The following is a 57,671-nucleotide window of genomic DNA, read 5'->3' as shown; positions in this document are numbered from 1 at the left end:
GTTTCAGCGACTGTCTCCGGATGCTTGGTGGCCACCACCAGGTCGATATCCTTCACCGTCTCCTTCATTCGTCGGAGGCTACCGGCAGGCTCCACCTGGAGCACCTCCGGATGCTCCGCCAACCGTTCGCGCAGGGTTTCGGCAACCGTCAGCCCGTGGATCAGCAGATGGCGTGTAAACCGCTTCATCCGTTGGATCCCATCCAGAAGTTTCTTCTCTTTCTTTTCACCAAAACCGGGTAAAGTGCGTACCTTCCCCTGCTTTAGCGCTTCTTCCAACTGCTCCTTATTTTCCACGCCCAACTCCCGATTCAACAGGTGAATCGATTTGGGACCCAAGCCGGGGATGTTCATCAGTTCCGGCAATCCGGAGGGGAGCTCTTCCAACAACTGATCCAACGCTTCCAACCGTCCAGTCTCCATAATCCCCCGGATGGCGGCGGCGGTTCCCTTGCCGACACCCGGCAATTCCTCGGGTCCTTTCTCCAACTCGTCTAGGGCGACGCGACTATTTTCCACGGCCCGTGCCGCACGGCGGTAGGCATTGGCTTTGAAAGGATTTTCCCCTTTCAGCTCCAAAAGGTCCGCCAATTGGTTAAGCAACGCGGAGACTTGTTTGTTATTCATCATTTCCTACCCCCTCCCTCAAACCAGCCGTCTTTGTCACAACAAAAGTTGTCTCAATCAATCAATTCGATGATCGCCCTCGAGATTTTCCTCCGAATCCTCTCCACGGGCATCAGCCCAATCTGTCGTGTGCGAAATGGGCACTACCACCTAGCCTCTTAGGCAAAATTTCTTCGTTCCCCCTACACAAAGGAACCCCCCGAAGGGGGGCAAACTGGCAGCGGACGGGGGTTCCGATCGGAGATCATAAGCCCCGGAGAACCTCAACCGCGATACCTTTATGATGGATCAACCGACCTTTCCCATTGATTGGAGAAATCGGGAGTCATCTCTAACAAACCCTGGCTCAGATAAGATCGGTCAACTGCATCCCGTCCGTCAGACCATGGAAGGATGTGAAGGAGGTTGACTACGATCAGGATCACCACCAGCGCCTTTAAAAATCCGATCAAGGCGCCGCCCACCCCATTGATCTGATGCAGGACGGGGAAGCTGGCCATCCGGGTTAAGACGGAAGCCACGAAGGACAACAACAGCTTGGTGATTAGAAACAGCAACAGGAAAGCCATCGACTGATAAATCACTTTCTCTACCGGCAGGAGCTTCACCAACCCCTCTCCGCTCAACGATTCCGGCAGCGGAACCAACGCTCTCAGGTGAGGTGCCACATCGGAACTGAACTGGTACGCCACAAACAAGGCGACGAGGACGCCAACCAGGGAGACCGTCTCCTTGATCAAACCTTTTCGATATCCCTGGATCAACCCTCCAATGATCAGCACAATAATGATCCAATCCATCCCATTCATAAGGAACCATCACCTTTACGGTTGGTCGTCTTCGATCAAGTGGAGAATCTCTTCATGTTCCTGCTTCAGTTTCAAATAAGCATCCGTAATATTTACTGCGGAGAGAACCGCCAACTTGGTTGTGTCCAGCCGAGGATTACTCGCTGCAATTCCACGCATGTTTTCATCCACCCGGTTGGCCACCTCCCGGATATAACCGGGGCTGGCGTTACCGATGATATGATACGTCTGACCGTAAATATCCACGCTGTGTCTGTTCTTGCTCATGGTCGCGCCTCCTAACACCTGAAAAGCCTACACCTTTCTTTTTCGTCCTCCCTGGACAGAATCCTGCTCCGGGATATTATTGGCGCAATAGCGCATCATGTTCCGCCTTCAACCGGTTCAGCACCTCCTGGTGCAACTGGTTCACCTCGTCGTCGGTCAGCGTGTGATCAGCTGCCTGATAGGTGAGCGAAAAAGCAACGCTCTTCTTTCCTTTCCCAACTTGCTCCCCGGTGAAAACATCAAACAGGGAGACAGAGCGGAGCAGCTCGCCTCCGGCAGACCGGATCGTCCGATCCAGATCGGCCACCGGTATCTTTTCATCCACCACCAACGCCAAATCCCGGGTGGTATCGGGATATTTCGGCAAGGTTTGATAGCGAAGGTTTTGCTGTAGAGCTTTCTCCACGATGGGGGCTAACTCCAATTCAAATCCATAGGTGTCTCCCAGATCATGAGCGGCGGCGGTTTTGGGATGAATCTGACCGATCAGGCCGATCGTGTCGCCATCCTGTTTGATCACAGCGGTCCGTCCCGGGTGATACCCTGCGGGCTGCGCCGCCTCAAAAGTGAGCGTTCCCAGTCCGATCCGGGCAAACATCATTTCCAGATGACCTTTCAAGGTGAAGAAATCCGGGGTGTTCTCCCCCTTCTGCCAATGGGGCGGGTGGACAGCACCGGTCACCAACCCCGCCAGCATCCAGCGCTCATCGGGTTGTCGGCTCAGTTTTTTTTCTTGGGAGATAAAGACCCGTCCCAGTTCAAACAGGGCCACCCCCGTCTCCCGCCGGTGGATATTGTATTCCGCCGTCTCCATCAGTTGCGGGAGCAAGGTGGTCCGCAGCACCTTCCGCTCATCGCTCATCGGCATGCTGATTCGGATGGGACGAGCTTCTTCTTGTAATACCGAATCCAGCTCGTTGAGACGCGCTGGTGAGGTCAGGCTGTAATTAACCACCTCATGAAAACCGGCATCCCGAAGGGTGTGGCGAATCACCCGGCGCAGACGTTGTTCCGGTGTCAACGCCCCCGGCGACTGCTGTCCCCAGGGCAACGTCGTCGGAATCCGGTCGTAACCGTACAACCGAGCCACTTCTTCGATCAGATCCACCTCGATGGAAATATCCGGACGTCGTGAAGGGACTTGCACCCGATAAACCCCATCTCCCACCTCTGTGGGAAAGCGCAGCCGGCGGAAGATGTCGATGACGGACTCTTTTTCCACTTGTACGCCCAGCAAGCCGGTCAGCCGTTGGTGACGCAATTCCACGGTCACATCATCGATCGCTCCGATCCGTTCCGATTTGATCCGGGAGACCACCTTGCCGCCTGCATATTGGCGGATCAACTCCACCGCCCGTTGCAGCGCCGGGAGGATTCGTTCCGGGTCAACCCCTTTTTCAAACCGGCTGCTGGCCTCACTGCGCAATCCTAAGTGGCGGGCGGTACGACGGATCGATTCGGGAGCAAAATAGGCGGACTCCAGCAAGAGGGTGGTGGTTCCATCCTTCACCTCGGAATTTTCCCCGCCCATTACACCGGCGATGCCGATCGGTTTCGTCTCGTCGGTGATCAACAGGGTCTCCTCATTGCAGGCGCGAGTCACTCCGTCCAGCGTGGTGACCGTCTCTCCGGTCCCCGCCCGACGAACGACGATCTCTCCTCCGTCCACCTGGCTGTAATCGAAGGCGTGAAGCGGCTGCCCGTATTCCAACATCACATAGTTGGTGATATCGACCACATTGTTGATCGGACGGACTCCCGCCGCCAACAGGCGGTTCTGCATCCAACGGGGAGAAGGGCCTAAGCGGATCCCTTCTATCACCTGTGCCGCATAGAAGGGACAATCCTCTTCCGCATCTAAGACGATCTCAATCTCTTTTTCTTTCCCCTCAGGAGTCTCTTCTTTTGTTTCCGGCAGGTGAATCTCCCGATCGAGCAGAGCGGCTACTTCATAGGCGACCCCCCACATGCTGAGGCAGTCAGAGCGGTTCGGGGTCAGATCCAGTTCCAGCACCACATCGTCCAAACCGAGGATCGGCTTCACATCCTCTCCGGTGTCGCTCGGCTCTGACAAGGTCAAAATTCCTTCCTGCTGCTCTTTAGGAAGCAATTTGTCCGGCATACCCAGCTCCTTGGCGGAGCAAATCATCCCTGAAGAAGAGACCCCACGCAGTTTCGATTTTTTGATCTTTACCCCGCCGGGGAGCCGAGCTCCAGGCAGGGCGACCGGCACCATCTGCCCCTCTGCCACATTGGGGGCTCCACATACGATCTGGAGCGGCTCTCCCTGCCCTGCATCCACGGTACAAACCTGCAACCGGTCGGCATCGGGGTGAGGTTCCACCTTCCGCACATGGCCAGTGACCACTTTCTTCACGCCTTGGTCGAGGGGTTGGATACTATCCACTTCTACTCCCCCTCGGGTCAGCTCTTCAGCCAATTGTTCCGGGGTTACCCCTGTCAAGTCGACATACTGATTCAACCATTGGTAGGAAACAAGCACCGTTTGACCCTCCCCTTCCGCTATTTCTTAAATGGATTGAAATTGACGCAGGAACCGCAGATCGTTAGTGTAAAAATGGCGAATATCGTCAATTCCGTATTTCATCATCGCGATCCGCTCCGGTCCCATGCCGAAAGCAAACCCGGTATAACGCTCAGAATCGTAGCCCCCCCGTTCCAGTACGCGGGGATGCACCATGCCTGCTCCCAGAATCTCGATCCAACCGGTCTGTTTGCACATCCGGCAGCCGCTGCCGCCACATTGCACACAGGAAATATCCATTTCCACACTGGGTTCGGTAAAGGGAAAGTAACTGGGGCGCAGGCGACTCTTCAGCTTCTCCCCAAAAATTTGCTCCGCAAAGGTGAGCAGCGTTCCGTGGAGCTCGCTCATGGCGATTCCCCGATCGACCACCAACCCTTCCACCTGGGTAAACTGATGGGTGTGGGTAGCATCGTCATCATCCCGCCGGTATACTTTGCCGGGGCAGATAATCTTGACCGGCACTTTTCCTTCCTTGCTTTCCATCGAGCGGACCTGAACCGGGGAGGTCTGGGTCCGGAGAAGGAGTTCCGGGGTGATGTAGAAAGAATCCTGCATATCCCTCGCCGGATGATCCTTGGGCAGATTCAGAGCCTCGAAGTTGTAGTAGTCCGTCTCCACCTCAGGTCCTTCCGCCACTTCAAAGCCCATCCCGATAAAGATATCCTCGATTTGCTCGATCACGCCATTTAATGGATGGACTGTACCGAGTGGCTCCGGCCGTCCCGGCAGCGTTACATCGATGGATTCCTCTTGCAAGCGGGCCTCCAGAAGGGCTTCCTGTAAGCTCTCTTCCTTCTCCTGAATCCACTCCTCCAACTGGCCGCGAACCTGATTGGCCAGACTGCCGATTACCGGCCGTTCTTCCGGGGAAAGATCCTTCATCCCGCGCAAAATGGATGTGATCTCCCCCTTTTTTCCCAAATACTTCACCCGGATCTCCTTTAACTGTTCCGGGGACGACGCGGCGTCAATCTGTTCCTCCGCCGCCTGCTTCAGCTTCTCCAGTTTCTCTCGCATCGTAAGGCTCACTCCTTGTGATCCGGCTATAAATAAAAAAATCCCACGCCCGAGGGACGAGAGATTCGCGGTACCACCCTTGGTTGGGCGACCCAGCCTTAACGGCGGCAGGGTCCCCCCCTTTCGTGAAAAGGATAACGGTTCACAACCGGTAACCCCCTACTGCCCCCAAAAGGGGAGTTCAGGGGACGACTCGGGAGGGAACTTCGTGCCACCGTTTCCTGGGGGGCTTCCAGTCTGGGCTCCCCCTCCCTGTAAGGTCGTATGGCACTACTTTTCTCCGTCATAGCCTTTCATGGATTCGTATTGCTCATCAGTATAGCCGAAAAGACGTCCCTTTGCAATGGGGAGGCCGCTTTCAGCGGAATGCCGCTCGCTTTTGGCGGACTCGTTCAAATAAGAGAATACCGGCGGTGACAGACACATTGAGGGACTCCACTTCGCCGGGCATGGGAATGCGAATCTGTTCATCGGCGAGGACCTCTACCGCATGGGAGAGTCCATTCCCTTCATTGCCCAGGAGAAAGGCGGTCTTTTCCGGATAAACCATATCAAAATGCGCCTTCTCGGCTCGGGGAGAGGTGGCCAAAACCTGATAGCCGCGTCGCTTCAATTCTCCGATCGCCTCTTTCAGGGACCCCCGCCGGATTCGCGAGCGGAAGAGGGAACCCATCGCGGAACGAACCACCTTTGGATTGTGGGGGTCGACTGTTCCATCCCCCAGCCACAGGTCCTTCACCCCTGCGGCTTCCGCCGTCCGCAAAATCGACCCGAGATTGCCAGGGTCCTGCAAAGCGTCCAGTAACAGGACCACCCCCTCTGGCGCAGGGAAATCCCTCTCATCGGGAATGGCCAATTCGGCGGCGATGCCCTGAGGGGACTGGGTATCCACCAGCTGGGCAAAGGTGGAGGCATACAGGGAATAAACCGGCACATCGCTCCCGGCAAAGGGCTTCAGGAGAGGGGTTCCCTCTTCGCTGACCAGGATGGATCGGATTGACCAGCCAGCCCGGATCGCCTCCTGCAGCAGCTTCTCCCCTTCGATCAACAGACAGCCATGTTCTTCCCGACCTTTTCGGGTGCTCAATTTCCGCCATCGCTTCACCTTTTCGTTCCGGGCAGACGTAATCCTTTGGATCTTCATCCTTATGCTCGTTCCTCCAGTTTTTTCAGATCATTATTGTGACCGATCACGACCAGGATGTCTCCGTGTTCGATCCGATCCCCCGCCAAGGGGGCGATATTGATATCGTTGCCGCTCTTGATCGCCATGACGTTACATCCAAACTTGGCTCGGATGTCCAATTCCTCCAAGGTTTTTCCGGCAAAAAACTCCCCGGCGCTCACCTCGATAATGCTGTAATCGTCGGCTAACTCGATGTAGTCCAGGATATTGGGTGAAATCAGGTTATGTACCACCCGCACCCCCATATCCCGTTCGGGGTAGATCACCTTGTAGGCGCCGATTTTGTACAGCACCTTTCCATGCAGATCGTTTCGCGCTTTGACGACTACTTTTTCCACCCCGATCTCTTGCAGTATGAGCGTCGTCATGATGCTGGACTGGATATCCTCCCCGATGGAAACCACTACCACGTCAAAATTGCGGATACCCAAGGCCTTCATGGCACTTTCATCGGTGGAATCCGCCTCTACCGCATGGGTGACAATCGGGGCATAATCCTGCACCCGCTGGGAGTCCCGATCAATCGCCAACACTTCATACCCCATATCATGCAACGTCTTGGCGACGCTCCCACCGAAACGCCCCAAGCCGATCACAGCAAATTGCTTATTCATGGGCATGGAAAAGTCCTCCTCTGAACTGAAAACAGTCGCGGTTATTATAACACAAGTTTTTCCTTATACGGATAAGCGGTTGAATCCGAGCCAAACTACACCTAAAAAGGAGGTTGTCCCTGTGAATTTTCCCATTCGCGGAGCTGTTTATTTCAATATCCAGGATATGAGCTCCGACGAGATGAAAAACATGATCAATGATTCCATTCAGGGGGAAGAAAAACTGCTCCCCGGGTTGGGTGTCGTTTTTGAAGTCATCTGGGAGAACAGTTCCCAGCAGGAAAAAGATCAGATGGTGGAAACCCTGCATCAAAACATTCCTCGGGAAAAAGCCCAGGCACCTGTGTCCCCATCGTAAACCCTGATGTTTGAAGAAGGCGGAATCTGATCCGCCTTTTTTACGTTTATACAAATAAAAGAACCGCTCCGTTTGATACGGAGCGGAAACATTCAACCTCTCACCAATTCATCCACTTTTTCCTGATCGAGCCGGCGAATCACCGCCACCAAAAGGTTGACCAAACCTTCAACATCATCCTGATGAATGATGGAGGTGTGGCTGTGGATATAACGGGCCGGGACACCGACGCTGACGGTGGGCACACCCTGATCATATAGATGGATGTGACTGGCATCTGTCGCTCCCCGGGCGATCCACTCATGCTGCAGCGGAATCCCTTCGTCTGCTGCTGTATCCTGAATCAGCCGGGCCAATCCGCGATGGGGAATGTGGCCGGCATCATAAAGAACCAACTGCGGCCCCTCCCCAAGACGGCCAGGAGCCTGGTCTTTGTTGCCGCCGGGGGTATCTCCAGCAATACCCACATCGACCGCAAACCCGATATCCGGCTGAACGGCGGCTGTAGCCGTAAAGGCCCCACGACGGCCTACCTCTTCCATCACCGTGCCCACCCCGTACACCGTGTTGGGGTGATCCACATCGCGTAGCCGGCGCAGTACTTCCACGGCAACAGCGCAACCCATCCGATTATCCATCCCTTTAGCCAACCAATGTTTTGGATTGGCCATTTCCGTAAAGGGGGAATAGGGGACGACAACATCTCCCGGTTGGATTCCCATTTGTTCCGCATCTTCCCGGTCTTCGGCTCCGACATCGATAAACAGTTCATCCATCGGAACTGCTTTTTTTCGTTGTTCCGGAGAAAGGAGGTGGGGGGGTTTGGAACCGATCACCCCAACCAGAGGCCCCTTATCAGTCACCACTTCTACCCGTTGAGCGGAAACCACCTGACTCCACCAGCCGCCCAAAGGTTGAAAGCGAAGAAAGCCCTCCTCCGTAATCCGGGTCACCATAAAGCCCACCTCGTCCAGATGACCGGCCACCATCACTCGCGGCCCGGTTTCTCCCTTGCGGGCAATCATCGCACCGAGGCGATCAGAGGTCACTTCATCGGCGGCCCCGCGAGCCCAGGATCCCATCAGTTCACGCACCGGTCCTTCGTGCCCGGGAGGACCTGCCACTTCGGTCAATTCTCGTAATAGTTGTTTAAAATCGCCTTGTTTCCCTTGCGACATATGTACACCTCTTTCAATCATCGGGGCTGCCTGTTATTTTATCACAAGCCGTTATTTCTGGCCCGGAAAACCGCAGACCGGGCCACCTTTTTTTGAAGTCAGCACCCGTTGACGATCAAATAAGCTCTCCTATCACCTGCCTAAATCAGGAGGGCGATTTTTTGGGCATCCGGATGGTCAACTGATTCCGCTCCGCATCCACTTCCGCCTGAACACGATCGGCGTACACTCGAGCCGGAAGGTAGATGTTGACGGTAAACTGGATCTGATTCTGTTTTTTATCTCCCGTGTAACCCGTCAAATAAAGAATCCGTTCCTCCTCCACCCGAACATCGAGTTCATGACCGAGGTTGAGTTCGGGAATCGTCAGGCGGACGACCACCTCGGAATCGGTTTCGACACAGCGGCAGTCCATCCGAGTCTGCTCCAAATCGGACCATAAGCGTTGCCATTCGTTCCAAAGCTCTCCCATCTCCTCAAAAAACATGGACTCAAACCACGGCCGAATCATCCGTCCCAATCCCCCTTCACCTCCTCCGCTGGAGTTTCCTTGTCACAATATGTACCGGAAAGTCAAGAGGTGCTTGGAAGGGCAACAAAACAACCTCCACGACGGGAGGTTGACGAGAGGGAACCGGGAATTAGAAGGTTAATAGTAGGGACCGTAAGGTCCGATGAATCCTCCACCCCACCACCAGAAAAACGCGAAAAACAAGAACAGGATGATGAGAACCGCAATAGCGATCCACCATGCCCACTTGATGCCGAACAGACTAAACAGGCTGCTGGTTTTCGCTCCGCTCATAGTCTAACCTCCCTCCTGCATGATGGCTCATTTACAGCTTATGAATCACCACCACTTTCGGTATAGACACCCGCCCGACCGCATCCGACCGGCCAACGTCTGACCACTCCCCCTTGCCACTTCACCTTGGCCCAATCTATAATATAAGGGACAATCAAGAATGGGAGCTGGGGGAACCTGGCTGAGAGGGTGACTAATTCCGTCACCGACCGTTAGACCTGATCTGGGTAATGCCAGCGGAGGCAGCAGGATACTGGAGAGATTGGCTCACTTTATGACCACGCGCCGCCGGCTGCATACCGGCGGCTTTTTTAATGGGAGAGGAGAGGGTTTGATGACTGCACCACGCGCGTTGACCATCGCCGGTTCTGATAGTGGAGGCGGAGCCGGAATCCAAGCGGACCTAAAAACTTTTCAGGAGTTAGGCGTTTTTGGAATGAGTGCGCTCACCGCTGTCACCGCCCAAAACACCCTGGGGGTGACCGGGATCTATGAATTGGAATCGGAAGCCGTGACTCGTCAATTGGATGCTGTCACTGAAGATATCGGCATCGATGCCTTAAAAACAGGAATGATCGGCACCGTAGCCATCATGGAGACCATAGCGGAAAAGGTTGCGCAAAACCACTTAGGCCCCTTGGTCGTCGATCCGGTGATGGTGGCTAAGAGCGGCCATTCTCTATTGGACGAGGCGGCCAGGAATGCTCTTGTCGATACTCTGATCCCCCTGGCCACACTGGTCACTCCCAACCTCCCAGAAGCGGAGTTTCTCGTCGGAGAACGATTGGACACGGAAACGAAGCAAAAGGAAGCCGCCTGCCGCATCCGGGAGATGGGGGCCGCCGCAGTGGTGATCAAGGGAGGGCATCTGGATGGGGAGACAGCCACCGATCTCTTCTATGACGGTGAAACCTTTCTCGCCTTATCCGCCCCCCGTACCCAAACCCCTCATACTCACGGGACCGGATGTACCTTCTCGGCAGCGGTGACTGCAGAACTGGCCAAGGGGCAGCCGTTGACCGATGCAGTGAAGACAGCCAAGACATTCATCACCCGGGCGATCAGCCACCCCCTCAAACTAGGGAAGGGGCACGGGCCCACCAACCATTGGGGCTATCGAAACCACTCCGACGAAATCCGTACTTGGATCATCCCATCCAGCTGAGGGTGAAATCGTCTGCGGTGAAATACAGATATCCCTATTCAAACACTCCGAAAGGAGAGGTTCCCCTATGCCTTTATCTCCCTCCGCTCTGCGTCTCTATCTGGTGATGGGAAGCCAGGACTGCCGGGGCCGAGATCCTGCCTGGATTCTCCAGGAAGCAATCGCCGGCGGCGTCACTTTGTTTCAGTTTCGAGAAAAAGACTCTTCCCTCTCCATGACCCAAACGGTCTCCCTGGGCAAACAGCTTCGGGAACTTTGTGCGAAATATCGCATTCCTTTTATCGTCAATGACCGGGTCGACCTCGCTATGATTCTTGATGCCGACGGGGTTCACCTTGGACAGGACGACTTGCCTCCAGTGGAGGTGCGTCCTTTGCTGGAAACAAACGCCTTGATCGGGATCTCCACAGAAACCCCCGAGGAAGCGAAAGCAGCCGCCCAAGCGGGAGCAGATTATCTGGGGGTAGGTGCCATGTATGCCACCCGCTCTAAACCCGATGCTGGCAAGCCCATCGGCCCTGAGGGGATTCGTCGGATTAACTGTAAAGTCTCCCACCCCCTCCCCGTCGTGGGAATCGGTGGTATCGACGGGAATAACGCAAAGGAAGTGATTCAGGCCGGCGCCGCAGGGATCGCCGTCATCTCCGCCATCACCCACGCCGACTCGCCCCGGCGCGCGGCAGCGGAACTGAGGGAGATTGTGGAGCGCAGCCGTTTAAAGTCGTGACGTTTAAATTGTAACTTAACGAACACTGTGGTATTTGAAAACTGATAACAAGGAGGTAGATTCAATGCCATCGATGCAAGACAATTCAGATTTCATTCCTAATAGTGATGAAGATCTTCAGAAAGTGACGGTTGGAGAGCTTAAACCCCACAATTCACATATCACCCTTATAGAGTATGATCCGCGCTGGCCTAAGCTATTCGACCGGGAGGCTACTCGAATTCGTTCCGTACTCGGCAACAAGGCATTACAGGTGGAGCATGTCGGATCAACCTCAGTGCCGGGCCTATGTGCAAAACCAATCATTGACATCCTACTGGTTGTATCTGATTCTGCGGACGAGATGTCCTATGTTCCGGACTTAGAGAAAGCCGGATACAAGCTCCGTATTCGGGAACCGGAGTGGTTTGAGCACCGATTGTTTAAGGGCCCCGATACAGATATCAACTTGCATGTATTCAGCAAAGGAACGTCTGAGGTCGACCGAATGTTGCGCTTTCGTGATTGGCTACGGGCAAATAAATCTGACCGGGATAATTATGCACGCGTCAAGCGTAACCTGGCTCAGCGTGAATGGCGGCACGTGCAACACTACGCGGATGCCAAAACCTCAATCGTCCAGGAAATCATGGAACGTGCAAACGCGGTCGAGTAGAACCATTACCGACTCTGCAGTTTGAAATGATCGAAGTTAATTATAATAGTTAGTTGAACATTTCATGTAACACAGCCACATTTTTGGATGTGAGAATGCGGCTGTTACTCGTTAATTCACAAAAAAAGGCGATCCCGCTTCGGGATCGCCTTTTTATGGAGCGACTACCTCAGCTCGCAATCACATGATCGATGGGTTACCAAGCTGTCGCACCGCCGTCGGCGACTAGGGTTTGTCCAGTGATGTAGGAGGAGGCCGGGGAGGCGAGGAAGACAGCGAGGCCCTTCAACTCGTCTTCTGTTCCAAACCGGTGGAGGGGGATATGCTCCTTCATTTTGTCCCCAAAATGCTTTAAGAGACCCCCAGACATCTTCGTGGGGAACCAACCCGGCGCGATGGCATTGACCAGGATCCCATGGCGGGCCCAGCTGACAGCCAAGTCCTTGGTCATGGTGATGACTGCCCCTTTGCTGGAATTGTAACCGACGGTATTCATATAATCCGGATGACCGCCGACAAGGCCGGCAACGGAAGCGATATTGATAATCCGTCCTCCTTCTCCCTGCTCGATCATCGCCCGCCCAGCTGCTTGAGCCATCAGGAAGGTTCCTTTCACATTGACCTCCATCACTTGGTCAAATTTATCCTCCGGCATCTCTTCCGCCAAGGCCCCCCAAGTGGACCCGCTGTTATTAATCAGGATATCAACCCGACCGAAGGTTTCCCGGGCGGTGGCCACCACCCTTTCCACATCCTTCTTGTCGGTCACGTCACAAGCGAGGGCCACAGCCTCCCTGCCACGAGACTGGATCTCATCCCGAACCTCTTCACAAGCTTCCTGCTTGCGGGAACAAAGTATCACCCGGGCACCTGCTTCCGCCAATCCCTCGGCCATCCATCGGCCTAAGCCCCGGCCTCCACCGGTCACGATCGCTGTTTTTCCATCCAAACGAAAAAGGTCCATCACCTGGGTCATTCGGTGTCATCCTTTCTCCGTTGTTCTCAAGCGGCCCCAACCCGCGCCCCTTCAGGTCACCATGTTCTACTGATCGCTCCGTACCCTGACGTTCCGTTACACCCATGGGCATCAATCTCGCCTGATCCGTTTCGCTCTCGGTCTCGCTTTGCACTTTACAGCACAAGTCTCGCCTGAGTCGCTTCGCTCTCGGTCTCGCTTTGCCATCTGGCGTTGATTGGTAGGGGATTTTTAGGATGTGTGTTTTCCCCTAAACGGTTTTCTGCTGAATGGGAAAGCCTCCTCTCATTTAGCCCATTTTGGAAGGAAGGCTAAGAGAGGCCGTATTTTTTCAGTTTGCTGTAAAACGCCTTACGGCTGATCCCCAGGAGACGGATCGCTTCGGAACGGCTTTGAGCCTGAGCCAGGGCGCGCCGAATCCACTTCCGTTCCACATGTTCCACCGCCTCTTGCAGGTTGAGTGTGGAAGGGAGATCCGCCTCCATTCCCTCCCTGTCCTCCCTTTCGACAGCTGTTGCACTGCCGATAGCCGGGGGCAAGTGCTGCACATCCATCAAGCGCCCTTCTGACAAGGTCATCATGTATTCGACACAGCTTTCCAGCTCCCGGACATTGCCCGGCCAAGAATAGGTTTGAAAGATCTCCAACACCCGTCGGGAAAAGGCCTTCCGCTCTTTCCGTTTGACTTCCAGCGCTTCCTTGAACCGCTCCGCCAGCAGAATCATGTCTTTACCCCGCTCCTGCAGGGGAGGGAGATGGATCGGGATCACGTTGATACGGTAATAGAGATCGGGACGAAATTGACCGTGCTCCACTAATCTCTCCAAATCCCGGTTGGTTGCCGTGATCAAGCGAAACCGGACATTGCGGGTACGGGTTCCGCCGACACGGGTGACGGTTCGTTCCTGTAATACCCGCAACAATTTGGTCTGCAGCATCGGACTGATTTCACCCATTTCGTCCAGAAACAGCGTCCCTCCCTGTGCGGATTCGATCAAACCCGCTTTCCCCTCGCTTTTGGCCCCGGTAAAGGCCCCGGGTTCATACCCGAATAACTCTGATTCCAGCAAACTCTCCGGGATCGAGGCCATATTGAGAGCAACAAAGGGGCCATCGGAAAAGGGGCTGGCTTGATGGATGGCCCGGGCGAACAATTCCTTTCCAACCCCTGTTTCACCGCGCAATAAGACGGTAGTGTCCGTCTGCGCCACTTTACGGGCGATGCGGATCACATTTCTTAATTTCCGACTCTCTCCGATCAGCTGTGCGAAGGGATCCTGCTTGTCCCCCTCTGCCTCCCGTAAGGGAGCGGGGGAAATCGGAGTCGAGTAGACAGAAATGGGGCGAAAGATAGCCATCACCCCGATCATCTCATCTCCGTTGTAGACCGGAAACGCATTGCCGACCACCTCCATGTCTACAGACTCCACATAGGAGTAATCTTGAAAAACCGGCCGCCCCGACTCCAACACATCGATCATTCGGGAATGTGGCTCCACATCCCGCAAGAAACGGCCCACTACCTTATCCCGAGGGATTCCCATAAAGCGGGAATAGGTGGCATTGGCGTACAAAATTTTTGTGTCTGGGGCAATAAACAGGAAAATCTCATCCAAATAATCCAATATCTTTTCCAGGTTTTCCAACAAGACGGCGCGTTTGTGATCACTAATTTTCATGAGTTCCTCCATGAAACCGCTTTTACATCCATTGTTTCAGAAGGATACCACGCCGTCAAAGGATTTTGTTTCTTATGGAAACAAAGCCCCGGTGTACCTGTTTACACCGAAGCTTTGTTACCATGAACCCTCATTTGTTCCGCACACAAAATTCCACCTGACCAGCGGTGACGGTTTCCCCTTTCTGATTGACCGCGGTCACATCAAAGCGGGCGGTATCTCCATGCTTGTCCACCAGTACCGCTTTCAAGGTAATCTCATCCCCGAGGAAGACCATCCCTTTAAAGCGGGTGGTAAACTTGCGGATAAATCCCCGCTCCAGGTACGGAGAAAACAGCGTGGCCATCCGACCCATGGTTAACATCCCGTGGGCGATCACACCGGGCAGTCCCGCCTTTTCTGCCGCTTCGTCAATGGTGTGGATCGGGTTGTAATCACCGGAAGCACCGGCGTATTTGATCAGGTCCAAACGGGTCACCGGCGGCAAGGTGCGGGAGGGAATCTCCTGACCGACGCTCAAGTCAAAAACCTCTGTGATCATGAAGCCATCCACCTCCGCTTTACCGCTTCCGTCACGATGATGGTGAGCGTGCTGGTAAAGATCCTTTCCCCTTCGGAATCCTCACCTACTCTGTCAATCACCAGGATGGTCATCTCTCCACTGCGCGCTTGTTTTACCTTCACATCCCGCAGCGTCTCGTAACAGGTGACTTTCTCATCCACATACAAGGGGCGGCGGTAGTCGAATTGCTGCTCCCCGTGAATCAATCCGCTTTCCGGCAGTTTCAGTCCTTCGATCTGCCCGTAATCCAATATCATCGGATAGGTGGGCGGTGCGATCAGCCGTCCGTGAACCGACTTCCTGGCTGCTTCTTCATCGGTATAGAGAGGGGAATCATCCCCGATCGCCTGGGCAAATTTAGCTACGGCTCCCCGCTCGATGGGGTTGGTTACCGGTTTGGATCGCTGGCCAATCCATTTTTCCCACATCAGCTATCACCCCTTTAGTCAGTTGGCCCTCCGGCTACATACAGGACTTGTCCATTGACAAAGGAGGAGTTCTCTTCGGCGAAAAAGACGACAGCGTTGGCGATATCCTCCGGTTGACCGCTCCGTTGAACCGGGATCCGTTTTTTCATCTCCTCCACAAAAGCGTCGAAGGAAACACCGATCCTCTCCGCTGTCGCCCGGGTCATATCTGTCTCGATAAATCCGGGAGCAATGGCGTTGACGGTGATGCCCAGCTTACCCAGTTCAATGGCCAGGGTTTTCGTGAAACCCTGTAACCCCGCTTTGGCTGCGGAATAGTTGGCTTGTCCTCGATTGCCCAGAGCCGAGGTGGAGGAGAGGTTGATGATTCGACCGTACTTCTGCTCCACCATCACCTTCTGTGCCGCACGGCTGCAGTTGAAGGACCCCTTTAGATGAACATCCATCACCGTCTGCCAATCTTCGTCTGTCATCTTAAACAAAAGGTTGTCCCGAATCACACCAGCGTTGTTCACCAAAATATCCAGACGACCGAAGCGTTCCACCGTTTGGCTGACAGCGGACTCCACCTGTTCCGGATCGGTTACATCCACCTGAGCGGAAAAGACAGAGATCCCTTCAGATTCCAGTTCCTTGGCTGTTTCTTGCAAATCTTCCTCGGCAATATCCAAAAGGGAGACACTGGCTCCCTCCTGTCCCAGACGGCGGGCCACTCCTTTACCAATGCCGCGGCTCGCCCCTGTGATCATTGCCACCCGGTTTTGTAAGCGATTCCCCATTGCGGTTCCTCCTTTTTCGATGTGAGTAAGATGGGATTCCACAAGGTGTTAGCGTCCGGTAAATGTCGGGGTTCGTTTTTGAAAGAATGCGGTCACGCCTTCGCTATGGTCGACGCTGCGGCCGCAGGCACTCTGCTCCCGGGCTTCCGCTTCTAAGAGCGCCGGCAGATCCTTTTCAAAGCTTTTCAAAAAGTTGCGTTTAATGCCGCTTAGCGCTCGGGTAGGAGCCTGGGCCAGCCGGCGGGCAAACTCCTTCGTCGCCGATTCCAACTCCGCGGCGGGTACGACGCGATTGATCATTCCCATGGATTTTGCCTGGTCGGCAGTATAGGTTTCTCCCAACATGGCCATCTCCAGCGCCTGGCTGTAACCGACGATCCGCGGTAGGAAAAAGGAAGCGCCGGCATCGGGAACCAAACCGATATTGATAAAGGCCATGCAGAGAGTGGCGTTGTCCGCGGCGATTCGGAAATCGCAGGCCAGAGCCAGACTGAGGCCGGCACCGAAAGCAGGGCCGTGAAGAGCCGCTACGATCGGTTTTTCCACCTCGGCCATCCGCATCAGCAAGGGGTTGTAGGTATCCCGCAGAAAAGCGCCGTAATCGGGGCTCTCCGTACCCTTGAAGACGCTGAGGTCCGCTCCTGCGCTGAAGCCTCGGCCGCTACCCTTTAGGACGATGCATCGCACTTGATCGTCCTCGGCAGCATCATGGATCGCCCGGGTCAACTCCTGGTGCATCTGCATGTTATAAGCGTTGAGGGACTTGGGACGATTCAGGGTGATTGCTGCCACGCCCTCTTTCTTTTCGTACAAAATCGTTTCATACATGGAAAGCACCCCTCTCCTGATTTATAGTTACAACCGACCTGCGCGGGCTAATCCATCAGCGTGCTGAATCAGATTGCGAACCCGCTCACCGAAACCGGCAAAACGGGGATCCTTTGTCTGCCCATGCTTCCAACGGGCGTATATCTGTTGCAGGATAACCGCCAGTTTAAAATACGCAAAGGTAAGATAGAAGTGGAAGGAAGAAACGTCGCGGCCGCTCTTTTCCGCATAAGCTTGCAGGAATTCTTCCTTGGAATAAAAGCCCGGCAGCACAGTTACCGTCGGCAATACATTTCTCAGCTCCTCCGGATCGTCCGGCCGCACCCAATAGCCAAGGGCAACCGCCAGATCAAAGAGCGGATCGCCGATGGTCGCCATCTCCCAATCGACCACCGCCATCGGTCGACCCGGGTCGCGGGGATCCAGCAACATGTTGTTCAGCTTGAAATCGTTATGGATCACCGTCGCCGCTGGGCTGGTCGGCACATTGTCGGTCAGCCAGCGGCAGAGGTGCTCCACCCCTTCCCATTCATCGGTTTTCGCCTTTTCATACCGGCCGATCCATCCTCGAACCTGCCGTTCCATAAACCCGTCCGGTTTGCCGAAATCGCCCAGTCCCGCCTGCTTCCAATCGACATCATGCAGCCGGACCAGCGTATCGACCATGGCAGCGGAGATCTGGCGGCCCCGTTCCGGGGTATGGGGCAGATCGTCGGGGAAACGGTCATCCAGAACGATTCCCCGACGCCGCTCCATCAGGTAAAAGGGAGCCCCCAACAACGCTGAATCCTCCACAATCAGCAAAGGATCGGGCGCCAGGGGAAAAGCGGGATGAATCCGCTTCAACAGCCCCGCTTCCCGCACCATGTCGTGGGCCTTCGGCGGAAGCGGGCCGAAAGGAGGGCGTCGCAGGACCGCCTCCCACTCCCCGGCGCGAAGCAGATAGGTCAGGTTGGAGGCACCGGAGGGAAACTGGGACACCTCCAGCGGAGCGGCAGGTATCTCCAGGCGTTCCCGCAGAAAAGGTTCCAACACCTCCAACTGCAACTCCTCTCCCGGGCGGACCGGTATCGTCCCATCTCGACTCATATATGTTCGCCTCCCCTTTTAGAAGATGGGTGTTTGTGGAGCTGTCAGGCTACCGTCCTGCAGGAGGGGAACGGTTTCGCTCGCGCCGTATCGCGCCGCGAACCGCAGAGTCTCCTTCCGCCCATGCTCCATAAACCAACGGCCCACCCGGCCTTTCATCAAATGTTCCAGCCATTGATCCGTCAGGCGACTGCCCCAGTCTTTCAGCAACACCGCCGCATCATTGAGGGGGCGTTCCGTCCGGTTTAATCGGGCCAAAATAGCCGCCGCACAGAGGCTGTCCTCCCACGAGACCCGGCCGGCAGAACCGGAACAGATCAGGGTGACCGGAGCATCCACCGTATCCAGAAAACGGGCCACTGCCGGAACGTTACGAAGACAGGCCACCGTCAACACCTCCGCCGAGCGGGCAGCATGGACGGCCCGGGTACCGTTGGTGGAAAGAAACACCACATCCCGTCCCTGAACGGAATCGGCTCCAAATTCGTCGGGAAAAGGGCCGCAATCGAAGCCATCTACCGGCAGTCCTTGATCCTCGCCACCAATCAGATATTTTCCACGGCCCAGTTGCCGCCTCAGCTGACGGACCGCTTCCGGACTGCCGGCGGGGATCACTCGCCGGGCGCCGGCATCTAACGCTGTCAACATGGTGGTGGTGGCCAGGAGCACATCGATCACCACGGCAACACCCCCCGCGAGCTTTGCCGGATCGATCTCCTCCTTCCGCATCCAGACACGGAGCAGGTTCACCGGATCACCTTCTCCCGCTCCGCCAGCTCCAGCTTGGCCACCGCGCGGCGATGAACCTCGTCGGGACCGTCGGCCAGGCGAAGCGTGCGCGTGTTGGCCCACATGGCGGCCAAAGGCACATCATCGCTCACCCCAGCGCCGCCGAAGGCTTGGATCGCTCGGTCGATCACCCGTTGGGCCACATTGGGTGCCACCACCTTGATCATGGAGATCTCTTTGCGGGCCACCCGATTTCCGACGGTATCCATCATATAGGCCGCTTTCAATGTCAACAGGCGGGCCTGTTCGATCTCGATCCGGGAATCGGCGATCCACTCCCGGATCACCCCTTGATCAGATAAGGGCTTGCCGAAGGCGACCCGTTTTTTGACCCGATCCGTCATCAGTTCCAGGGCCCGTTCCGCCGCTCCGATCAGGCGCATGCAGTGATGGATCCGCCCCGGTCCGAGGCGCCCCTGGGCGATGGCAAACCCTTTGCCCTCCCCCCAGATCATATTCTCTCGGGGAACGCGCACCTGATCGTATACAATCTCCCCGTGGCCGTGAGGAGCGTGATCATAACCGAAGACGGGTAACATTCGCTCAATTCGCACCCCTGGGGTATCCAGCGGCACGAGGATCATGGAATGTTGTTCGTGCCGGGGAGCATCGGGATTGCTTCTGCCCATCACGATCGCGATGCGGCAACGGGGATCTCCCGCGCCGGAAGACCACCATTTGCGGCCGTTGATGATATATTCATCCCCGTCTCGGGTGATCGTCGTTTCCATGTTGGTAGCATCCGAAGAAGCCACATCCGGTTCCGTCATGGAAAAACAGGAGCGAATCTCCCCATCCAACAGGGGACGGAGCCAGCGTTGTTTTTGTTCTTCCGTTCCGTACCGTTCCAGCACCTCCATATTTCCTGTATCGGGAGCATTGCAATTGAATACCTCTGGAGCAATCGCGGAACGTCCCATCACTTCACACAGGGGAGCGTACTCCAGGTTGTTTAAGCCCCCGCCGTGGTCACTGTCAGGCAGAAAGAGGTTCCACAACCCCGCCTGCCGAGCTTTCTTTTTCATCTCCTCCATGACGGGAGGAACCTGCCACCGGTCTCCACCCTCCCGCAACTGTTCCATGTAGACAGCCTCGTTAGGGTAAACCACTTCCTCCATAAAATCGGTCAGTTGATCGATCAGCTTTCGTACTCGATCACTGTATTGGAAGTCCATAGACATGCTCCTTTAACAGAGGGAATGGAAATGGACAGCCGCACCCCTTTATTTTAAGCAAAATTCATGCCAACCAGAAAGTTTCCCCTAACGGCAGGGGTTTTCCACCCATCCATTTACTAAAAGGACGACAGTTTGTTTCCTTTGGATACAAAATATAAGTCGATTTCGCATATTCCGGGATATGTTTGAGTCCAAGAAAAGAGCTCGCACCGAAAGGAGGCCTACTTCGACCTCCCCCTTGCCCCCCATTTAAGATGGGACAAACTCTTTTTCAATAAGCCCCGAGCCTAATACGGTAAGTGGTGTTGGTGGAGCGGACATCTCATCTCTCGTCACCGCGATTGCACCACGCAGTTAGTACTGCCGGAGTCGCCGTTAACAGGCTTTGCAAAAATCGACACCAGGCCTCGTTTTCAGCCCTCTAGCCTCTTTCATCCCGTATCCGACAACGGTAAGGCTCTGATTTTTCCCTCCCTGCGGCCACCTGTCCCGCTTGTGGGCGCTATCGCCGGACAGATGTTCTTCCATAGCTAATCCGACACACTACCGCTAAGTCAGCAGGATCCGCATAGATGCAATGATTTGTCCGGATGGATCTTGATAGAGTGTAGTGTCAGATGCCGTTGATCCATCCGCCGCATACTGACCCCAATCTCCTCATCGGGATCTTCAGATACCAATGACGACGTACAATAGGCAGCAGTCACAAACAGCGCCGGCGACACCGTGTCCCTGGGAAAAACGTTCCTTTTTCCCTTCAGGGCCGAGGCTCATTTCAGGGTCCCTACCCGCCTCAGGTTCGCCACAGGTGATCACCTCAACCGCTACCTCAGCCGCCCGACAAGATCAGACATGATCCCCGATTATAGAGGATTTCGACTCCTTTAGTAAAACTCCTGCAAAAACCTGCTTCACGCAACCATCCCGGGCCGAAACCCGGGATGGCGGTGCTTATCTGTTGAGTGATCTGCGGGAATTCAGGTCAGCTAGATAAACGTCGGCTCCTTGCATAAAAAACAGCCGAGAATCCCTTGTCCAGTATCGATCAAAACGAATCTCTTTTCCTTCCCGATCGACTGGCTTCAGTCGTTCCAGCGAACTCTGTCCCAAGGATGCCCGATACACCTCCCGCCGGGGAGTGGCAAAGAGAAGTTGCCGATTCCGTAAGACAAATCCGCCGGCACGGTTCAGAGGGGAGCGCCAGTTGAGCACTGGACCTCCCTTCCAAAATTGTTGAATTTGAAAGCCATCCAGCCGAGCCATCAGGTGATCGGCATAATAGTAGACCCAGGTCTCCCCGCTGGGGAAGGCGTTAAAGGCGTAGCAATCCCAGATTTCAGGAAGCCCTTGTCGTTGGGCTGCTTGCCGGTAACTAAACAAAAGGTGTCCCTCTTGGTCGAGACAGACCAGTCCCTGTTGACTGAGGGGGTGTTCCCCGTTGATCCCGTCTTCCGTATATCCGATCCAAATCCGGCCACCCACCGTCTGGACATCTTCCACCCCATCACCCACGGAAAAAGAGTGGAGCCGGTTTCCTTCCCGGTCATAGACAAAGGCGTTCGGTTCCCCCTCATTTCCTGAAAAAGCGGACACTAAAAGATAACGTTGATCAGGCAATGTTTGCACAAAATGGATTTCCCGGTGGAGCGGCTCCAATGGAACCCGCTCTTCTTTTGTCTCGGAGACACGGACTAGCTTTTGCTCCAGGGGAACAAACACGAGCAACTCCGAAACACTCACCCCGATCCGGGGCAACAGTCCTTCCACTCGTTTCAATTCCTCCACCCTGCCCCAGGAGGTGCAATATAAAGGCTCCATCGGCTCTCCTCCAGTGATCACAATCTGCGCACCACTCTATCAAAAATCTGGTCGGGCTGGCAATCGGGATAAAAAATTGCCGACGGCGATCCGTCGGCAATCTGCAAATACGCTTCTACCAAAAGGGAAAACCCTGGGATCATGAAGATTTCTTCGGGCGCTCTTTCAGTTCTTCCCCATTTTTCCCTGTATAGCGGAGACCCCAACCGGTGAGGGCAGCAATCAGCATCACCAGCACCAGGAACCATCCATGGAAGACATAAGGGAAGACTTCGGTCGGAGCGACTGTAGGCAGCCAATCATATTTTTCTGTCATGTCGCCGATGGTCGTCCATCCGAGGAGAAGAGCAGCCCCCCAGGGGAAGATATAGCCCAAGGCGGAGCTGATCGCATCCAAGAAATTGGCTCTGCGATAAGGGTGAATCCCCTCTTTCTCCCCGATCTCCTTCACAAAGGGAGCAGCGGCGATTTCCGCGGCGGTATTGATAGTGATCAAACTGTTCAAAATAGATACAATTCCCCAGATCGCCAGTTCCGCCCGGCGCACCACACCGCGAATCCAACGATTCAGCACATCGGTGATGGCGTTCATCGTTCCTCCCAGACGCATCAAGTGGGACGCGGCCACGATCAAAAGGATCAGGATGGCCATGTTCATATAGCCGGAGATCCCTTCAACCAGAGCCCCCTCTACAACATTTTCCGAATTCGGGTTAAAACGGATAAAATCGCTGAAGCTGCCCAAGTGGGTCACCAGGATCAAGGGGACGGCCGTTATGATCCCCCATGTGAGCGAGGTGATCAGGTGCTGCCCCCTGAGAGCGAGAAAGATCACAAGGGCAAAGGGAATTAACAGGATCAAACCAGCAGGGTTGGATGATTCCTGCATCGCAGCCATCGCCGTTTGCTGATCGACCCCTTGGCCGCTGCCTCCCCCCAAGAGGGAAAACAACACCAAAGCGGGAAAGGCTGCTGCCAAGCTGTACTTCACCCGGGATCGGACCACCCCGGGAACATCCGCCCCCTGGGTGACAGCGGATACAATGGTGGTATCAGAGACCGGAGCCAAGTTGTCCCCGAAAGAGGCACCACTGAGAATGGCAGCAAAAAGGATCACTGGGTCCGCCCCCATCGCCACCCCTGCCGGGTACATCAATGTACAGAAAGCGACGGTCGTACCATATCCGGTTCCGACAGCGGTTGAAAATAGCGCAGCCAACAAGAAGGTGAGTGCCGCAAACATCGAGCCAGATAAACCGGAGATCTTACCGAGCCATACCAGGCCTTCCACCAACCCTCCGGTCTGGAGCACCTGGGCAAACATTCCCGCCCAGAACCAGGCCACGATGGCGATCACCCCGACGGGTTGGGCCATACCGTCAAAAATCCCCTGGGCGTAATCGGCCCATTTGCTCTTTGACAGAAACAGGCCGAGGGCGAGGCCGATCACTGCTCCCAAAACCAGACCCAACTCCGAGGTAATATCCAGCAGACTGGTCGTCACCGCCCAGATGACAAAAAATAACATCGGCACCGAGGCACCGAAAGCCCCCAATCGAAAATCCAGGTTCTCTACAGTCTTTCTTCCAGCTGCTTCCTTCAACTGCATTTCAGCAGAATCCGCCAACTGCATTTCAGCAGAATCCGCGTTCTGGTTTAAATCTGCCATGGTTTCCCTCCCCAAAACCGTATCAGATTAAGAGGCAACTGTTTGTTTACATGATAATGAAAAGTCCGGCCATTACAAATATAACAGACTCCCTACATTAGCCTCTCACATAATTATTGTAACAGATTTGTGAAGATGTGCGGGAGGGAATCTAAGGCAAAAGAAAACCCCCGCCTATCAGGCGGGGGCAGAAGCTATGCGATCACTGATTGATCAGCTTCAGGAATTCCTTCATAAAGCCGGGCAAATCCGGCCAGGCTTGTCCGGAAACCAGATTGCCTTCGGTATGAAGGTTTTCGTCAATATATTTACCACCGGCTTGTTCCACCTCTGGTCGGCAATTGCCGAAGGCGGTCAACTCGCGTCCCTGGGTCACTCCCGGAACAACGGCAAAGACGAGGGCCGCATGGCAGATCGCCCCCACCGGTTTGTTCTCGTCGAAGAAATGCTTCACGATTTCCGGTACGCGCGGATGCATCCGGATATGCTCCGGCGCGCGGCCGCCGGGGATGATCAACCCATCATAGTCGGCAGGGTTGACATCATCGAAGGAGACATGAGCATCCAAGCCATAAGCCATCCGCTCAGTAAAGGTTTCCATCGGCGGGACGAAATCATGAACCACTGTCTGCAATTTTTTCTTACTCGGCGCGGCGATCACCGCTTCGTGACCCTCTTCCAACAGACGGTAATAAGGGTAGAAGACTTCCAAGGCTTCCGCCGCATCACCGGTTAAAATCAATACTTTAGCCAAGGTGCGAACCTCCAATTCAACTGTTTTTCGTCCATCTTTCTTTTTCCTCAACGCTGAAGCATTAAAACCTTTTTCATAAAAGTTTTTTTAAAGGTGCGACCTTGGGATCGCTTTTCATCGGTTACTCCACCGACTGCTTTAGGCCGAAACGCTCCACCAGCTCTTCCCGCAAGGCCCGTTTTAAAAATTTGCCGACAGAGGTTTTGGGAAGTTCGTCCATAAAGATCATTTTATCAGGCAGCCACCACTTGGCCACTTGCGGCCTTAAAAACTCCAACAGCTCCTCTTCATTCACCCGCCCTCGGCCCTCTTCCGTCAGTACGACGCAAGCGACGGGTCGCTCCTGCCATTTCGGGTCAGGAATAGCCACTACTGCTGCTTCAAAAACATCTTTGTGAGCCATCAAAGCATTCTCCAGATCGACGGAGCTGATCCATTCCCCGCCACTTTTAATCAGGTCCTTTTTCCGATCCGTAATCTTGATCGCTCCTTCTTCATCCACAGTGACCATATCCCCCGTGTGCAGCCAACCATCCTGAAACGTTTCCCCACTCCGCTCATCCTGATGATACGCATCGGCGATCCAAGGACCGCGAATCAGCAACTCCCCGATCTCTTTCCCATTCCAGGCCACTTCACCGTCGGTTCCTTCCACCCGGATCTCCACACCTGGGACAGGCAAACCTTGTTTCGATTTCAACTCCAGTTTCTCTTCCGGGGTACACCCCTGCTGATGACTTTTCAGACGACCGACAGAAACCACCGGACTGGTCTCCGTCATACCGTAAGCATGAAGGACAGGCACCCCATACTTTTCTTCGTAAGCGCGGATCATCTCCTTCGGCGCCGCCGATCCACCAAAAAGAAGGGTTCGCAGCGTGGACAGATCATATGACCTCTGTTCCAGCTCTTTTAACATACCGATCCAGATGGTCGGCACCCCTCCGGTCAGAGTCACTTTCTCCGATTCGATCAATTCAGCGATGGCCTTCGGCGTCATCCGAGGGCCCGGCAACACCTGTTTACTGCCGAACCAGGTGGCGGCGAAGGGCAGGCCCCAGGCATTGACGTGGAACATCGGCACCACCGATAAACAGGTATCCGCTTCCGACAGGGCGAGTACATCAGCGAGCCCCAGAGCCATACTGTGCAGGTAGATACTCCGTTGAGTATAAACCACCCCTTTTGGTTTTCCAGTTGTGGCAGAGGTATAACACATCCCGGCCGGATCATTTTCGTCCAGGTCACGGGGAAAGGGGAAGTCCGGCTCCCCTTTTTTCAAAAGTTCCTCATAGGAATAGAGCCGCTCCACCGATGTGTCGGGCAGGGATTGATCAGTCATCACCACAAAGGTTTCTACCGTCTGCAGCCGGTCCCGGACCGCTTCCACCTTCGGCCATAAATCCTGGTCAACCAAGAGCACCTTATCCCCGGCATGGTTGATTACATAGACGAGGTGTTCGGGAGAGAGACGAATATTGACTGTATGAAGCACCGCCCCCATCCCTGGGATGGCAAAATAAGCCTCCAGGTGGCGATATTGGTTCCACGCCAGGGTCCCCACCCGATCTCCCTTCCTCACACCCAATTGATGGAGTGCGCTGGCCAGCCTTCGAGCGCGACGCCCCATCTCCGCATAATTGTATCGGAAGATCCCCACATCCGTATTAGAAACAACCTCTTTCTCGGGAAACAGCCGCTCCGCCCGTTCCAGCATCGATGACACTAACAGCGGTACATTCATCATCTCTTCGCTCCCACCTTTCATCGGAAAACAAAAATTATCACCCTTCTGAAAATAAAGCGGTTTCACTAGTCTGATTTCAGTATATCGACCTCCGACAGACAGGACAAGCCGAGAACCACGATTCCACCCCATTCATTCTGTTCTTTCCTTATTAATTGTTATTTGTTAAGAACCAAGCAGAGATTTAATACAAATGGTGTAAACAGTAAAACAATTAGTGTAAAATAATAGAGAGACAGAGTTCATAGAGGAGGGAGACCCATGAGCCGCAGTTGTATCATCGGTCTTACTCTGTCTTTTCTCCTGATTATCCTGTCGGGTCTAGGCTGGGCATATATGGTTCAAGGTGAACATTCCCCCGGATCCAAGACGGAGGAAAGCACGCTTTTATCCAGGCCGTCTTCCTGACGGCTTTCTTTTTTTATTTATAAAAGCGACCGCAACGATCTCCGGCCGCCTTTCTCTTTTATCTTTTGGATATCGTATAGGTTCCCCGGTCTGTCGTCAGCATCAGTCGGGTTCCATCAAAATGGTTATCATGTAAACGATCCACCGGAATATCAAATGCGGCAGAAGGCAACTCTTCCTGCTGATGGTCCGCGTGAACCACCGAACCCTCCCCCTCCATTCGGAGAGAGAGGGGAGAAACGTAGCCATCCATCGTCGGTGTCCGCTCGATCAGTGAGGTTTTGTTCAAGGTCATCAGGGTGAGATCGATATCGCCGTCTTCCTCTTTGACAATCTGCACTTCTTGGCCGTTCCACTGCTCCAGTCGTGCGATCAGCTCCGCGATTTGCTGTTCCACCGAATAATCACCCTCCCTTCGATTGGTCCGGTTTATCATAACCGAAACAGGGGATAAGGATTCCAAAAACATGCTATAAGATCACTTTTTCCCAAGGAGATCATGAAACGCGAATTTCGATGTATAATGAAGATGTAGACCAACGATGAACGGAGGTACGCTGGATGAATCCCATGCGTTGGAGTCTATTTTTGTACGTGGCTTTAATCGTGGGATTGATCGCAACATATATACAACAGCATTGACGTTCTTCTGCAGAGCCTCCTTCCCGAGGCGTATTTTTGTGCAGACATAAAAACATCCTGCGGCGGAGTTCTCCATACCGCAGGATGTTTACTTTCATCACATCATGGCTTCCACCGGAATATGCGGATCCGGCTGCTGTTGTTTTAACTCTTCGATGACCCGGTCCCCAAATTGATCCGTGGACAGAGCCAGATCGCCGGGAGCAGCCAAATCCATGGTGCGGGCGCCCTGATTCAACACGCAGGTGACCGCCGCTTCGATGGCCCGTGCCGCCTGCTCATCACCGAAAGAATGTCGGAACATCATCGCCACGGACAGGATGGTGGCTACGGGGTTGGCAACGCCCTCTCCGGCAATACCTGGAGCGGAGCCGTGAACCGGTTCGTACAGCCCGCGGTTTCCTTCGCCAATGCTGGCCGACGGGAGCAATCCGATAGAACCGGTCAGGATCGCCGCCTCGTCACTAAGGATGTCCCCGAACATGTTCTCGGTGACAATCACATCGAAGTCAGTCGGCCGGTGAATGATCTGCATCGCGCAATTGTCCACCAGCATGTGGTCCAACTTCACATCGGGATACTCCCCGGCCACCCGTTCGGCTACCTGCCTCCAAAGGCGGGAGCTCTCCAAGACATTGGCTTTGTCGACGGAGGTGACCTTCTTCCGCCGATTTCGGGCCCATTCAAAGGCTCGCCGCAGGATTCGCTCCACCTCGTAATCCTGATACACCAGAGTGTCGGTCGCTTTTTCTCCGCGTTCGGTTTGCTCTCTACGCTTTTCTCCGAAATAGATGCCGCCGGTCAGCTCCCGTACGACTAAAAGGTCGACCCCTTCCAGCACCTCTGCCTTCAACGTGGAGCTCTGCTCCAGCCCGGAGAAGAGTTTGGCCGGCCGCAGGTTGGCAAACAGCCCCAACTCCTTGCGCAAACGTAAAAGCGCTTTTTCCGGCCGCAGCTCCGGCGGGTTTTTATCCCATGCGGGGCCACCCACGGCTCCGAGCAAAACAGCGTCGGCCTCCCAGCAGATTTGGAGGGTTTCCGTTGGAAGCGGATTTTGCACCCGATCGACGGCACTGCCCCCGATCAGGCCAAAATCGACCTGAAAGTGATAGCCAAACTGTTCGCCGGCCTGTTTCATCACTTTGACGCCCTCTTCCACAATTTCCGGACCGATCCCGTCGCCGGGAAGGACGGCAACATGTCGTTGTTTAGTCATCGCTCTCCCTCCTTCGTTTCCCGCAGGTTCAGGAACCGACGGGGACTTCTGCAGAGCGGGCCGCTCTACCGTCCCGCCGGGCCACGATCCGATTGATCCCGTGGATGTAAGCGCGGGCGCTCGCTTCCAATATATCGGTGCTGACACCCCGCCCCTGAACGGTGGCGCCATCCTGCTCCAGTTTGACATAAACCTCCCCGAGAGCATCGGTACCGTGGGTGACGGAGGCAATTTTGAAATCGACCAGTTTCGCCTTTTCACCAGTGACTCGGTCAATCGCCTGAAAGATGGCGTCAACGGAGCCGTTGCCACAGGCAGCCTCATCCAGGAACTGCTGATTGCGGACATCGTACACCCGGATAAAAGCAGTGGGCACCGACTGGTTTCCATAGGTAAGCTGCACGGTTTCCAGATGATAGATTTCCGTCTCCTCCGCCCATTTTTCTTCCACCAAGGAGGCGATGTCTTCGTCTTCCACCTCTTTTTTCCGGTCTGTCAGCTCCTTGAAGCGGCCGAAAAGTTGATCCGTCTGTTCGTCGGTAAGCTGGTAGCCCATGCTTTTCAGTTTATCCCGGAAAGCATGGCGTCCCGAATGTTTACCCAGCACCAACCGGGTCGCTTCCTGTCCGATCGTCTCCGGTTGCATGATTTCGTAGGTGGAACTGTTTTTCAACATGCCGTCCTGATGAATTCCGGATTCATGGGCAAAGGCGTTGGCGCCAACGACGGCCTTATTGCCAGGGACAAGCATCCCAGTCATTTTGCTGACCATCCGGCTGGTTTTGGCGATCTCCTTCAGATTGAGTCCGGTAGAGACCTGATAGTGATCTTCTCGGGTGGCCAAGGCCATCGCCACTTCTTCCAAAGCGGCGTTACCGGCCCGTTCCCCAATGCCGTTGATAGTTCCTTCCACCTGTTCCACCCCGGCTTCGATAGCCGCCAGGCTGTTGGCGACGGCCATCCCCAAATCGTCGTGGCAGTGGGCGGACAACTTCACTTTCTCAATCCCCGTCACATGCTGTTTCATGTAACGGAAGATATCTCCATACTCCTCGGGGGTGAGGTAACCGACCGTATCCGGGATATTGAGTACATCGGCGCCGGCGGGAATCACCCGCTCCGCCACCTGGCACAAGAATTCTTTTTCAGTCCGTCCCCCGTCCTCCATGGAGAACTCCACCCTGTCAAAGTACTTTCGGGCCAGACGAACCGCCGCTTCGGCCTGTTCCAGCACCTCTTCCCGCGTCATGTTCAATTTGTATTTGCGATGGATCGGGCTGGTGGCAAGAAACACGTGAATTCCGGGGCTTGCTGCATTCTTCAGTGCTTCTCTCGCCTTTTCGATATCCCCCGGAACCGCCCGGGCGAGGCTGACTACCGTCGAATGGGTCACCGCCTCGCCCACCCGGCGTACCGCATCCAGATCCCCCGGGGAGGAAGCGGCAAAACCGGCCTCGATCACATGGATTCCCAAGCGTTCCAGTTGAAGGGCGATTGCCACCTTTTCTTCAGCACTCAGGTTTACTCCAGGGGATTGCTCCCCGTCCCTCAACGTCGTGTCGAAAAATTGGACCTTTCGCATGCCGCACCCTCCCTCTTTTCGTATTTATCCTTTCACCGGGGCTTTGTTGAGCCAAGCCATCGTCTTGCGCAACTTTTCTCCTACTTGCTCGACGCTGTGTTTTTTATCCGCATCACGCATGCGGTTAAACTGCGGGCGCCCTTCTTCGTTTTCCCGGATCCAGGCTTTGGCGAAGGTGCCATCTTGGATCTCTTTCAGCACCTCTTTCATCGCCTCTCGAGAAGCATCACCGACGACCCGTTTACCGCTCACATAGTCACCGTACTCGGCCGTGTCACTGATGGAATAACGCATTCCGGACAGTCCGCCTTCGTACATCAGATCGACGATCAGTTTCAGTTCGTGCAGACATTCAAAGTAGGCGATCTCCGGTTGATATCCAGCTTCGGTCAAGGTTTCAAACCCTTTTTTAACCAGCTCGCTGACCCCGCCGCAGAGGACAGCCTGTTCTCCAAACAGATCCGTCTCCGTCTCCTCCTTAAAGGTCGTCTCGATCACACCCGCTTTGGTGGCGCCGATACCTTCCGCATAAGCCAGACCAATCTCCTTGGCCTTGCCTGTGCTGTCCTGTTCCACCGCGATCAGCGCGGGAACACCGAAGCCTTCTTCATAGACCCTGCGAACCAGATGACCCGGCCCCTTGGGAGCCACCATAACCACATCTACATCCTTCGGCGGTTGGATCTGTTGGAAATGGATGTTAAACCCGTGGGAGAACATCAGGGTGGAACCCGGTTTCAGATAAGGAGCCACCTGATCCTGATACACCCGAGCCTGCACTTCATCCGGCATCAAGAGCTGGATCACGTCAGCCTGTTTGACCGCTTCATCGACGGTGTTCACTTCGAATCCGTCTCGCTCCGCCTGTTCCCACGAACGGCCGCGACGAAGTCCGATCACTACCCGAACTCCGCTATCTCGCAAATTTTGTGCCTGAGCGTGTCCCTGGCTTCCATATCCCACCACGGCAACGGTTTTTCCTTGTAGGGCTTGAAGGCTCGCATCCTCTTGGTAATACACTTTGGCCATAAAGCATCCCCCTTGCGAATTTTAGTCATGTTCAGCGTTGTCGAAATAAAGTTTCTGTGTGTGACGATAGTCAGATCCCGAGTTGGATCCCCTTTTGTTTAGTTGCCGACGTGTACCGCTACGCCCTTGGTCGCTCCTCGAGGCAGAGCGGTAACGCCAGTGCGGGCCACTTCCTTGATCCCGTAGGGCCGCAAGAGATCGAGCAAAGCATCCAACTTGGACCGTTCTCCGGTCGCTTGCACCATCAGGCTGTTGGGACCGACATCGACCACGGAAGCTCGAAAGGGTTCGATAATGCCATTGATCTCCATTCGGGTTCCTGAACTGGCTCCCACAGTGACCAGGAGTAATTCCCGTTCCACCGCAGCATGTTCGTTTAAATCCTGCACTTTGATCACATCGATCAATTTGTGAAGCTGTTTCTGCACCTGTTCCATTGTCCGTTCGTCTCCGCTGGTGACGATCACCATTCGGGACAGGCCTGGCTCCTCTGATTCGCCGACGCTGATACTCTCGATGTTGAAGTTGCGACGGCCGAGGAGGTTGGCAACCCGGGCCAGCACACGGGGTTGGTCATTGACCAGTACGGAAATGATGTGCCTCATTCGTCCCCCTCCCCCATGATCATTTCGTCGAGACCGCTTCCTGGTGCCACCATCGGATAAACATTCTCTTCCGATGCCACCTGGAAATCGACCACTGCTGGTCCTGGGTGGGCCAGCGCTTCTTTCCAAGCCTCTTTGGCCTCTTCCTTGTTGGTCGCCCGCCAAGCTTTCACCCCGTAAGCCTCCGCCAGCTTGACGAAGTCGGGACTGTCCGCTAGATCCACTTCGCTGTACCGCTTACTGTGGAACACCTCTTGCCACTGCCGCACCATCCCCAGACAACGGTTGTTGATAACGGCCACCTTAACAGGGATATTGGTCAGAGCCACTACAGCCAACTCCTGGTTGGTCATCTGGAAGCCGCCATCCCCGGTGACACTGATTACCGTCGCCTCCGGTTTAGCCAGCTGAGCCCCGACGGCAGCAGGGAAGCCGAAACCCATCGTGCCGAGACCGCCGGACGTGATAAACGAACGGGGACGGGCGAAGGGGAAATATTGAGCCACCCACATCTGATGCTGACCGACGTCTGTGGTTACCACCGCATCTCCTCCGGTGGTTTCATAAAGATGACGGATCACCCATTGCGGCTTCAACATCTCCTCGGAATCCTTAAAGGTGAGGGGCTTTTCCCGGTACCATTGCTGCACCTGTCCCATCCAGGCATCAGAACGGGCCCGGGGCACCTCTTTCACAGCCTCCTCCAAAGACTTTTTCACATCACCGACAATGGGAATGTAAGTGTCCACGTTCTTGCCGATCTCCGCCGGGTCGATGTCGATATGAACGATTTTCGCGCCGGTGGCAAATTTATCGAGCCGACCCATCGTCACCCGGTCATCAAACCGGACCCCGATCCCGATCAAAAGATCACATTCCAAAAGCGCGTGATTGGCAGCGTAGGTGCCGTGCATTCCTGGCATCCCCACCCAGTGGGCATGCTGTCCGGGGAAACCGCCTAAGCCCATCAGGGTGGTGGTCACCGGGGCGTTGATCTTTTCCGCAAAGGCGATCAATTCCTGTTCGGCACCGGCGGTGACCACTCCCCCTCCCGCCAGGATCAACGGTTTTTTCGCTTCGGCAATCGCCTGATGCAAACGGGTGATCTGCAAGGGATGGGGATCCGTCTTCGGTTGGTAACCGCGGATATGAACCTGTTCCGGGTAACGGTAAGTCGAACGAGCATTGGAAACATCCTTGGGAATGTCGATCAGCACGGGGCCGGGGCGTCCGCTGGAGGCAATGTGAAATGCCTCCTTCACCACCCGAGGCAGCTCTTTCACATCGGTAACCAGGTAACTGTGCTTGGTGATGGGCATGGTGATACCGGTGATGTCCGCCTCCTGAAAAGCGTCGGTGCCGATCAGGTTCTGGGCCACATTCCCGGTAATGCATACCAGCGGGATGGAATCCATCTGCGCTGTCGCCATACCCGTCACCAGATTGGTAGCTCCCGGTCCTGAGGTGGCGATCACTACCCCCGGCTTGCCCGTGGCGCGGGCGTAACCGTCAGCGGCATGGACGGCCCCCTGTTCATGACGGGCTAACAGATGCTTTAAGGCTCCCTGGTAAAGGGAGTCGTAGATGGGAAGCACGGCCCCACCTGGGTAACCGAAGACGACCTCGACCCCTTCCTCGATCAAACATCGAAGTAAAATCTCCGATCCGGTAAATTCCTGCTGCGGCTGATTGGTAGGTTTCTGTTCTTCAACTGGCATCGTCAACCGTTGGGCCATCCTTTTTGCACCCTCCTTCTGATAAAGAATAAACCTTTCGCTTCCAACCAATTCCTGACACGGCCACAGTTCACGGTCATGGTTTGATTGGGGCGAAAGGTTCGCGGTACCACCCAATGCTCGCCGCCGCCTCACGGCAGACGGCCTCAGCGGGTGTGCTCGATTTTAAGCACACCCTGTCGGATAACGGTGACCAACCGGACGCGATCTACTGGGGGAACCTTTCGACGCGCAGCTCCGAGGTGAGATTGTCTCCACACCGTGGTTCCGGTCTCAGCCTGGCGGAACTCTCTGTGACACGGGAGGTGGTGACATATGGCCTCTTCTCAGCTTTTGTCCCAACTTATGCAATTTTTTGTAACAAATTCCTTGTGATAGATAAAACAAAGCCTCTGGGCATCCTAACCCGTTCCGAACGGTTGATCGAACCGGGTAGGACCTGCCGCAGAGGCTTTTATCCTCACGGTGTACACCGCACTCGGGGTGTTGATGCCGCTCGGTCACAGTCCCCGCATCGGGCGGAACCCTAGGCATCCTCCTACACGTTCACGGACTCATTTTGTCCGTATTTGTGAAATTGTTTAATTATTTAGGTGCTATTATAGTCAGGGTCCGTTTTAATTGTCAACGGATTTTTTGTTAATAAATTATGAATCTGTGACGGCTCCTTTTGAAGCCGAGGAAACCAGACGCGCATATTTGTTCAGCACGCCCCGGGCAGACGAAAGCGGTGGGGCTTGCCATTCTTTCCGCCGGCGCTCCAGTTCCTCCTCGGTCAGATCGACGGACAGCTCCCGCGTGGTGGAGTCGATCGTGATCAGATCCCCGTTCTGTATCAGGGCAATCGGCCCCCCCACCTGGGCTTCCGGTGCCACGTGACCAATCACAAAGCCGTGGGAACCTCCGGAAAAACGTCCGTCGGTGATCAAGGCCACCTTTTCCCCCAAGCCTTTTCCTACGAGAATGCCGGTGATGGACAGCATTTCCGGCATCCCGGGGCCACCCTTGGGACCTTCGTAACGGATCACGACCACGTCCCCTGCTTGTACTTGGTCGGAGAGGATCGCGTCAGCAGCATCCTGTTCCGTATCAAACACCTTGGCCGGTCCTGTCATGCGGGATACTTTCAAGCCGGACACTTTGGCTACCGCTCCTTCAGGAGCAAGATTTCCTTCCAGCACCACCAAGGGACCCGTCGTGCGCAACGGATTATCGAGGGGCCGAATCACCTGCTGCCCTTCCTTCAGCGAATCCGCCTCCGCCAAGTTTTCGGCCAAGGTTTTTCCTGTCACCGTTAAACAGTCACCATGCAGCAGACCCGCCTCCAGCAACAATTTCATCACAGCCGGGACACCGCCAACTTTATAGAGGTCCTGCATCACGTATTTACCACTAGGTTTCATATCAGCAATATGGGGAACTCGCTGCCGAATCCGCTCGAAATCCTGGATCGACAGATCAACATCAAGGGTGTTGGCGATCGCCAAAAGATGGAGAATGGCGTTGGTGGAACCGCCCAGAGCCATCACCACAGTGATCGCGTTCTCAAAGGCTTCCTTGGTCATGATGTCCTTGGGATATATCCCTTTCTCCAAAAGGTTGACCACAGCTTCGCCTGCACGGTAACAATCTTCCCGCTTCTCCGCCGATTCTGCCGGATGGGAGGAACTGCCCGGCAGACTCATCCCCAATGCTTCGATGGCCGAGGCCATGGTGTTCGCTGTATACATGCCGCCGCAGGATCCGGCCCCGGGGCAGGCGTGACACTCGATCCGATGCAGGGATTCGTCATCGATCAATCCCTTGTTGTGCTGCCCCACTCCCTCAAAAGCGGAGACCAGGTCGATATCCTTTCCATCCAGGTTGCCGGGACGGATCGTCCCCCCGTAGACAAAAACTGCCGGCACCTGAGTTCGGCCGATGGCGATCATACAGCCGGGTATATTTTTGTCACATCCGCCGATAGCGACATATCCGTCCAGCCGCTCCGCTCCGACGACGGTTTCGATGGAGTCAGCGATGATTTCCCGGCTAGGCAGGGAATACCGCATGCCTTCGTGGCCCATAGAGATTCCGTCGGAAACGGTGATCGTATTGAAGATGAGTGGCGCTGCCCCACCTTCACGGGCTCCTTTTTTAGCTTTTTCCGCCAATTCATTGATGTGGATATTGCAAGGGGTGACTTCGCTCCAGGTGCTGGCTACACCTACCATCGGTTTTTGAAAATCCTGATCGGAAAAACCGACGGCTCGAAGCATCGCCCGGTTGGGAACACGGCTCGTCCCTTCACTGATCACATGACTTCGAATGCGCAGATCTTCTATTGTTGTTTCCTTGCTCATCTTTGCTTCCCTCCTGTTTCCCCTTGACAAGATGATTGCAGAACAGTGTATAGTATTTTTCAATAGCTGTCACGACCTGAATGAAATTTTTCTTTTAGTTTTTAATCGGAGAAAAAGGAGGTATGGTTGGTGAAGGGTTTGATCTCCGCCAGCCGTTTTGCTCAAAACACTTTTGCCCTATGGGTGGTGATCGCCGCCATCCTGGCCTGGTTATCACCCGGACTCTTCACCTGGCTGACTCCCTGGATCACCCCGCTGTTAGGCGTGATCATGTTCGGAATGGGGCTCACCTTGAGAGGGGCAGACTTCGCTCTAGTGCTCCGCCGTCCTTGGCCGGTGGTGGTCGGTGTTTTTCTGCAATTTTTTGTGATGCCACTCACCGCCTACGCCATCGCTGTCCTCCTGCAACTGCCGCCGGAGCTGGCGGCCGGATTGGTGCTGGTAGGGGCTTGTCCCGGCGGCACCGCCTCCAATGTGATTGTTTATCTCTCAAGAGGGGATGTGCCTCTTTCGGTCACCATGACCAGCGTGTCCACACTGCTGGCGCCGATCGCCACCCCCTTCTTGCTGTTATGGCTGGCCGGCGCCTGGATGCCGGTAGATCCCCAATCCATGATGCTATCCATCCTACAGGTGGTTATTCTGCCGATTATCGCCGGTATCTTGGTCCGGCGCTTTTTCCCGGTAACGGTAAAAAAGGCGACAGAAGCCCTCCCGCTCCTCTCCGTCACTGCCATTGTCGCCATCGTCGCCGGCGTCGTCGCTCTCAATGCAGGAAGCTTCGGAAAACTGGCACTGGTCACCTTTTTTGCTGTTATCTTGCACAACGGTTTAGGTTATCTCTTCGGTTATAGCGGTGCGCGTCTCCTGCGGCTGAACGAACCGGCCAGCCGAGCGGTCTCCGTTGAAGTGGGAATGCAGAACTCCGGTCTCAGCGTCGCGCTGGCACAAACGTATCTCAATCCAGCTGCTGCCCTGCCTGGCGCCGTCTTCAGTGTCTGGCATAATATATCCGGCCCTCTGTTGGCCACCTTTTGGTCGCGACGAGAAAAAATCGCTCAAACATCGACCACCGTCCAAAGCTGACCAGAAACCCACCTTCAAACCCACCTTCCGAAAAAGCCCATTATGAGCCTCCCTGTCATCTCAGCCCGGTATCCACTGGGCTGAGATGAATAGAAAACGGATTTGAACCGTGGTGAACCCGTTAACAGCCAGTCCAACATTTCTGAGAGGCTGTTTCTCTGGGTCTGCCTTTCCGGGATCCCTTTGCTTCGCCCCATTTTTTCGCTTTCAAGCCTCCAACCTCCGATTTCCGACCCCCTCTCTTTTGAATCAGTAATCGGTCACAACGATCTCTTATCCAAGGGACCCTGTTGTTACCCTGGAGGGGATCATACCATGATTTTTATTTTACTTTTGGCTCAATTGACAAAACAGACCGCCCACTATAAATTCGATACTGTAATACTTAACCAAATTTAAAAAGGTTCCATTCTCTGGCCTCCAAGGAAAAGGAACTGGAATCATTTTTGCAGGCGTTTCAAAAACTGACAAAAAACCAACGTAAGAATTGAAGGTAGATGAGAAGAATTTTGCCGGGAAGGGAGCTGGAAGCTGCGTGGAACACCTGGATATGCGCCAGAAATTAACTATCATGCTGGCGATCATGGCTTCTATGCTATTCGCCGCTCTAAACCAAACCATCGTGGGAACAGCGCTGCCCCGAATCGTTACCGAACTGGGCGGAATGGAATATTTTAATTGGGTTTTCACCATCTTTATGCTGACCTCCAGTGTCACCGCCATCCTGGTGGGGAAGCTGTCGGATATTTACGGGAGAAAACCCTTTATTTTGTCCGGGCTGGGTATTTTTATGGTCGGATCCTTTCTCTGCGGAACCTCCGCCGATATGATCCAGCTGATCATCTATCGCGGGGTTCAGGGCTTCGGTGGTGGCATGATCATGTCCACCGCCTTTACCGCAGTGGGAGATTTGTTTCCGCCGCGGGAACGGGGGCGCTGGCAGGGGCTGATGGGCTCGGTATTCGGCCTGGCCAGTGTGTTTGGGCCGACCCTGGGGGGGTTATATTGTGGATCACTTCGATTGGCACTGGGTGTTTTGGGTGTTTCTCCCTGTGGGGATTATCGCCTTCCTGCTGATCCTACGTCTCTTTCCCGCCACGGCCCCAGGTGTAAAGAGAAAGATCGACTACTACGGATCGTTGTTTTTAGTCTGTACGATGATTCCGCTGCTGTTGGCTTTTACCTGGGCAGGAAACCAATATAGCTGGACCTCTGTGGAAATTTTGGGCCTATTAACCGCATCAGTCGTCGCTTTTGTCCTTTTTATCATCACCGAACGCCGGGTGACCAACCCTGTCCTTCCCCTGTATTTATTTAAAAACAATGTTTTTTCCCTATCCAACGCCATCGGCTTTCTGATCGGGATCGGCATGTTCGGGGCCATCATGTATATGCCCTTTTTTATCCAGGGAGTGATGGGGACATCGGCTGCTAAAAGTGGATTCGTCATGATGTTCATGACCTTGAGCATGGTGGTCTTCAGTGCGATCACCGGCCAGTTGGTAACGCGAACGGGCAAATATAAAAAGCTGGCCCTGACCGGATTGACCATCATGGGAGTGGGAATGTATCTGTTGACGCTGATGAGCACAGAAACCAGCAACGTTTCCGCTGCCCTTCATCTGGTCATTCTCGGATGTGGGCTGGGCATGGCTTTTCCCATTTTCAACCTAACCGTTCAAAACGCCGTGCCCCATCGCGAACTGGGAGTGGCGACCGCGGCGATCCAGCTGTTCCGCCAAATGGGAGGAACGGTGGGTGTGTCGATTATGGGAACCATCCTGTCCACCCGCATGGAATCCCGGCTGACGGACGGGGTCACCAAAGATCCGGATCTGGCGGCCAACCCTGAGATAGCGGAAAAATGGAAATCCTTGAAAGACCCTCAGATCCTGCTCTCACCGGAACAGCTCGCGGCGATTAAGAGCCAGATCCCCCCGGAGATGAGTGGACTTTTCGAGAGATTTATCGATTTTTTGCGGGAGGCGATGAACTACGGCTTATCCGGTGTCTTTTTGATGGGGACCGGCGTCATGATCCTGGCACTGCTTTTGACGCTCTTCCTTCGGGAGATCCCCTTACGGACTACGAACCGGGACCCTGCTGAAGAGGAGGAATCCTCCACTTCCCGCAACCGCTCCACCAAACCCCAACCAGAAGGATGATAAAAATATCCGCCGGATCACGGCGGACATTTTTATTCAGGCCCCTCGGCGTTGTTTCCACCGATGGAATTGGAAGCGAATAAAGCAACCGATGCAAAAACCGCAGATGGCGATGGCAGCTGCTAAGCCCACCAGAATAGCAAAGGTGATACCCACCGCGGGGTAGCCCGTGACGAAGCCCAACAGGCTGATGGTGAGACAAACCACCGCGATCCATTGATTAAAACGCTGCTGTTCAGCATCTTCCATCTGATACTCCGACAGAGGCTTTTTCAAGAAAGGGCGTATGATGGCGAAGAGGGGGTGACGACGAAAAGCGAGACCGATCAGACCGAACACCAAGGGAATCGCCAATATGCCAACCAGGCCGGATCCCAAAGCCAACAGCACCGACAACACTTGAAACCATTGATTGGCCCGGACATAGGGGACGGGAATCCCTGTCATCTTTCTCCCTCCAACCTTTCTCTTTTAAAAAGAGATAACCACCCATGGGAAAAAAACCGGGTGGTTATCCGATACGTCGTCAGGCGTTCACTTTCTCCTTAGCCAGGCTAGCCAGTTCGGAGAAAGCTTTTTTGTCGTTAACCGCCAAATCTGCCAACATTTTGCGGTTCACTTCGACACCCGCCTGTTTCAAGCCGTGCATCATTTTGTTGTAAGAAAGGCCGTTCATGCGAGCAGCAGCATTGATCCGGCTAATCCACAGCCGACGAAAGTCCCGTTTGCGCTGCCGCCGATCGCGATAAGCATAGGTGAGTGATTTCATCACTTGCTGTTTCGCCGTTTTAAACAGCGTGTGCTTCGATCCGAAATAACCTCGGGCCAGTTTCAATACTTTTTTACGGCGACGTCGGGTCACATACCCGCCTTTTACACGTGCCATAAACGATTCCCTCCAGACTCAAACACTTTTATGATTTCCTCCGCACAGCGCAGGTTTTGTTTCCTTTACTTATTGCCGATCAGATGCTTGACACGCTTCACGTCGGATTTATGCAGCAAAGCCGTCTTGCGCAGTTTGCGCTTGGTTTTCTTCTGCTTGTGTTCCAACATGTGGTTCATATAGGCATGGTTTCGCTTGATTTTGCCGGTACCGGTTTTGGTGAACCGTTTGGCAGCCGCCCGGCGAGTCTTCATTTTCGGCATAGAAAAATCCCTCCTGGATACAGCTTACGAATTTTTTTCCTTCTTAGGCGCCAGGATCATAATCATGTGGCGACCTTCCATTTTGGGGTGCCGCTCCACTTCCCCGATCTCTTTCAACTCCTCCGCCATACGGGTCAGCATCTTCCGGCCCAATCCCTGGTGGGTGATCTCCCGGCCGCGGAAACGGATGGACAGCTTCACTTTGTCACCCTTCTCCAGGAACTTTTTCACCTTGCGAAGCTTTGTGTTGACATCATGTTCTTCGATGGACGGACTGAAACGGACTTCTTTAATCTGGATCGTCTTCTGCTTTTTCCGAGCTTCTTTTTCCCGCTTGCTCTGTTCGTAGCGGTACTTCCCGTAGTCCATGATACGGCATACGGGGGGTTTAGCTTTGGGAGCCACATTAACAAGATCCAAATCGGCTTCCCGGGCGAGGCGGAGTGCCTCCCGGAGCGGTTTGATGCCCAATTGGTTGCCATCCCGGTCAATGAGCCGTACTTCACGGGCACGGATGGCTTCATTGACCAACTGCTGTTCTTTGCTAATACCTGCCACCTCCGAAGGGAATTTCGATATCATCGCAAAAAAAGGTGCGGGCAGAGGCCCACACCTTGGATTCCATCGTCCAGAACCGAAGACCTGCCAACAGCCCGTGCGTCGATCAGGTGAGAAGCGGGGCGCTCCTGCTTGAATGCTCCATACAGGTTAACACGGGAGTTAACACCTGTCAAGCGCCGCAATTTAGGATGTCTTCTCTTCGATCTCCTTTTTCATCCCGTCGATCAAATCGTCCAGTTTGCGGGCACCCTGGTCTCCCTCACCGCGGCGGCGAACAGCCACGGTTCCCTGTTCTTGTTCCTTTTCACCCACAATCAGCATATAGGGGATTTTTTGCAGCTGGGCTTCCCGGATTTTGTAGCCGATCTTTTCACTGCGCCCATCCAGCTCCGCACGGATGCCGGCCTCTTTCAGGCGGTCGACCATTTCGCCCGCGTAATCGTGGTAGGCATCGGTGATCGTCATCACCCGAGCTTGAATCGGCGACAGCCAAAGGGGCAACGCCCCCTTGTAATACTCCAGCAAGAAGGCGACAAAACGCTCCATCGTTCCCACGATTCCCCGGTGGATCACAACGGGGCGGTGGGGGTGGCCATCCTCACCGATATATTCCAACTCAAACTGATTGGGCAGATGGAAATCCAATTGGACGGTGGACAGCGTCTCATCCTTGCCCAAGGCGGTCTGCACTTGTACGTCCAGCTTGGGGCCGTAAAAAGCGGCTTCTCCTTCCGCCTCCACATACTCCAGCCCCAGGTCGTCCATCGCCTCTTTCAGCATCTGTTGGCTCTGTTCCCACATCTCATCGTTCTGCACATACTTTTTCTTGTCCTCGGGATCCCGGTAGGAAAGACGGTACCAGAAATCCTGGATACCGAAGTCCCGATACACCTCTTCAATCAGGCGCACCACGCGGGTAAACTCCGACTTGATCTGGTCCGGACGGCAGAAAATATGGGCATCGTTCAAGGTCATCGCCCGAACCCGCTGCAATCCGGACAATGCTCCGGACATCTCATGCCGATGCATCATGCCCAACTCGGCAATACGCACCGGGAGATTGCGGTAGCTTTTCAGGTCGTTTTTGTACACCATCATGTGGTGGGGACAATTCATCGGACGCAGGACCAACTCTTCGTTATCCATCTCCATGGGCGGATACATATCCTCTTGATAGTGGTCCCAGTGACCCGATGTCTTGTATAGTTCCACACTGGCCAGGTGGGGGGTATAAACGTGGTCGTATCCCATGCGCTCTTCTTTGTCGACGATGTACCGCTCAATGGTGCGGCGGATGGTGGCCCCATTGGGAAGCCATAGGGGGAGCCCTTGTCCCACCTCTTGCGACAAGGTAAAGATTTTCAGCTCTTTGCCCAGCTTACGATGATCTCGTTCCTTCGCTTCCTCCAGCTGCTTCAGATAGGCATCCAACTGGGATTTTTTCGGCCAGATGGTTCCGTATACCCGCTGCAACATGGCGTTATCGGAATCCCCCCGCCAGTAGGCCCCGGCCACACTCAGCAGTTTAAATGCCTTCAGCTTTCCGGTGGAGGGAACGTGGGGGCCCCGGCACAGATCGAAGAATTCCCCCTGCTCGTAGATGGTGATCTCTTCGTCTTCCGGCAGTTCCCGGATCAACTCCAGCTTCAGCGTATCTCCTATCTCTTCATAGATGCGCAAGGCTTCTTCCCGTGAGACAACCCGCCGTTTGATCGGGAAATCTTCTTTGGCGATGGCTCGCATCTCCTGTTCGATCCGGGGAAGATCATCTGCGGTCAAGGGCTGGGGAAGATCCATATCGTAATAAAACCCATTCTCGATCACCGGACCGATACCCAGCTTCACGTCGGGGTAGAGACGCTTCACTGCTTGAGCCATCAGGTGAGCGGCGCTGTGCCGATAAACCTCCAAGCCTTCTGGATCCTCTAGGGTAAGGATGCGCACTTCAGCTCCATCCGGTACCTCTCTGGACAAGTCCACGGTTTGTCCGTTCACTTGTCCCGCGATCGCTTTTTTAGCCAGACCGCGGCTGATCGACTCCGCCACATCTTGTACCGTCACTTGTTCTCCATACTCCCGAACTGATCCGTCGGGCAGTTTTACAGCCACACCCACTTATCTTCACTCCTTCTCATGATCTGTCTGCAAATAAAAAACACCCATCCCCAAGGGACGAGTGTTTAAACACGTGGTTCCACCCTTATTCGACCGCCATGGGCACAAGAAGTGCATGACGATCCTTCAACACGATAACGGTGTGGGACCGGCTACCGATACTGACCTTGTCGGCGTTCCCGGCGCTGTTCGGAGGGGGTCATCGATCGCTCAGAGGGTTCAGAGGTTTCCAGCCTGTGACCTCTGTTCTCTGCTAACCGTAAGCAACCGATGATGGCCTCGTCATCACATACGATAGAAGTTTGTCGCCATTATACCCCCCGGCCAATCCCATCGTCAACCTTTCGGGGGAATCCTTTCTTCCCGATGGAACCGGTGCGGTTGGCATTCAGGGCAACCGTCGCAGAGGGAAATCCGGGTTTCAAACACCTGCTCCAAGGTTTGAACCACATTCTCCTCCCGATTTCGTGTATGTAACACCACTTGTTCAGGTGCCACGGTCAGAAGCGTGCTCACAATCAGATCTTCATGAGAAAAAGGGGGCTCCACCAACTCCTTGACCGCACCGTCCAGTTCTTTCATGCGAAGCGGCCGCCCCTCACCGTCCAACAGTTGGAACCGTCGCTCGTCGGTGTGAAGAACATGAACCAGGGAATATTTCGGTGGTTGCACCGATACAAAATAGCGGAGAAGGTCGATAAATTCCCGATACTCCTGATCCAATAAATACTCATCCACAGCATGTTCCACCAAGTGGATCAATCCATTCCGATATCGTTTTAGGCGGAAATGAAAAAAACCATCGGCGGCCAACACCTGGTGTTGGGCCAGGTATTGGGCAACATGTTGGGCCATGCGAACTTTCCGCGTCTGTCCCGAGGGGGCATCGTCATCGGAATCCATCAATAATTCATAGGTGTATTGCTCAATCCGTCGACGATCGTCGGGATGTTGGTACTGAAACTGGCGGCGGATAATCTGACGGATCAAGTCAGGTTCGCAGATGCTGATATAGTATTCCGCTACCGCCGTGCCCAAGGCATTCCTCAGGGCTTTGTTCCCTATATTGGCTTCCGTATCAAACTGAAACATCGTGCGGTTGCCGCATCCTTTTTCCCGCATCCAGCAGCGGACGCTGGATTGTGTCAACCGCTGAAACTGGTCCCTCAAACATTGGCGCATCCGGTCGGCTCCCTGTGAGCACTCTGTCCCCGGCACGGATATAAGATAAGAGGCCATCGCCCGCCCCCCGTTTTGTCCATCGTTTCTCCTAGTATATGGGAGCGCCAGGTTCAGTATACGTCACAGCCAAGCGTTCAACGGACACCCTTCGGCGGTCGAAATCCGGCTGCTTTTGCTTCCTTTTCCGTACAAAACCAACGCTCAGGCTGGGTTACCTCATACTGAGGACTTTCCCGGGTATGGTAGATCCGATCCCCATCACCGGTAATGTTTCCTTTGATCTCACCGGAGCAGTCCTCTACATCCCTTCCCTCCCTTCCTTTTTCCTTCCACATGCCAACCCCTTTTTTCCGGGCTTCATTTTGCAATTGTTGAAAGCGGTCCCGATAATGTTCATTGGGCGGGACCGTCATCACTTGGGCCATTCCTTCTTCGATCAGTGTGGCATTAAACAGTTCATCGCCGAGCCACACATAAGCGAGCAGACGGCCGTACCGATCCCGCTCTTCTACATCGGTCTCCAACCGGACCCTTTTTCCCTGCAATCGCTCCTCGGTATACCTCGAAGCTTCCTTCCCAAAATACTGGGCACCGATCTCGGGATGGCGAGTTTCAGGGGTATTCACTCCGATCAGACGAACTTTTTCCTTGCTTCCCTCCACATCCACGAGTAGGGTGTCTCCGTCGATTACACGTAGCACCTTCCCATTCCGCGACTCACTCTGATTGTGTTCCGTTTCGGACAAAGGCAGCCCATCCAACTCCGATGGTAACTGGCAACCCGACACCGCCATGAGCAAGACGAGAAGAAAGAGCTGAAATCCCCTTTTCACGGAACCTTCACCTCTAGACGTTGATTCGACCTCAACCGAACAACCCTTTGACTGATCGCAATTGTTCCATGGCCGAATGGAGAAAGACATCATAGGAGGCCCCTTCAAAGAACATCCAGATCAAAGCCAAACATCCGCCATACATGGACACTTTCCCGGTCACCTTATCAAAGGTCTCTCCGGTGCGAATCTTGATGCCTAAATTCCGGAGGCCGATCCGCTGTTTCCACGGCCACAACAACGGGATCCCCCGGGTGGTACAGGCATCGGCCAACAGGTGGGAAAGATACCCCACCGCCATCGCCCAGGTATAGGTTGGATCGGCTAAATAAGTGATCCAAGAAACCACCGCCAAGGATAAGAAAGAATGGGTAAAACTCCGGTGAGGGATGAATGCTACAGACATCGCGTAAATCCCGGCAAAAAGAACCCACAGATCGAGACCTTGAAACAGCGTCAACAAGACAGCGATCAAGCCGGCAATCGCCAGAGCGGCGGAGCGGAAGCGGATCGATCGAAACAACAGATTATTCAGGGTGCTTCCATCCTCATCGATATCCGGCAACATGGATCCCAAGGAAGCGACCGCCACCATACCGATTGCCGTCCCCAAATCGGAGCCACTTCCGGTGATGCCGACAGCGATCGCTCCCGCCGCCACTCCCAGGGACAAATGGGTATTGCCCGTCATATTCAACCTCCTCTTGGAAACAAATGTTTGGATGACGCATGTAGAAAAAGCACCGCAGATCCGGTGCCAATATAAAAACATTGTAGCATAAAAGAGGGGAACAGACGGACGGAAAGATAAAAACACCCCCGCAGGCACCCTGCGGGGGAAATGTGGTACCGAGGGTCGGACTCGAACCGACACGGTGGATCACCCACCCCGGGATTTTAAGTCCCGTGCGTCTACCAATTCCGCCACCCCGGCACATATAAAAATGGAGCGGATGACGGGATTCGAACCCGCGACTCCCGCCTTGGCAAGGCGGTGCTCTACCACTGAGCCACATCCGCTCGAGAATGGTGGTTCGGGACGGAATCGAACCGCCGACACGAGGATTTTCAGTCCTCTGCTCTACCGACTGAGCTACCGAACCGCTTCGTCTTATCTGACGACGAAACATATTATAACACGTGGGTTTCCAGAGCGCAAGACCCTATTTGAGTCAAACCAGCCTCCGATTGGGGCCGTCCACATAACAGACCTCCACATAGGGACGGATGCGCTCCATAATTCGCTTTGCCTTGGTTTTCTCGATGCCACCTTTATCTGAATGGGCCCAATGTTCCTCCAGCTCATCCAGTCCCAAATTGGACGTGTAGACCGTTGGCAACTTTTCAACCATGCGGTATTGCAGAATAGCACCGAAAATCTCATCGCGGATCCACGGCGTGATATTTTCCGCTCCTACATCATCCATGATCAACACCGTCGCCTGTCGAAGGGCATCCAGCTTGCGCTGAATCTGGCCGTCCCGGATCGACTCCTTGATTTCCCGCACAAAATCAGGCACATAAACCATCAGGGAATCGATCCCGTACCGGACGAGATACTGGGCCATCGCTCCCGCGATCCGGCTCTTACCGACCCCGAAGGGGCCGTACAGATACAATCCTTTGCGGGGGCGTCCAGACTCGAATTGCTCGCAAAAATCCATCACCGCTTCAATCGCGTCGGCCCGTCCCGAATCCCATTCCATCTGATCAAATGTGGCCTGGATGATATCCGTCGGGATATAGTGGCTGCGGATCAGCTGTTTTCTGCGGTGTTCCTCTTCCTGGGCGATCCGTTTCTCACAGGGAGCCAGCCTCAAGTCCAAATACCCTCCAAATCCTTGGAGTTCCGTCCGATATCCCGGCACCAGGTTGGGGCATTGATTCAAACCCGGACAATGGTCACAATGCTTCCGCTCTGTCACCATCTGCCGCAATTGAGGAAGGGACCGCCGGTACATTTCCCTCGGGTATTCCGGATGCTGTTGCCGGAAAGAGCGGAGGGAGGGATGGTCGAGGATCCGGTCCAACTCCCTCTCCGGATCGGTCTGTTTTTGCAATCGGCTTTTCAGCGGGGCCACCACTTTATCGATCCGTTCCATCACTCGTCAGCCCCCTTCTTCTGCATCCGTTGGTTGAGTCGCTGGTTCATCCGCTTCCACTTCGCCCGAAGGCGAGCTTCCGTCTCCGGATCCACTCTTTCACTCTGGGGACGCTCCCCCTTCTCTTCCCGCTCCATCGCTTGAGCGACAGCTTTAGGAAGAGAATCCTCTTTTTTCGGCCGCTTCCGGTTGGCAGCCGAGAGCCGTTTCCCGCCTCCCTTCGTCCCCCGTTTCCACTCCCAATCCAACTCTTTTCGGACCGATTCCCGCGCCTCTTCCACGGTTCGAATATTTTTGCGGGCCCAGTGGCCGGCGATTTTCTCCACGAGGGCACGGGGAAGCTTGTAATCATATGAATACAGCACATACTCCAGCAAAACGTTGATAACTCCAGTCGGAAGCCCGTAATTGTTGATCAAATCCTCCACGAGCTCCAAATCCGCTTTGGGGATCCGGTTACCCTTTTGAAAGTGGGCCAAAAGCTCCATCGGGGACACTTCATTCAACATACGGAAGTGTCGCTCCTCCTCACTTTCCTGTGGTGTTGCCCGTCTCGCTTTACCCTCCTGCTCCTGGGCTGGTTTATGAGATTCAACGCGATGGCGGTCGACAATCACCGGCTCACCACCAAAGCTCATGCGATACTGGCTCCGCACGAAGGAGCGCAGCCGAGAGAAATCAATCTCCCCCTGTTGGGTCACGTAGGGGTTTTGTAGCGCTCGAATCAAATCCCAATCATCTAGCCGGTAGAGAAATTGAATTTCCCGAATCTGCTCCTCCACCTGTGATGTCCAGGCACTCTCTTTCAATACATGGCGCAACCGAGCCTTTACCATCGTCAAATCGTCGTCGTCTCCCTTGGAAAAATCCGGGGATTGTCCCTCATCGACCCAGCCATCCGACTCCGCCACCGGTTGCGGTAACTCCTCTTCCACTTCCGCTGCCGACCGGATCTCAGCAGGTGACAAGGATTGGAATACGTCCTGGAAGGATTTGGTGATCTCATTCCCTCTGTTGGATCTGGTTTCAGTACCGGAGACAACCCATTTCTCATACAGATCGCGAAATCGATCTTTCCCCAAGCGGTTGATGAGCGAAACACTCAACACATCACTCTGAAAAAAACCGACAGGGGAAAGGGGAGGAACCAATTCGTACTCAAGCAGTTTCTGATCTTCGGCTTGTTTTTGGAACGTGTTTAATAAGCCGACCCCCTCCAACCGATAACGGGCCTGGACCACCTTGTCTAAGGGCAGTTGAAGCATTTTCATCAAATCCAGGTGGGAATAACGGCGGGATACCCCAGGGCGATCCAGAGGCAGACAATGATACAAAGTAAGATAAAGACTGACTGCCGCAGCCCCGATCAGAGGTTGATATAAGCTAAGCAAAACCATCTGATCCGTCGGTTGTACCGGACGGCGGCTGTGACTGATCCACATATCCCCTGGAGTGTTATCCTTCCATGCGATCGACATGAACCCAGCCTCCCGATCCGTTCACTAAAAGCGCGGGTACCGATGTGTCGAAAAAAGAAAGCAGCACGATGGGTGACATTTTCGTCACACCAAGCTCCCGGTCTCGCGCAGGCCTACCGGGTCTAGCAATCTGCTGCCTAAGCGTCTTTGTAAGCTATGTTCCTCGGCGAATACGGCAACGCCACCTTTTCTGATACACTTTCCAAGCAGCAGGGCTTTCCCTTGCACCCCACAGCGGCGTCCGAATGCGGACAACCTCCCCGACGCTTCAAAGATGGATTTCTATTGTAACAGGTGAGCCTGTCCATCACAAACCGGATTTCCCCCGGGAATCACCGTTTTCCTCGTGTTCCTCTCCTTTTTTCTCCGCCAAAGGATGGCGGGAGCGATTTAACAGATCTTCCAATTCCCTCACAAAGACATTAATATCTTTAAACTGGCGATAGACTGAAGCGAACCGGACATAGGCTACCTCATCCACACTGACCAGCCGTTCCATGATCAATTCGCCGATTTCCCGAGTGGGAATTTCCGATGCATTTTGTTCTCTGACACTCCGTTCCACCTGGTCGACCAGCTCTTCCAACGTTTCCATGGGAACCGGCCGTTTTTCACAAGCCCGAATCAACCCCCGCAACAGCTTTTCTCGGCTGAATTCCTCCCGGCTGCCATCTTTTTTGATGACGATCAAGGGTTTTTCCTCCACCATTTCAAAGGTAGTGAACCGCCGTTCGCATGAGTCGCACTGGCGCCTCCGCCGGATCGATTTTCCTTCATGGGCGGGACGGGAATCTAAAACCCGGCTCCCCAGATAATGACAATATGGGCAACGCATCATCGCACTCCTCCTTTTGGCGGACTTCCTGCCGACGAGCGGAATGAAGTTTGTCCTAACTATACCACAAGAAACGGAGCCTCAGCCGGTGAAATCCATCTTCGCAAAACAAAACATCCCCGGTTCAGCCGAGGATGCTCCGTAATAGCTTATCAATTATACCGTCATATGTTCATGGGACAGGGCATTCTTTGAAAGAAACGGACGGCCTACATATTTTAAGAGGTCGACGACACGGCAGGAATATCCCCACTCGTTGTCATACCAAGCAAGCACTTTTACCTGTCGGTCACCGATCAACATCGTGGACGTGGCATCTACGATGGCGGAATGGGGGTTCCCGTTGAAGTCAGAGGAGACGAGGGGCGCCTCCGAATAATCGATGATTCCCTTCATATCCGTTTCCGCTGCGCGCCTCAGCGCATCGTTCACTTGGTCGACGGTAACATCACATGCCAGATCGGCAACCAGATCGACGATGGAAACATTGGGTGTCGGGACCCGAAGGGCGAGTCCGTTCAGCCGCCCCTTCAACCCAGGAATCACTTGCCCGATCGCCGATGCAGCCCCGGTTTTCGTCGGAATGATCGACTGGGTGCAAGCCCGGGCCCGTCGCAAATCTTTATGGGGATTATCCAGGTTTTTTTGATCATTGGTATAGGAGTGAACCGTTGTCATCAGACCCTGTTCAATCCCGAACGCTTCATGAAGCACCTTGGCCACTGGCGCCAGACAGTTCGTGGTACAGCTGGCGTTGGAGATCACGTGATGTTGTTCCGGTTCGTAATCGCTTTCGTTTACGCCCATCACAATCATCGCGTCCTCATTTTTCCCCGGTGCCGTAATAACCACTTTTTTGGCGCCCGCTTTCAGATGAAGACCGGCACCATCCCGCTCACGGAACTTGCCGGTCGCTTCCACGACAATATCGATATCCAACTGGGACCAGGGAAGGCGTTCCGGATCCCGGTCGGAGACGAGTTGCACTGCTTTGCCGTTGACGATCAGCCGGTCTCCGTCTCCTCGGATGTCATCATCCACTGTACCGTGAATGGTATCATATTTCACCAAGTGGGCGAGGGTTTCAGCTGGGTAGCTGGCATTCACCGCCACCACTTCCAACGATTCCTCCTGAATGGCTTTCCTAAACACCATCCGTCCGATCCGTCCAAATCCGTTAATCGCAATCCGCAGCGGCATAGGTTTCCCCTTCCTTCTATATATAACATACCGTTTTCCCTTACTATTATAATCAGTATGTCACATATTGCAATGAGAAGGACGGAAAAATGGGCGAAACTTTACTGAGGACGGGTAAATGTGTCACGCTCTTTAATCAAATGAGAGTAAAGCGCCCGATATTTTTGTTGAAAAAAGACTACCCGCTGCACATAATGGCGTGTTTCACCAAAGGGAATCTGGCCGAGATTGCGCCTTGTTCCATCCCAACGGCCTTCTTCTAACCATTTCTTCACATTTCCTGGTCCCGCATTATAAGCGGCGATAGCAGCAATCTTATTTCCATCAAACTCTTTCAGCAATCCAGAGATATACCAACTACCCATGTGGATATTGATCGCAGGATCATGGACCTCATCCTTAAATGCCGGGGAAAATTTCCCCCGTTCTACAACCCACTCCACCGTATTGGGCGTCAGTTGCATCAGTCCCTGGGCACCTGCATGGGACTCCACGTCCGGTTTAAATTTACTCTCCACCCGGATGATGGCCATCACCAAAAAAGGGTCGGCACCGGTGGTTTCGGCGCTGTACAAAATCTTCTCCTCATAATTCAAAGGATACATCCACCGATTAAACAGCGGGGTCGCCACCACGAGAAAAACCAGCAGCAAAATGAAAGCTAGACCCAGTTTACGTTTGGAAGGCAGGGCCGCTATAGCCGGTCGGATCCATTTTTGGATACCAGAATTCGCCATAGTGCATCAACCTGTCTTTCCGTGTCTGCCAACGATCCGGTATTATCGATCAGTACGTCGGCAAACGGCTTTTTTTCTTCAATAGGCATTTGGGCCCCAACCATGCGCCGGGCCTCAGCCGCCGAAATCCCATCTCGTTCCATCAACCGTTTCAATTGCAGGTCCTCGGGAAGGTATACCACGACGACGAGCTCCGCCAATTCGGTCAAGTTTTCCTCAATCAAAAGTGGAACGTCCAGAATGACGGGGCGTTCCTCTTCCGCTTGTTGGTACCGAGCCACTTCTTCCTCCATGTGTTCGATAATCAGCGGATGAAGAATGCCGTTCAATTTATTCCGAGCTGCTTCATCCTGAAACACGATGTTCCGAAGGGCAGCCCGGTCCAGATTGCCGTCTGCTGCAATCACTTGATCTCCGAAGGCTTCCCGCACCTTGCGAATGCCTTCGGAACCGGGCATCACCACAGCCCGTGCCGCCTGATCGGCGTCGACAATCGCCGCCCCCCGCTGTCGCAGCATGCGGGACACAGTGCTTTTTCCAGTGGCGATCCCGCCAGTCAAACCCACCCTCATAGGCGCCCCCTCCTTTGCTGCAGTTTGTGTTCATCATCGCTGGCATCGGGGACACAGATGAGTACCTCTTCCCGCCACCACCCGGCGTTCGATCGGTTCGCCACAGCGGGGACAGGGTTCGCCCCGGCGCCCGTACACCTGGATACGTAACTGAAACATTCCCATCTCACCATTACCATTCACATAACTTCGAACGGAGGAGCCCCCCGCTTCGATCGCTTTCACTAGAGTGGAACGAATGCTGGTATAGAGACGTTTCACCTCGTCGTCAGTGAGCGACTGCACCGGACGTTCCGGATGGATGCCTGCAGAAAAGAGGGACTCATCCACATAGATATTGCCAAGCCCGCTCAGGAATTCCTGATTTAACAGGAGGGCCTTCATCCGGGTTTTCCGGCTCCTCAATCTCTGCGCAAACATCTCCGGGGTAAACGCCTCCGATAGGGGCTCCGGTCCCAACTTCACCAGCGGCAGCCGTTCCAACTCCTCCCCCTTGGGCCACAGATGCATGGTTCCGAATTGACGGACGTCGCGATAACGGAGTTCCGTTTTGTCTGTAAACCGAAAAATCACATGGGTGTGCTTCTCTACCGGGGCTTCACTGGATTCCATACAGTAGCGCCCTTCCATGCGCAGGTGGGAGACCAACACCCATGGGTCCAAATGGATGAGAAGGAATTTCCCGCGACGTCCCACTCCTTTTACTGTCCGCCCTTGCAGCATTTCTCCAAACAGCTCCGGATCCGGGGGCTCTTTGATGATCCGGGGCAGGAACACCGAAACCTCGTCCACTGTTTTTCCCACAATCTGATGTTCCAAGGTCCGTTTTATAGTTTCCACTTCAGGCAGTTCCGGCATGGTTTCCCCTCTCCCTGGTGTTACTTCGCTTCGTACCAGGTCCGACCGGTGTTAACGTCCACTTTCAGGGGAACGGCAAGCTCCACCGGTCCCTCCATCACACGGCGGACCCGCTCTGACAAGGCATCCGTTTCCTCCTCCGGCACTTCGAAGATCAATTCGTCGTGCACCTGAAGGAGAAGACGGGCTTTCCACCCTTCTCGCCTTAACACCTCGTCCATTTGGACCATCGCTTTTTTGATGATATCTGCAGCTGAGCCCTGAATGGGGGTGTTCATCGCCGTCCGTTCCGCAAAGCTTCGCCGGTTAAAGTTGCGGGAGTTAATCTCCGGCAGTTGACGCCGCCGGTGCAGCATCGTGGAGACATACCCATCTTGTTTCGCCTTTTGTATGATATCATCCATATACTGCTTCACACCGGGGTAGCTGTCAAAATAGCGACGGATAAACTCCCCTGCCTCCTTGCGGGGGATATTTAGATTTTGGGACAATCCGTAGTCGCTGATCCCGTAGACAATCCCAAAGTTGACCGCTTTGGCTTGCCGGCGCATAAGCGGGGTCACTTCCTCAGCGGAGACGCCGAACACGTCCATCGCCGTCTTGGTGTGAACGTCCATACCCTTTTGAAAAGCTTCGATCAGTTTTTCATCCCCGGACAGGTGAGCCAATACCCGCAACTCGATCTGGGAGTAATCCGCCGACAGTATCAACCAATTTTCCTCAGAGGGTACAAACACCTGACGCAGGCGACGCCCCTCTTCCAGCCGAACGGGAATGTTCTGCAGATTGGGGTCGGAGCTGGACAGGCGGCCGGTGGCGGTGATCGCCTGATGGAAACGGGTGTGGATTTTCCCCGTCGAGGGATAGATCTCTTTCAGCAAGCCGTCTACGTAAGTCCCGATCAACTTCACCACCTGCCGATAATGCAAAATCTCTTCGGCAATATCATGCTGTGGCGCCAGCTTTTCCAGCACCTCAGCACTGGTGGAGTAACCGGTTTTCGTCTTTTTGATCACTGGGAGCCCCAATTTGTCAAACAGAATTTCCCCTAATTGTTTAGGTGAGTTGATATTAAACTCGGTCCCGGCCAGCTCATAAATCCTCGCTGTCAATTCCTCCAGGTGCTCCCGCAGCTCCTCACCCAGCTGTTGAAGCCGCTCCCGGTCCACCTGGACTCCAGCGAGCTCCATGCGGGCCAGAACGTGGGTGATAGGTAGTTCCAACTCAAAAAAGAGGGCGTCCAGGTGATTTTCCTGAAGTTCCTTTTCCAGAATCGGCTTCAGCTGATGTATCGTGTGGACCTTACGAGCCAAATGCTCCGCCAGTTCCTGACCGGTCAATTGGCGCCGTTTCGCTCCCTTCCCGTAAACCGCCTCATCCTCCGGCAACCCACCGATCTGCCGTCGCTGGGCGATGTCAGAGAGTTGATGGGCGGAATCGGAGGCATTGATCAGATAGGAGGCCAACATGACATCAAAGCTGTAGCCGTCGGAGCTTAACCCCTGTCTCCTCAAGGCCACCTGGTTACCTTTGATGTCATAGCACCACTTTTCCCGCTCCGGATCCTGCAGCCACTGGGCAAAAGCCTCCCAGCCAGCAGCCGTTTCCCAATCGAGAAAGAGATGTTGTTCACCGTCAGAGAGCGCCACCCCCAACAGGTCGGCTCGATGGTAATTCTCACTGCTCATCTCCAAATAAAGCGTCAGAGGGGATTGTTGCAGGAAGGATTCCCACTCCGCCGTCTCATCGGGTTGGACCCTCTTCACGGAGATATTCTCCATCTCCTCTGCCTCATCTGCCGACGATCCCGCCCCGCCGATCCGTTCCAATAGGGATTTAAACTCCAGCTCTTTCAACAACGGCGACACGCGATCGATAGAGAAGCCTTCATATTTCAAATCATCCAGGCTGAAGTCGAGGGGCACCTCACACATAATCGTGGCCAACTCTTTACTCAAGACCGCGTCACGCCGGTTATCGGCCACCTTCTCCTTCAGCTTTTTGCCGGGGAGATCCTCGATGTTATCCAGAACCCCTTCCACAGATTCAAATTGCTTCAAAAGCTTCAGGGCGGTCTTCTCCCCCACGCCGGGGATCCCGGGAATGTTGTCGGAGGGGTCTCCCATCAAACCCTTCAAGTCGATGATCTGCTCCGGCTTCAAGCCGTATTTCTCATCAATCTTTTTCGGATCGTAACGATCTGTGTCGGTGACGCCTTTTTTCGTCATCAGGAGATGGACCTTGTCAGTCACCAATTGCAAAAGATCTTTGTCCCCTGTCACGATCGTCACCGAAAAGCCTTCTTGATCCGCTTTTCTTGACAGTGTCCCGATAATATCATCCGCCTCGTATTGGTGCAGTTCAAAGTGGCGGATGCCGAAACGATCCAACAGCTCCTTCATCAGCGGGATCTGCTCGGAAAACTCGTCGGGGGTCTTGTCCCGTTTTCCTTTATAATCCTTATAGTCCCGATGCCGGAAAGTCATCTTACCGGCATCAAAGGCCACCAGCACGTGACTCGGTTTTTCTTCCTCCAGCACCTTCATCAGCATCATGGCGAAGCCGTACACCGCATTGGTGTAGGTACCCTTGTTGTTCTGTAGCAGCGGAAGGGCGAAAAACGCCCGATAGGCGATACTATTTCCGTCGATCAAAACCAGTTTGTCCATCATGGACCTCCATATATCGAAGTTACCATCCCGCGTCATTGTCCAAGAACGAAGACCCGGGATATAATGGGCGATAACAGTGCAGTCGAGCCCTTACATAAAGCAACACCATTTTACCATGGGCCGGTATGTACTTCCAGCTGCAACCACACAGAAGGAGGAAGTCATATGTCCCATCGCCCCCCGATTCACCCTTACCTCGCCCTGGGGATTGGAGTCTTGTTTATCTCCTTCTCCGCCATCCTGGTTAAGCTGGCAGCCGCCTCCTCCACCGTCGTCGCCGCCTGGCGCCTGTTGCTGGCTACCGGCTTGATGTTACCGCTCTGGTGGAGACATCGCCAGGAGCTGCGTTGGATGAAAGGACGGGACTGGGCGCTCACCCTCCTGTCGGGGGTATTTCTGGCCCTCCACTTCGCCCTCTGGTTCGCCTCCCTGTCATACACCAGCGTGGCCAGCTCGGTGGTGTTGGTGACGCTGCAACCGGTGTTCGCCTTTGCAGGTGCCTACTTCTTATTTCGAGAACGAACCCATATCACCGCGCTGGCCGGAGCGGGACTGGCCGTCAGCGGGGGGATGATTTTGGGTTGGGGAGACTTCGCTCTGGGAGGAAACGCTCTGTTCGGCGACTTCCTCGCCCTGTCGGGGGCGGTAATGGTCACCGCCTATTGGCTAGCGGGTCAGCACCTGCGCCAGCGCCTCTCCCTCATTACCTACACCACCCTGGTATACGGGACCGCCGGGCTGTTGTTAGCCATCGCCTGTCTTTTTTCCGGAGAACCGCTGTTGGCTCATTCATCCCAGGACTGGATCCTCTTCTTCCTACTCGCCCTCTTCCCCACCTTGTTGGGTCACAGCCTGCTCAACTGGGTGATCCGATGGGTGCCGGCCACCACCGTCTCGGTCAGCATCCTCGGTGAACCGGTCGGCGCTTCTCTCCTTGCCTATTGGATATTTGGCGAACAGCCTGGCCCATTGCAATGGACGGGCGGCCTCTTGATCGTCATCGGAGTATATGTCTTCATCCGGTTTCGGGAACGACCGGCCATACAGGGAACAAACACACCAAGAAAAGCGGTAAAGCATCAAACGATAAAGTGCAAGGAGGACGAACGTCTATGATCCAATCGATTTCACTCTTTCTCTTGGCCGGGCTGGCCGAGATCGGCGGCGGGTATTTGGTGTGGCTCTGGATCCGAGAAGGAACATCCATCGGGTACGGAGTGATCGGCTCTCTGATCCTGGTGCTCTATGGGGTGATCCCCACTCTCCAGAACTTCCCATCCTTTGGACGGGTATACGCTGCCTACGGCGGCATCTTCGTCATTCTCTCCATTCTGTGGGGATGGGGAATCGATCAAAAGGTTCCAGACCGTGACGACTGGCTGGGTGCCCTCTTCTGCATGGCCGGTGTTATCATCATGTTATGGGCTCCGCGGAACGGATAATCACTACACATGCGATAAAAGCGCTCACCCGGTGTGGTGAGCGCTTTTTACAGTTTGCTGTTATTCTCCGAAGGAAGATACAAAATGCGGCAACCATCCAGATGACTCCTCAGAGGTGGTAGTCCAGAGTCTGTTACCATTTCCCCGCACAGTCACTGTGGGTAACGGGTCCCAAATTGATATTGAACGACTGTTTACGATTCTTTCACCATCCAAGTTCCAGAGACAGAAGACACGGAATCGGAACCGACTGAAAACTTTAATCACATCTTTCGATATCACTTGAAAACAAGGGGGTTTTAGCGTCGAATAATGTCAAAATATGTTTTTTAATTTTGTTGATTTCCTAAAATGTATAAACTAGTATTAATTTTCATTGCGAGCCCAGCAGGAGCAGATCGATGCTCAACAAGGACAGCTAGAGCATTGGAGTCAGATGGATGACTATGGTCTACTGCAACCTTCCATCGGCCATAGCACTGCCTATACGAGGGATGAATTTGAAAAGGAGATGTATCGAGATGATCAAGCACTAGATCAACTCTATCCTTTTCTCAATCACCGAGGGGCTTTATACATCGATGCCACCGATTATGAAGAAAATGCACTGTTATTGAATCGTGATTCCAACAATATTCGCTCAATCACAGTTAACCCTAATTATTTAAAGGCTTTTCCAGTCGTTGATCGTGAAGGACAGCCGATTCAAGTATCAGAAAAGAGTGAGGACTGGGTGTTGCTCGTCCCCGAACAATATCGAGATCGGGAAGAAGATATTCGTCACTTCTATGAAAGAGAAAACATCAGAGATTTTTACTTAACGACCGATCAGGGCCAAAAATTGAAAATCATCTGGTTAGCTGAAGGGCAACG

General features: G+C 54.2%; 55 protein-coding genes, 3 tRNA genes, 1 pseudogene, 1 riboswitch and 1 other annotated feature (2 of these 61 cut by a window edge). Of the genes and pseudogenes, 10 read left to right on the top strand and 49 right to left on the bottom strand.

All coding sequences use genetic code 11. From position 1 onward, the window contains the following. The 7 genes from polX to BLP91_RS09320 form a co-directional block, all read right to left on the bottom strand. Positions 1-629, bottom strand: the start of a protein-coding gene (polX, locus tag BLP91_RS09350) for a DNA polymerase/3'-5' exonuclease PolX (RefSeq protein ID WP_091570021.1). It extends 1,102 nt beyond the left edge of the window; only the first 629 of its 1,731 coding nucleotides appear in the window; its start codon is at positions 627-629; the stop codon falls past the left edge of the window. Positions 630-904: 275 nt separating this feature from the next. Further along, complete coding sequence (locus BLP91_RS09345) at positions 905-1,435, bottom strand: CvpA family protein (RefSeq protein WP_091570019.1); 531 nt, start codon at positions 1,433-1,435, stop codon at positions 905-907. A 15-nt stretch (positions 1,436-1,450) separates the two neighbouring features. Further along, entirely contained in the window at positions 1,451-1,702 is a 252-nt protein-coding gene (gene zapA / locus BLP91_RS09340; RefSeq protein WP_091570015.1) for a cell division protein ZapA, read from the bottom strand. A 76-nt stretch (positions 1,703-1,778) separates the two neighbouring features. Then, positions 1,779-4,205, bottom strand: a complete 2,427-nt coding sequence (pheT, locus tag BLP91_RS09335; protein ID WP_091570012.1) for a phenylalanine--tRNA ligase subunit beta — start codon at positions 4,203-4,205, stop codon at positions 1,779-1,781. Positions 4,206-4,232: 27 nt separating this feature from the next. Next, positions 4,233-5,267, bottom strand: coding sequence for a phenylalanine--tRNA ligase subunit alpha (gene pheS, locus BLP91_RS09330; RefSeq protein WP_091570009.1), 1,035 nt, complete (start codon positions 5,265-5,267; stop codon positions 4,233-4,235). Positions 5,268-5,316: 49 nt separating this feature from the next. Next, positions 5,317-5,563, bottom strand: a binding site (T-box leader). 62 nt (positions 5,564-5,625) lie between these two features. Further along, the gene (locus tag BLP91_RS09325) at positions 5,626-6,411 is read right to left on the bottom strand and encodes a TrmH family RNA methyltransferase (protein WP_091570007.1); all 786 of its coding nucleotides are present in this window, start codon (positions 6,409-6,411) and stop codon (positions 5,626-5,628) included. Positions 6,412-6,413: 2 nt separating this feature from the next. Continuing rightward, positions 6,414-7,073 (bottom strand): potassium channel family protein, encoded by a 660-nt coding sequence (locus BLP91_RS09320; protein ID WP_281220522.1) that lies wholly within the window; start codon positions 7,071-7,073, stop codon positions 6,414-6,416. Between the two features lie 115 nt (positions 7,074-7,188). Here BLP91_RS09320 and sspI point away from each other — a divergent pair, with 115 nt between their 5' ends. After that, complete coding sequence (sspI, locus tag BLP91_RS09315; protein ID WP_091570004.1) at positions 7,189-7,425, top strand: small acid-soluble spore protein SspI; 237 nt, start codon at positions 7,189-7,191, stop codon at positions 7,423-7,425. A 92-nt stretch (positions 7,426-7,517) separates the two neighbouring features. On the opposite strand, the gene BLP91_RS09310 is transcribed toward sspI, so the two are convergent. The 3 genes from BLP91_RS09310 to BLP91_RS16760 all read right to left on the bottom strand — a co-directional run bounded on the left by BLP91_RS09310 (position 7,518) and on the right by BLP91_RS16760 (position 9,408). Next, positions 7,518-8,603 (bottom strand): M42 family metallopeptidase, encoded by a 1,086-nt coding sequence (locus BLP91_RS09310; protein WP_091570003.1) that lies wholly within the window; start codon positions 8,601-8,603, stop codon positions 7,518-7,520. 145 nt (positions 8,604-8,748) lie between these two features. Further along, positions 8,749-9,114 carry an Hsp20 family protein gene (locus BLP91_RS09305; RefSeq protein WP_143003515.1) on the bottom strand — a complete coding sequence of 122 codons (366 nt, stop codon included), beginning with the start codon at positions 9,112-9,114 and terminating at the stop codon, positions 8,749-8,751. 138 nt (positions 9,115-9,252) lie between these two features. Continuing rightward, positions 9,253-9,408, bottom strand: coding sequence for a hypothetical protein (locus tag BLP91_RS16760; protein ID WP_176757922.1), 156 nt, complete (start codon positions 9,406-9,408; stop codon positions 9,253-9,255). 150 nt (positions 9,409-9,558) lie between these two features. Next, positions 9,559-9,670: riboswitch (TPP riboswitch) on the top strand. Between the two features lie 72 nt (positions 9,671-9,742). On the opposite strand from BLP91_RS16760, the gene thiD reads away from it, so the two are divergent. From thiD to BLP91_RS09290, 3 genes are all read left to right on the top strand, one after another. Then, positions 9,743-10,573 (top strand): bifunctional hydroxymethylpyrimidine kinase/phosphomethylpyrimidine kinase, encoded by an 831-nt coding sequence (thiD, locus tag BLP91_RS09300; RefSeq protein ID WP_091569999.1) that lies wholly within the window; start codon positions 9,743-9,745, stop codon positions 10,571-10,573. Positions 10,574-10,640: 67 nt separating this feature from the next. Beyond that, on the top strand, positions 10,641-11,300 hold the full coding sequence (gene thiE, locus BLP91_RS09295; RefSeq protein ID WP_091569997.1) for a thiamine phosphate synthase: 660 nt from the start codon (positions 10,641-10,643) through the stop codon (positions 11,298-11,300). Positions 11,301-11,364: 64 nt separating this feature from the next. Further along, entirely contained in the window at positions 11,365-11,955 is a 591-nt protein-coding gene (locus BLP91_RS09290; protein WP_176757921.1) for a GrpB family protein, read from the top strand. 196 nt (positions 11,956-12,151) lie between these two features. Here BLP91_RS09290 and BLP91_RS09285 read toward each other — a convergent pair whose 3' ends face one another. The 13 genes from BLP91_RS09285 to BLP91_RS09225 all read right to left on the bottom strand — a co-directional run bounded on the left by BLP91_RS09285 (position 12,152) and on the right by BLP91_RS09225 (position 26,251). Next, the gene (locus BLP91_RS09285; RefSeq protein WP_091569994.1) at positions 12,152-12,931 is read right to left on the bottom strand and encodes an SDR family oxidoreductase; all 780 of its coding nucleotides are present in this window, start codon (positions 12,929-12,931) and stop codon (positions 12,152-12,154) included. 311 nt (positions 12,932-13,242) lie between these two features. Next, the gene (locus BLP91_RS09280; RefSeq protein WP_176757920.1) at positions 13,243-14,610 is read right to left on the bottom strand and encodes a sigma-54 interaction domain-containing protein; all 1,368 of its coding nucleotides are present in this window, start codon (positions 14,608-14,610) and stop codon (positions 13,243-13,245) included. A 130-nt stretch (positions 14,611-14,740) separates the two neighbouring features. Continuing rightward, positions 14,741-15,148 (bottom strand): MaoC/PaaZ C-terminal domain-containing protein, encoded by a 408-nt coding sequence (locus tag BLP91_RS09275; RefSeq protein WP_091570076.1) that lies wholly within the window; start codon positions 15,146-15,148, stop codon positions 14,741-14,743. Then, complete coding sequence (locus BLP91_RS09270; protein ID WP_091569990.1) at positions 15,148-15,600, bottom strand: MaoC family dehydratase N-terminal domain-containing protein; 453 nt, start codon at positions 15,598-15,600, stop codon at positions 15,148-15,150. The genes BLP91_RS09275 and BLP91_RS09270 overlap by 1 nt, the downstream gene beginning before the upstream one ends. Before the next feature lie 14 nt (positions 15,601-15,614). Then, entirely contained in the window at positions 15,615-16,379 is a 765-nt protein-coding gene (gene fabG / locus BLP91_RS09265) for a 3-oxoacyl-ACP reductase FabG (protein WP_091569987.1), read from the bottom strand. Between the two features lie 48 nt (positions 16,380-16,427). Beyond that, positions 16,428-17,207, bottom strand: coding sequence for an enoyl-CoA hydratase/isomerase family protein (locus BLP91_RS09260; RefSeq protein WP_091569984.1), 780 nt, complete (start codon positions 17,205-17,207; stop codon positions 16,428-16,430). Positions 17,208-17,234: 27 nt separating this feature from the next. After that, positions 17,235-18,296, bottom strand: coding sequence for a phosphotransferase family protein (locus BLP91_RS09255; protein WP_091569982.1), 1,062 nt, complete (start codon positions 18,294-18,296; stop codon positions 17,235-17,237). Positions 18,297-18,314: 18 nt separating this feature from the next. Next, positions 18,315-19,046, bottom strand: coding sequence for a 2-phosphosulfolactate phosphatase (locus BLP91_RS09250; protein ID WP_091569979.1), 732 nt, complete (start codon positions 19,044-19,046; stop codon positions 18,315-18,317). Next, complete coding sequence (locus BLP91_RS09245) at positions 19,043-20,260, bottom strand: acyl-CoA dehydrogenase family protein (protein ID WP_091569977.1); 1,218 nt, start codon at positions 20,258-20,260, stop codon at positions 19,043-19,045. The genes BLP91_RS09250 and BLP91_RS09245 overlap by 4 nt, the downstream gene beginning before the upstream one ends. A 954-nt stretch (positions 20,261-21,214) precedes the next feature. Further along, on the bottom strand, positions 21,215-22,081 hold the full coding sequence (locus BLP91_RS09240; RefSeq protein WP_091569974.1) for a hypothetical protein: 867 nt from the start codon (positions 22,079-22,081) through the stop codon (positions 21,215-21,217). 139 nt (positions 22,082-22,220) lie between these two features. Further along, on the bottom strand, positions 22,221-23,690 hold the full coding sequence (locus BLP91_RS09235; RefSeq protein ID WP_091570074.1) for a Na+/H+ antiporter NhaC family protein: 1,470 nt from the start codon (positions 23,688-23,690) through the stop codon (positions 22,221-22,223). 262 nt (positions 23,691-23,952) lie between these two features. Continuing rightward, the gene (locus BLP91_RS09230; protein WP_091569972.1) at positions 23,953-24,504 is read right to left on the bottom strand and encodes a DJ-1/PfpI family protein; all 552 of its coding nucleotides are present in this window, start codon (positions 24,502-24,504) and stop codon (positions 23,953-23,955) included. 121 nt (positions 24,505-24,625) lie between these two features. Then, positions 24,626-26,251, bottom strand: coding sequence for a long-chain fatty acid--CoA ligase (locus BLP91_RS09225; RefSeq protein WP_091570071.1), 1,626 nt, complete (start codon positions 26,249-26,251; stop codon positions 24,626-24,628). 261 nt (positions 26,252-26,512) lie between these two features. On the opposite strand from BLP91_RS09225, the gene BLP91_RS16755 reads away from it, so the two are divergent. Beyond that, positions 26,513-26,659: a hypothetical protein gene (locus BLP91_RS16755; RefSeq protein WP_176757919.1), complete on the top strand. Its 147-nt coding sequence runs from the start codon at positions 26,513-26,515 to the stop codon at positions 26,657-26,659. 58 nt (positions 26,660-26,717) lie between these two features. On the opposite strand, the gene ymzB is transcribed toward BLP91_RS16755, so the two are convergent. The 7 genes from ymzB to ilvD all read right to left on the bottom strand — a co-directional run bounded on the left by ymzB (position 26,718) and on the right by ilvD (position 35,811). Beyond that, positions 26,718-27,056: a protein YmzB gene (gene ymzB, locus BLP91_RS09220; RefSeq protein WP_143003514.1), complete on the bottom strand. Its 339-nt coding sequence runs from the start codon at positions 27,054-27,056 to the stop codon at positions 26,718-26,720. A 342-nt stretch (positions 27,057-27,398) separates the two neighbouring features. After that, positions 27,399-28,517, bottom strand: a complete 1,119-nt coding sequence (gene leuB, locus BLP91_RS09215) for a 3-isopropylmalate dehydrogenase (protein ID WP_091569966.1) — start codon at positions 28,515-28,517, stop codon at positions 27,399-27,401. A 28-nt stretch (positions 28,518-28,545) separates the two neighbouring features. After that, positions 28,546-30,099, bottom strand: coding sequence for a 2-isopropylmalate synthase (locus BLP91_RS09210; RefSeq protein ID WP_091569964.1), 1,554 nt, complete (start codon positions 30,097-30,099; stop codon positions 28,546-28,548). A 24-nt stretch (positions 30,100-30,123) separates the two neighbouring features. Then, positions 30,124-31,128, bottom strand: a complete 1,005-nt coding sequence (gene ilvC, locus BLP91_RS09205) for a ketol-acid reductoisomerase (protein ID WP_091569962.1) — start codon at positions 31,126-31,128, stop codon at positions 30,124-30,126. 98 nt (positions 31,129-31,226) lie between these two features. Continuing rightward, on the bottom strand, positions 31,227-31,733 hold the full coding sequence (gene ilvN / locus BLP91_RS09200; RefSeq protein WP_091569959.1) for an acetolactate synthase small subunit: 507 nt from the start codon (positions 31,731-31,733) through the stop codon (positions 31,227-31,229). Beyond that, on the bottom strand, positions 31,730-33,469 hold the full coding sequence (gene ilvB / locus BLP91_RS09195; RefSeq protein WP_425412205.1) for a biosynthetic-type acetolactate synthase large subunit: 1,740 nt from the start codon (positions 33,467-33,469) through the stop codon (positions 31,730-31,732). The genes ilvN and ilvB overlap by 4 nt, the downstream gene beginning before the upstream one ends. A gap of 647 nt (positions 33,470-34,116) precedes the next feature. Next, a complete protein-coding gene (ilvD, locus tag BLP91_RS09190) occupies positions 34,117-35,811 on the bottom strand; it encodes a dihydroxy-acid dehydratase (protein WP_091569956.1) in 1,695 nt (564 codons plus the stop codon). Between the two features lie 129 nt (positions 35,812-35,940). Here ilvD and BLP91_RS09185 point away from each other — a divergent pair, with 129 nt between their 5' ends. Next, a complete protein-coding gene (locus BLP91_RS09185; RefSeq protein ID WP_091569954.1) occupies positions 35,941-36,897 on the top strand; it encodes a bile acid:sodium symporter family protein in 957 nt (318 codons plus the stop codon). A gap of 535 nt (positions 36,898-37,432) precedes the next feature. Continuing rightward, positions 37,433-39,062 (top strand): annotated as a pseudogene (locus tag BLP91_RS09180) (MDR family MFS transporter). Between the two features lie 36 nt (positions 39,063-39,098). Here BLP91_RS09180 and BLP91_RS09175 read toward each other — a convergent pair. From BLP91_RS09175 to polA, 19 genes are all read right to left on the bottom strand, one after another. Beyond that, positions 39,099-39,509, bottom strand: a complete 411-nt coding sequence (locus BLP91_RS09175) for a DUF4395 domain-containing protein (RefSeq protein ID WP_091569951.1) — start codon at positions 39,507-39,509, stop codon at positions 39,099-39,101. Positions 39,510-39,588: 79 nt separating this feature from the next. Beyond that, positions 39,589-39,948 (bottom strand): 50S ribosomal protein L20, encoded by a 360-nt coding sequence (gene rplT, locus BLP91_RS09170; RefSeq protein ID WP_091569948.1) that lies wholly within the window; start codon positions 39,946-39,948, stop codon positions 39,589-39,591. A 65-nt stretch (positions 39,949-40,013) separates the two neighbouring features. Beyond that, the gene (gene rpmI, locus BLP91_RS09165; protein ID WP_091569946.1) at positions 40,014-40,211 is read right to left on the bottom strand and encodes a 50S ribosomal protein L35; all 198 of its coding nucleotides are present in this window, start codon (positions 40,209-40,211) and stop codon (positions 40,014-40,016) included. Between the two features lie 24 nt (positions 40,212-40,235). Continuing rightward, positions 40,236-40,793: a translation initiation factor IF-3 gene (infC, locus tag BLP91_RS09160; protein ID WP_091569943.1), complete on the bottom strand. Its 558-nt coding sequence runs from the start codon at positions 40,791-40,793 to the stop codon at positions 40,236-40,238. 162 nt (positions 40,794-40,955) lie between these two features. Beyond that, positions 40,956-42,887 carry a threonine--tRNA ligase gene (gene thrS / locus BLP91_RS09155; protein ID WP_091569941.1) on the bottom strand — a complete coding sequence of 644 codons (1,932 nt, stop codon included), beginning with the start codon at positions 42,885-42,887 and terminating at the stop codon, positions 40,956-40,958. 336 nt (positions 42,888-43,223) lie between these two features. Then, a complete protein-coding gene (ytxC, locus tag BLP91_RS09150) occupies positions 43,224-44,069 on the bottom strand; it encodes a putative sporulation protein YtxC (RefSeq protein WP_176757918.1) in 846 nt (281 codons plus the stop codon). A gap of 134 nt (positions 44,070-44,203) precedes the next feature. Continuing rightward, positions 44,204-44,902: a thermonuclease family protein gene (locus tag BLP91_RS09145; RefSeq protein ID WP_176757917.1), complete on the bottom strand. Its 699-nt coding sequence runs from the start codon at positions 44,900-44,902 to the stop codon at positions 44,204-44,206. Between the two features lie 31 nt (positions 44,903-44,933). Next, positions 44,934-45,593: a metal-dependent hydrolase gene (locus tag BLP91_RS09140; protein WP_091569935.1), complete on the bottom strand. Its 660-nt coding sequence runs from the start codon at positions 45,591-45,593 to the stop codon at positions 44,934-44,936. A 153-nt stretch (positions 45,594-45,746) separates the two neighbouring features. After that, a tRNA-Leu gene (locus BLP91_RS09135) sits at positions 45,747-45,836 on the bottom strand. An 11-nt stretch (positions 45,837-45,847) separates the two neighbouring features. Next, positions 45,848-45,922: transfer RNA gene (locus tag BLP91_RS09130), tRNA-Gly, on the bottom strand. Positions 45,923-45,929: 7 nt separating this feature from the next. Beyond that, positions 45,930-46,005: transfer RNA gene (locus BLP91_RS09125), tRNA-Phe, on the bottom strand. A 69-nt stretch (positions 46,006-46,074) separates the two neighbouring features. Beyond that, positions 46,075-47,004 carry a primosomal protein DnaI gene (dnaI, locus tag BLP91_RS09120; RefSeq protein ID WP_091569932.1) on the bottom strand — a complete coding sequence of 310 codons (930 nt, stop codon included), beginning with the start codon at positions 47,002-47,004 and terminating at the stop codon, positions 46,075-46,077. Continuing rightward, the gene (locus BLP91_RS09115; protein ID WP_091569930.1) at positions 47,004-48,482 is read right to left on the bottom strand and encodes a replication initiation and membrane attachment family protein; all 1,479 of its coding nucleotides are present in this window, start codon (positions 48,480-48,482) and stop codon (positions 47,004-47,006) included. The genes dnaI and BLP91_RS09115 overlap by 1 nt, the downstream gene beginning before the upstream one ends. Positions 48,483-48,789: 307 nt before the next feature. After that, positions 48,790-49,317 carry a transcriptional regulator NrdR gene (gene nrdR / locus BLP91_RS09110; RefSeq protein ID WP_091570066.1) on the bottom strand — a complete coding sequence of 176 codons (528 nt, stop codon included), beginning with the start codon at positions 49,315-49,317 and terminating at the stop codon, positions 48,790-48,792. A 156-nt stretch (positions 49,318-49,473) separates the two neighbouring features. Then, positions 49,474-50,517, bottom strand: a complete 1,044-nt coding sequence (locus BLP91_RS09105; RefSeq protein WP_091569928.1) for a glyceraldehyde-3-phosphate dehydrogenase — start codon at positions 50,515-50,517, stop codon at positions 49,474-49,476. A gap of 101 nt (positions 50,518-50,618) precedes the next feature. Next, a complete protein-coding gene (locus BLP91_RS09100; protein WP_091569925.1) occupies positions 50,619-51,254 on the bottom strand; it encodes a lytic transglycosylase domain-containing protein in 636 nt (211 codons plus the stop codon). Further along, entirely contained in the window at positions 51,212-51,826 is a 615-nt protein-coding gene (coaE, locus tag BLP91_RS09095) for a dephospho-CoA kinase (protein WP_091569922.1), read from the bottom strand. Before coaE ends, BLP91_RS09100 begins: the two co-directional genes overlap by 43 nt. Positions 51,827-51,859: 33 nt before the next feature. Beyond that, positions 51,860-52,684, bottom strand: a complete 825-nt coding sequence (mutM, locus tag BLP91_RS09090; protein ID WP_091569919.1) for a DNA-formamidopyrimidine glycosylase — start codon at positions 52,682-52,684, stop codon at positions 51,860-51,862. Between the two features lie 20 nt (positions 52,685-52,704). Beyond that, entirely contained in the window at positions 52,705-55,356 is a 2,652-nt protein-coding gene (gene polA, locus BLP91_RS09085) for a DNA polymerase I (protein ID WP_091569916.1), read from the bottom strand. Positions 55,357-55,521: 165 nt separating this feature from the next. On the opposite strand from polA, the gene BLP91_RS09080 reads away from it, so the two are divergent. From BLP91_RS09080 to BLP91_RS09070, 3 genes are all read left to right on the top strand, one after another. Continuing rightward, positions 55,522-56,472 carry a DMT family transporter gene (locus tag BLP91_RS09080; RefSeq protein ID WP_091569913.1) on the top strand — a complete coding sequence of 317 codons (951 nt, stop codon included), beginning with the start codon at positions 55,522-55,524 and terminating at the stop codon, positions 56,470-56,472. Beyond that, complete coding sequence (locus BLP91_RS09075; protein WP_091569911.1) at positions 56,469-56,798, top strand: YnfA family protein; 330 nt, start codon at positions 56,469-56,471, stop codon at positions 56,796-56,798. The genes BLP91_RS09080 and BLP91_RS09075 overlap by 4 nt, the downstream gene beginning before the upstream one ends. Positions 56,799-57,174: 376 nt before the next feature. After that, positions 57,175-57,671, top strand: partial view of a hypothetical protein gene (locus tag BLP91_RS09070; RefSeq protein ID WP_143003512.1) — the 5' portion only. The gene runs 379 nt beyond the window's last position; only the first 497 of its 876 coding nucleotides appear in the window; its start codon is at positions 57,175-57,177; its stop codon lies off the right edge, out of view.

This window comes from Melghirimyces thermohalophilus (genome assembly GCF_900102685.1).
In the GTDB taxonomy this organism is placed as follows: Bacteria; Bacillota; Bacilli; order Thermoactinomycetales; family DSM-45169; genus Melghirimyces; species Melghirimyces thermohalophilus.
The sequence above is the reverse complement of the archived record's forward strand: the minus strand, read 5'-3'. Positions and strand labels throughout refer to the sequence as shown.

What these genes read in the sequence shown, in the direction of transcription:
- BLP91_RS09290 (WP_176757921.1), top strand. Translation starts at nt 11,365, where the DNA reads ATGCCATCGATGCAAGACAATTCAGATTTCATTCCTAATAGTGATGAA.
- BLP91_RS09255 (WP_091569982.1), bottom strand. Translation starts at nt 18,296, where the DNA reads ATGAGTCGAGATGGGACGATACCGGTCCGCCCGGGAGAGGAGTTGCAG.
- BLP91_RS09285 (WP_091569994.1), bottom strand. Translation starts at nt 12,931, where the DNA reads ATGACCCAGGTGATGGACCTTTTTCGTTTGGATGGAAAAACAGCGATC.
- polA (WP_091569916.1), bottom strand. Translation starts at nt 55,356, where the DNA reads ATGATGGACAAACTGGTTTTGATCGACGGAAATAGTATCGCCTATCGG.
- BLP91_RS09325 (WP_091570007.1), bottom strand. Translation starts at nt 6,411, where the DNA reads ATGAAGATCCAAAGGATTACGTCTGCCCGGAACGAAAAGGTGAAGCGA.
- BLP91_RS09100 (WP_091569925.1), bottom strand. Translation starts at nt 51,254, where the DNA reads ATGGCGAATTCTGGTATCCAAAAATGGATCCGACCGGCTATAGCGGCC.
- rplT (WP_091569948.1), bottom strand. Translation starts at nt 39,948, where the DNA reads ATGGCACGTGTAAAAGGCGGGTATGTGACCCGACGTCGCCGTAAAAAA.
- BLP91_RS09305 (WP_143003515.1), bottom strand. Translation starts at nt 9,114, where the DNA reads ATGATTCGGCCGTGGTTTGAGTCCATGTTTTTTGAGGAGATGGGAGAG.
- BLP91_RS09175 (WP_091569951.1), bottom strand. Translation starts at nt 39,509, where the DNA reads ATGACAGGGATTCCCGTCCCCTATGTCCGGGCCAATCAATGGTTTCAA.
- BLP91_RS09320 (WP_281220522.1), bottom strand. Translation starts at nt 7,073, where the DNA reads ATGCCCATGAATAAGCAATTTGCTGTGATCGGCTTGGGGCGTTTCGGT.
- BLP91_RS16760 (WP_176757922.1), bottom strand. Translation starts at nt 9,408, where the DNA reads ATGAGCGGAGCGAAAACCAGCAGCCTGTTTAGTCTGTTCGGCATCAAG.
- mutM (WP_091569919.1), bottom strand. Translation starts at nt 52,684, where the DNA reads ATGCCGGAACTGCCTGAAGTGGAAACTATAAAACGGACCTTGGAACAT.
- ilvD (WP_091569956.1), bottom strand. Translation starts at nt 35,811, where the DNA reads ATGAGCAAGGAAACAACAATAGAAGATCTGCGCATTCGAAGTCATGTG.
- BLP91_RS09235 (WP_091570074.1), bottom strand. Translation starts at nt 23,690, where the DNA reads ATGCAGTTGAAGGAAGCAGCTGGAAGAAAGACTGTAGAGAACCTGGAT.
- BLP91_RS09105 (WP_091569928.1), bottom strand. Translation starts at nt 50,517, where the DNA reads ATGCCGCTGCGGATTGCGATTAACGGATTTGGACGGATCGGACGGATG.
- BLP91_RS09280 (WP_176757920.1), bottom strand. Translation starts at nt 14,610, where the DNA reads ATGAAAATTAGTGATCACAAACGCGCCGTCTTGTTGGAAAACCTGGAA.
- ilvB (WP_425412205.1), bottom strand. Translation starts at nt 33,469, where the DNA reads ATGGCCCAACGGTTGACGATGCCAGTTGAAGAACAGAAACCTACCAAT.
- BLP91_RS09240 (WP_091569974.1), bottom strand. Translation starts at nt 22,081, where the DNA reads ATGGAGCCTTTATATTGCACCTCCTGGGGCAGGGTGGAGGAATTGAAA.
- coaE (WP_091569922.1), bottom strand. Translation starts at nt 51,826, where the DNA reads ATGAGGGTGGGTTTGACTGGCGGGATCGCCACTGGAAAAAGCACTGTG.
- nrdR (WP_091570066.1), bottom strand. Translation starts at nt 49,317, where the DNA reads ATGCGTTGCCCATATTGTCATTATCTGGGGAGCCGGGTTTTAGATTCC.
- infC (WP_091569943.1), bottom strand. Translation starts at nt 40,793, where the DNA reads ATGATATCGAAATTCCCTTCGGAGGTGGCAGGTATTAGCAAAGAACAG.
- BLP91_RS09345 (WP_091570019.1), bottom strand. Translation starts at nt 1,435, where the DNA reads ATGAATGGGATGGATTGGATCATTATTGTGCTGATCATTGGAGGGTTG.
- BLP91_RS09080 (WP_091569913.1), top strand. Translation starts at nt 55,522, where the DNA reads ATGTCCCATCGCCCCCCGATTCACCCTTACCTCGCCCTGGGGATTGGA.
- zapA (WP_091570015.1), bottom strand. Translation starts at nt 1,702, where the DNA reads ATGAGCAAGAACAGACACAGCGTGGATATTTACGGTCAGACGTATCAT.
- BLP91_RS09115 (WP_091569930.1), bottom strand. Translation starts at nt 48,482, where the DNA reads ATGTCGATCGCATGGAAGGATAACACTCCAGGGGATATGTGGATCAGT.
- ilvN (WP_091569959.1), bottom strand. Translation starts at nt 31,733, where the DNA reads ATGAGGCACATCATTTCCGTACTGGTCAATGACCAACCCCGTGTGCTG.
- BLP91_RS09075 (WP_091569911.1), top strand. Translation starts at nt 56,469, where the DNA reads ATGATCCAATCGATTTCACTCTTTCTCTTGGCCGGGCTGGCCGAGATC.
- BLP91_RS09140 (WP_091569935.1), bottom strand. Translation starts at nt 45,593, where the DNA reads ATGACGGGCAATACCCATTTGTCCCTGGGAGTGGCGGCGGGAGCGATC.
- BLP91_RS09260 (WP_091569984.1), bottom strand. Translation starts at nt 17,207, where the DNA reads ATGTATGAAACGATTTTGTACGAAAAGAAAGAGGGCGTGGCAGCAATC.
- BLP91_RS09225 (WP_091570071.1), bottom strand. Translation starts at nt 26,251, where the DNA reads ATGATGAATGTACCGCTGTTAGTGTCATCGATGCTGGAACGGGCGGAG.
- pheS (WP_091570009.1), bottom strand. Translation starts at nt 5,267, where the DNA reads ATGCGAGAGAAACTGGAGAAGCTGAAGCAGGCGGCGGAGGAACAGATT.
- thiD (WP_091569999.1), top strand. Translation starts at nt 9,743, where the DNA reads ATGACTGCACCACGCGCGTTGACCATCGCCGGTTCTGATAGTGGAGGC.
- BLP91_RS16755 (WP_176757919.1), top strand. Translation starts at nt 26,513, where the DNA reads ATGAGCCGCAGTTGTATCATCGGTCTTACTCTGTCTTTTCTCCTGATT.
- BLP91_RS09310 (WP_091570003.1), bottom strand. Translation starts at nt 8,603, where the DNA reads ATGTCGCAAGGGAAACAAGGCGATTTTAAACAACTATTACGAGAATTG.
- BLP91_RS09270 (WP_091569990.1), bottom strand. Translation starts at nt 15,600, where the DNA reads ATGTGGGAAAAATGGATTGGCCAGCGATCCAAACCGGTAACCAACCCC.
- ilvC (WP_091569962.1), bottom strand. Translation starts at nt 31,128, where the DNA reads ATGGCCAAAGTGTATTACCAAGAGGATGCGAGCCTTCAAGCCCTACAA.
- fabG (WP_091569987.1), bottom strand. Translation starts at nt 16,379, where the DNA reads ATGGGGAATCGCTTACAAAACCGGGTGGCAATGATCACAGGGGCGAGC.
- BLP91_RS09210 (WP_091569964.1), bottom strand. Translation starts at nt 30,099, where the DNA reads ATGCGAAAGGTCCAATTTTTCGACACGACGTTGAGGGACGGGGAGCAA.
- ytxC (WP_176757918.1), bottom strand. Translation starts at nt 44,069, where the DNA reads ATGCGCCAATGTTTGAGGGACCAGTTTCAGCGGTTGACACAATCCAGC.
- rpmI (WP_091569946.1), bottom strand. Translation starts at nt 40,211, where the DNA reads ATGCCGAAAATGAAGACTCGCCGGGCGGCTGCCAAACGGTTCACCAAA.
- leuB (WP_091569966.1), bottom strand. Translation starts at nt 28,517, where the DNA reads ATGACTAAACAACGACATGTTGCCGTCCTTCCCGGCGACGGGATCGGT.
- BLP91_RS09245 (WP_091569977.1), bottom strand. Translation starts at nt 20,260, where the DNA reads ATGGACTTCCAATACAGTGATCGAGTACGAAAGCTGATCGATCAACTG.
- thiE (WP_091569997.1), top strand. Translation starts at nt 10,641, where the DNA reads ATGCCTTTATCTCCCTCCGCTCTGCGTCTCTATCTGGTGATGGGAAGC.
- dnaI (WP_091569932.1), bottom strand. Translation starts at nt 47,004, where the DNA reads ATGGAACGGATCGATAAAGTGGTGGCCCCGCTGAAAAGCCGATTGCAA.